Raw genomic sequence first — 57,671 nt, 5'->3', positions numbered from 1 at the left:
GGCATCGCCACGCGCCGGATCGGCGATCGCGTTTTCGATCGGCGCGGGGACATCACTCGGCCCGGCGTCCGAGCGATCAGCCAGGGCCGGGCCGGCCACCGCAAGGCCCGCGGTGACAACAAACGTGCTCAGTAGTCGATACATAACAATTCCGGGTTGACGTGTCAGCCCCACTGTACGCGCCCGGCGGGCGATTGCTATGTCTGCTGTGTGATACCGCTTTCTTCGCTGGCCTGGCCAGGCGCGTCGCCGGCGTTTTTCTTGATCACCGCATAGGCCAGCCCGGCCAGCAGGGAGCCGGCGGCGATCGCCGCCAGATATGCCAGTGCGTGGCTCACCGCCCCCGGAATCAACAACACGAACAGCCCGCCGTGGGGCGCCATCAGTTTGCAGCCGAACAGCATGGACAGTGCGCCGGTCAGCGCCCCACCGACGATACACACCGGCAGCACCCGCAGCGGATCCTTGGCGGCAAACGGAATCGCGCCCTCGCTGATGAAGCACAGGCCCAGTACAAGCGCCGCCTTGCCGCCCTCGCGCTCGGATTCAGCAAACTTGGCGCGTGCGACGATGCTGGCGATGCCCATGGCGATGGGCGGGACCATGCCGGCCGCCATGATCGCGCCCATCGGCAGATAGGTCTGTGACGACAGCAGGCCGACGCCGAAGGTATAGGCGGCCTTGTTGATCGGCCCGCCCATATCGATACACATCATCGCGCCCAGCAGCGCGCCCAGCAGCACGGCGTTGGTCGAGCCCATCGAGTTCAGAAACGCGGTCAGCGAGGTCAGTATTGCGGCCACCGGCGTGCCCACGACATAGATCATCGTCAGCCCCGTCACCAGCGAGGCGGCCAGCGGGATGATGAGAATCGGCTTCAAGGATTCCATGCTGGCCGGCAGCGGCACGGCTTTCTTGATGGCGTTGGCCACGTAGCCGGCCAGAAAACCGGCCACGATGCCGCCGAGAAAACCGGCCCCCAGATCGGTGGCCAGCCAGCCGCCGATCAACCCCGGCGTCAGCCCCGGCCGATCGGCGATGGAGTAAGCGATATAACCAGCCAGCACCGGCACCATCAGCTTGAACGCCGAGCCGCCGCCGATCTGCATGAGTGCGGCGGCCAGGCTGCCTTTTTCATCCGCGGCATCGATCCCGAAGACAAACGACAGGGCGATACACAACCCGCCGGCCACCACGATCGGCAGCATATAGGACACGCCGGTCAACAGATGCTTGTAGACCCCGCGCTCCTTGAGCGATTTCTTGGGCGCCGTCTTGGCTGCAGCCGCCGCGCCCTCACCGGCAGGCACCGCCTCGGTGAGGGCGGCCTCGATCGTCGGGCGCGGTTTTTTCAGCGCCGTTCCCGTGGCCGTGCGATAGATCGGCTTGCCGGCAAAACGGGTTTCATCGACCTCGATATCACAGGCCAGCAGCACCACGTCGGCCGCCGCGATCTCGTCGTCGGTGAGCGCGTCCTGGGCGCCCACCGAGCCCTGGGTTTCCACGCGGATGCCATGTCCCATCGCCCGGCCGGCTTCAGACAAGGCTTCTGCCGCCATGAAGGTATGGGCCACGCCGGTCGGACAGGCCGTGACCGCCACGATCTGCTTGGCGCTTGGCGCGTTCGCGCTGACCTCGGGCCGCACGGTGCAAAGCGCCGACGGCGCGTTGGCATGGTCATAGACCACGGATTCGTGCTCGGCCGCGTCCAGCACGACATCCGGCGTGGCAAGTGCCGCGCCGATATCGGCGTGATAGAGCGCGCGCCCGTCATAACGAGCCAGATCCACCGGCGCGCTGGCCGCCACGATGACAAGCTCGGAGGCGCCCGTATCCTCCTCGTGGAAAACGGTCTGCCAGCCGCGCCGTTCGGCGGCCCGCGACAGACGCTGTGCGGCCAGCCAGGAGGTGGTGTGCCCGCCCGGGCAGGCCGTGACGATCGTGAGTTTCATGGGCTGGGCTCCCGGGCTGTCGCGACAGCACCGTGCGGGGTCGTTTCCAGGCACACCTGGGCCTGCAGATCAGAAAAATCAGGGGCATCGGCACGGCCAACGCCGACATGGCGCACCGCCTCGGCGGCCAGCGCACAGGCAAACCTCAGCGCCTCGTCGGTGGCCTGGCCGGATAGCTGGCCGTGCAACAGGCCCGCCAACAGGCTGTCGCCGGCACAGACCGTATTGGCCACGGCCACCCGCGGCGGCGTAACCACCCACAATTGGCCGGCGTGACAGGCATAAAGCCGCTCCCCGCCGCGCGAGACGATGACGTGGGCGCCGCCCGCGGCCTGCATGTCGTGGGCCGCGGTCAGCAGCTCGGCCTCATCGGCCAGCGCCACGCCGGCCCATTCGGCCAATTCGCAGGCGTTGGGCTTGACCCACGCGCAGCCGGCAGCGACACCGGCCGCCAGCGCCGCCCCGCTGGTATCCAGCCACACCGGCACCTCGTATGTGTGGCAGCGCTGGACGATATCGCCGATGCGGGCCGGTGCGATGCCTGGCGCCAGGCTGCCCGCCAGCACGACCGCGGCCGGGGCCTGCGCCAATGCGTCGTCGAGTGTGGCCATAAACGCCTGCCAATCGGTGTCGTTGACGATGGCCCCGGGCGTATTCACGTCGCTGACCCGGCCATCGGCCTCGCCGATCTTCACGTTGGTACGCGTGGCCCCGGCGATACGGGTACAGCGATCCACCAGGCCGTGGGCCGCGAACAGGCGAGCATGGGCACCGTCGTTTTCATCGCCCAGAAAACCGGCCACGGTGACGTCATGGCCGAGTGCGGCCAGCACACAGGCCACGTTGTGGCCCTTGCCAGCGGCCACCGTGGCGGCATTCCGTGCGCGATGCAGCGTGCCGGGCACGAGCTGATCCACGCCGATGGACAGATCCAGCGCCGGGTTCAAGGTAATGGCCAGCACGTGGCTCATGTCTCGGCCTCGACGGCTTCACGCACGGCCTCGGCCGTGCCCAGCGCCAGCAGTTTATCGGCGCGCACGCTCATATCGCGCTGGCACAGCTCGCGAATACGTGCCTTGACCAGCGGAATCTGGCGCGCGTTGACCGAGACCTCATCCACGCCAAGGCCCACCAGCACGCCGATGGCCTGGGCATCACTGGCCAGCTCGCCGCAGACACCCACCCAGCAATCCTGGCCGGCCGCTGCCTGCACGGTCATGCGAATCAGGCGCAGCACGGCCGGATGCAGGCCATCGGCCTGGGCCGACAGCCGCGGATGGCCGCGATCAATGGCCAGCGTGTACTGGGTGAGATCGTTGGTGCCGATGGAAAAGAAATCCACGTGCGGGGCCAGGGTTTCGGCCAGCAGCGCACAGGAAGGGATCTCGATCATCACGCCGAGCTGGACATCGACATCGTCAAAATCGGCGATCACGCGGTCATAGATGGCCTTGCCCGCATGGAACTCGGCCACGTCCTTGACCATGGGAAACATGATCCGCAGCGGACGGCCCGCACTCGCGGCAATCAACGCCCGCATCTGGCTTTCTAGTACCGCCGGGCGGGTCAGCGCCAGGCGAATACCGCGCAGGCCCAGAAACGGGTTGTCCTCGGGCGGTACCGGCCAGTAATCCAGCGGCTTGTCGCCGCCGACATCCAGCGTACGGGCCACCAACGGCCGATGCGGGCCCAGCGCATCGAAGGCGCGTCGATACTCGGCCATCTGGGTATCCAGATCCGGGGCCTGCGGGTGCGCCATGAAGATGAACTCGGTGCGCAACAGGCCCACGCCCTCGGCGCCGCGCTCGACGGCATCAAGCGCATGCGAGGTGTTGCCCAGATTGGCCGCGACCTCGATGCGCACGCCGTCGGTGGTGGTCGCCGGCTCGTGGCGGGCGGCAAAGGCACGTTCTTCCAGGGCGGCGCGCTCGGCGATGGCTTTTTCGGTGCGCGCCCGGCGTGCCTCGCTCGGCTCGGCCACCACGCGCCCGCGCTCGCCGTCGATGATCAGATCGATCCCGTCGACCAGCGACAAAATGCCTTCGCCAGCGCCCACCACCGCCGGCATGCCCAGGCTGCGCGCCAGAATCGCCGAGTGCGAGGTCGCCCCGCCCTTGGCCGTGACCAGACCCTTCACGCGCTGGGTATCGAGCTGGGCCACGTCCGAGGGCCCGATATCCTCGGCGATCAGAATATAACGATGATCCGGCGGCGCGGGCATGGCCACGCCGCACAGCCGGCCCAGCACACGCCGGCCGACATCGCGCAGATCGGCCGCACGCTCGGCCAGTATCCGATCAGCCAGGGCCGCCTGGGCTCGCGCCGAGGCATCGATGGCCGCCCACCAGCCGGCCTCGGCCGAGGCGCCCTCGTTGATCGCCTCGACCGCGGCCTCGCGCAGTTCGGGATCGCGCAGCATCTCTTCGTGCATCGACAGGATCTCGGCCATATCGCCGCCGTCGGCGGCCTGGGTGAGATCGGTCAGCTGGCTATAGGCCGCACGAATGGCGGCGTCCAGGCGCTTGCGCTCGCCCACCGAGTCATCGCTGGTCTCGGCGTATTCGAACTCGGGCAGGCGCATGACGAACACCGGGGCAATGGCCATGCCGGGCGAGGCCGCCACCGCGGCCAGCGGCGTATCGGGCGCCGGCGCCGGCGCCCGAGCCACGGGTGTCAGCTTGTTACGCGACGGGCGGGCCTCGCTGGTGTCTTCCAGGGGCAATACGTCTTCGCCCAGACCGCCGCGCACCGCATCGGCAATCGCGCCCAGCGCGTGGGCCGCGCCTTCGCCTTCGGCCGAAAACACCAGCATCTGGCCGCGCCGGGCCCCCAGGCCGATGACCTTGGTCAGGCTGGCCGCCGAAACCGCATCCGCCCCGCCGGCCTCCAGGCGCACCCGGATCGGCAGGCGCTGCTCCCGCGCGACCTGAACCAGCTGCTTGGCCGGGCGGGCATGCAGCCCGTGGGCGTTGCGTACCCGCACGCGCAACACCTCGGCGCCGGCGGATTCGCCGGCCAGCCGGCCCAGCAGCTGGGCCCCGTCCAACTCGGCCAGGCGCCGGCCCTCACCGGCTTCCAGCACACCCAACAAACGCGCGAGCAACTCGTTGATGGCCTGCTGCGTGGCCCCGTCGGCCGCATTGGGCCGGGCCAGCACGAACACGCCGGTCACGTCGTCAATCTCGGCCGGCGTGGCCAGCCCCAGCGCCGGCTGGCGCGCATCGATACAGGCCTCGACCAGCCATAGCGCATCGCCGAGTTCGGTCGGCCGCGCGGCCATCGCCGCGGCCACGAAGCCCGGCCCGGCCGCCCCGGCGTCGTGCAGGCGGGCCGCGGCGATCGCGGTCAGCCCTTCGCGGCTGGCCACGGGCACGCGGGCGGCGATGGTGGCCTTGTCCAGGCGGCCGGTCACCGGCGCCCGTGACAGCAGCGCGACCACGTCTTCGGCCCGCTCGGCCCGGGCCAGCCTGTCGGCCACGCCGGGCGTATCCAGCACGTGGGTGAGCTGGCGCAGGATATCCAGATGCTGATCCCCGGCGGCCGCGATGGTCACGATCACGCAGACCTCGTTGCCGTCGTGCCAGGTCACCCCGTCGGGAAACTGCAGCACGCGCAGACCGGTCTGGCGCACCCAGCGCGCGGCCGGCTTGGTGCCGTGCGGGATCGCGATGCCGTTACCGAGATAGGTCGAGGACTGGGCCTCGCGCTCGAACAGGGCATCGGCGTAATCGGGCTCGACCAGCTCGGCCGCGATCAACGCCTGGCCGGCCTGGGCCAGGGCGTCGCGCCAGTCGGCAGCCGTGCGATCCAGCAAAACAGCATCAGGGGTGAGTTCGAGCATGGGCATCCTGCGGATCGAGACCGACCCCGCCCGAACATGGCACGGGCAGCTGATCGGTCTATTCGCCAAACGGCGCATGGCTGAATCGTGTCAGCCTGACTAGAGTCGCATGCTGTAAGTGCCGCGATTCAGAATCAAGTGTATTACCTACGATTCATACAAAAGTCTCAAGCCTGTCATGAGGCCGATTTGTCATGACCACGAAGCCAAAAACACTGGCGGATATTGCGCGCCTGGCCGGCGTGTCGCGCACCACGGCCAGTTATGTGGTCAACGGTCAGGCGGGCGCCCGGCGGATCAGCCCGGCCACGGTTGCGCGCGTCGAGGCCGTGATCGCCGAGCACGATTTCAGCGTGGACATACGCGCGGCCGCCCTGCGCCGGGGCAAGACACGCACGCTGGGTCTTATCGTCCCCGACCTGGAGAACACCAGCTATGCGCGCCTGGCCAAACAGATCGAGCGCCGGCTGCGCGAGCAGGGGTATCAGCTGGTGATCGTGGATTCCGACGATGACGCCGCCACCGAACGGGCGCTGGTGGCCGGCCTGCGTGCACGCAAGATCGATGGTTTGATCGTGGCCTCGTGCCTGGCCGAACACGATGCCCTCTACCCCGAGATTCAGGCCGCGGGCACCCCCGTGATCGCGCTCGACCGGCCGTTGTCGGCAACCCACCTGCGCAGCGTGGCGTCCTCCAATCAAGGCGCGGCGAGACAGCTCACACAGGCGGTGCTGGCCAACCGGGCCAGGCATGCGCCGCCGGGCGATATTCTCTGGCTCGATGCGGTCGCCGAACTGTCGATCACGCGCCGCCGCCGGGCCGGTTTTCTAGACGCCGTGGCGGACCAGCCGGTCGGCGCGCATACCCGTTGTGGCACGCGCTATGACCGGGCGACCGGCGCGGGCCTGCTGCGCGATCATCTGGCCGAGCACGCCTGGCCGGCCGCGATCGTGACCGCTGCCTATCCGCTTCTGGACGGCGCGCTGGATGTGCTGCTGGATCGACACGCGACACCGACCAGCCGCGCCATGCCGCAGCTGGCTACCTTCGGCGATCATCGCCTGCTCGATTTCCTGCCCACCACCGTTTTCACGATGGCCCAACAACACGAGCACGTGGCCGCGCGGGCCGTGGAGCGGCTGCTGGCCGCGTTGGCCGGCACGATCGATCCGGGCCGCGATCGGCTCGATCGGATTCTGCGCCAGCGCCCGCCGCGGTGATTATCTGGCTGATACAAAAACATTAAACATTCGTCGTAAAACCGCCTGAAAACGACGATCTGGCGTGGGAATCGGTCCCACGACGCGCTATTTTAACGCCACGTCGTAAGCGCCCGCGCTCGCGGCAAGGCTTGAACCACAGCTGCGATCGTCGCCGACGCATCGCTCAGGGAGTGTCACATGGCAGGGACCGCTGAATCTTCTTCGTCCAACGGTGCGACGCGCACCCCACCACAGGCTGTGGCCCATGCCGATATCGTGCCCATGGTATGGCTGTCCTGCGGGCTGGCCGCACTGGCGGGCCTGCTGTTCGGCATGGATATCGGCGTGATATCCGGCGCCCTGCCGTTCATCAACGAAGAGTTCAATCTCTCGTCGCAGATGGAAGGCTGGGTCGTGTCCTCGATGATGGTGGGGGCGGCCGCCGGCGCGCTCTCCGCCGGCTCGATCTCCAAGAGCATGGGACGCAAGCGCGCCCTTCTGGCCTCATCGGCGCTGTTCATCGTGGGCGCTCTGGTCTGTGTCGTCGCCCAGGGCCCGACGCTGCTGTGGATCGGGCGTATTCTGCTGGGCCTGGCCGTGGGCGTGGCCTCATTCACCGCGCCGTTGTATCTCTCCGAAGTCACGCCCGAGCGGATACGCGGCACGACCATCTCGTTCTATCAGTTGATGGTCACGGTGGGCATTCTGGCGGCTTTCGTCTCCAACGCGGCGTTTTCCTATATCGAGAGCTGGCGCTGGATGTTCGGCGTGCTGGTGATCCCGGCGATTCTGTTGTTCGTGGGCGCCCTGTCGGTGCCCAACAGCCCGCGCTGGCTGGCCGCTAAGGACCGCTTCGACGAGGCGCGCGATGTCCTGTCCAAGCTGCGCGGCACCAAAGAAGAGGTCGACTACGAGCTGGGTGAGATCCGGGACGCGCTCAATCGTGAGTCCGAGGCCAAGGGGTTTGCGATGTTCAAGCGCAACCCGAACTTCCGCCGCTCGGTGTTTCTGGGCTTTGCGCTACAGATCGTGCAGCAGTTCACGGGCATGAACGTGATCATGTACTACGCGCCGCGTATCTTTCAGATGTCCGGCTTCGAAGGCACCTCGGCCAGCCTCTGGGCCACCGTGGTCACGGGCCTGACCAACGTGCTGGCCACCTTCATCGCCATCGCCCTGGTCGACCGCGCCGGGCGCAAGCCGATTCTCTATGCCGGCTTTTTCATGATGGGCGTGACCATGGCCGTGCTGTCATTCGTGCTGCATATCGGTGCGACCACGACCTTTTTGCAATACCTGGCCATGGCCATGGTGCTGATCTTCGTGGTGGGCTTTGCCATGTCGGCCGGCCCGCTGATCTGGACGCTGTGTGCCGAGATTCAGCCGCTGCAGGGCCGTGACTTCGGTATCGGCGTGTCTACCGGGGCCAACTGGATCGGCAATTTCTGTATCGGCTTTTTCTTCCCGGTGATGCTCACCGGTATCGGCGGCACGGCCACCTTCGGCATTCTGGCCGTAGTCAATATCGCCTTCATCGTCTTCACCCTGCTGCTGGTGCCCGAAACCAAGGGCATCTCGCTGGAAAAGATCGAGCGCAATCTGCTTTCGGGCAAGCGCCTGCGCGATATCGGCATCTAAGCGATGCCCTGTTGGCCCCGCGCGGCGCCTCGGCCGCGCGGTCGCCGCTGATATACTTGCCTAATGAAGCTAATCGACCGGCCGGGCCACCCGACCGGTCGCTTTCGTTGGAGCAGATCATGAGCACGAGCACGCATCCCGCCATTCAGCCCGGTCATGCGGCCGTCGTCACCGGGGCTGCCAGCGGCATCGGCCTGGCCGCGGCCTCTCATTTCGCCGCCCGAGGCATGCACATCGTGCTGGCGGATCGTCCGGGCCATGCGCTGGACGACGCCGTCGAAGACGTTCGCGCCGCTACCCGTAGCGCCGGCCAGGCCGATGTCCAGGTGCGCGGCCGGCCGATCGATGTCGCCGATTTCGAGGCCGTGCAAGCATTGGCCGACGAGGCCGCCCGTGATTTCGATCATATCGGCATCGTGATGAACAACGCGGGCGTGAACGCCGGCGGCGGTGCCTTTGAAAAGATGGACCGCTGGCGCGCGCTGATGGGCGTGAATCTCTGGGGCGTGATCCACGGCGGCCAGGCGTTCGCCCCGAAGCTGCTGGCCCAGACCGGCCCGGCGGCCATCATCAACACCGGCTCCAAGCAGGGCATTACCAACCCGCCGGGCGATACGGCCTATAACGTGACCAAGGCCGGCGTGAAAACCTATACCGAAGCCCTGGCCCACGAGCTGCGCAACGCCGAAGGCGGCGACGACTTGAGCGTGCATCTGCTTGTCCCCGGCTTCACTTATACCGGCATGTCCAAGGCCCGCCACGCCACGCAACCCGCCGAGGCCTGGACGCCCGAACAAGTCATCGAGCGCTTGGATCACGCCATGGCGGCCGGTGATTTCTACGTCATCTGCCCCGACAACGCCGTGGACGAAGAAACTGATCGACGCCGTACCGCCTGGGCCGCCGGCGATATCACCGAAAACCGCCCGGCCCTGTCGCGCTGGCACCCGGACTACAAGGACGCGTTCGAGGCTTATGTGAACGGCGGTGACGCATGAGCAATGTCTGGGATAAGGCGTACGACAACCGCGGGGCTGTGGCCGATGCCGATGCCTGGCTGGCCGCCTGGCAAACCGATGGCGCGGCTTTTCGCCACACCCACGGCTCGCGCATGCGCCAGCGCCGCTACGGCGGCCACCCGCGTGAGTTCATCGATATCGTCGAGCCGGATGCTCCGGCCCACGCCACGCTGGTGTTCATTCACGGCGGCTACTGGCGCTCGTTGGACGCCGCCGAGAACCATCAGCTGGCCGCCGGCGCCCTGGCCTGCGGTCTACGCGTGGCCTTCATCGAATACCCGCTATGCCCGGATGTATCGCTGGAATCCCTCTGTGACTCGGTTATCGCGGCCATTGGCGATATTGCCGATGCCACCTCAGGGGATCTGATCCTGGCCGGGCATTCGGCCGGCGGGCATCTCGTCACCCACGCGGTGACACAACACTCAGGCCTGCCCGACACCGCGCGTGCCCGAATCAAGCGTGTGGTCTCGATCAGCGGCCTGCATGACCTGCGCCCGCTGGCCCGGACCACTGATATCGGTGCCACGCTGGGCCTGGACATGCCGCGCGCCGGTGCGCTGTCGCCGGCCCTGTCTCAGCCCGATTTCCCCGGCGATCTGCTCTGTGTCGTCGGCGCCGATGAGCTGGCCGAGCTCAAGCGCCAGAGCCATCTGCTGGCCAATATCTGGACCGGCCTCGGTGTGGCCACGCAAAGCCACGAACTGGCCGGTGAGCATCATTTTTCTGTCGTCGAGGCCCTGCGCGGTCCGGGCACGGCCCTGACGCGATGGTGTGCCCGTCTGCGCCCGGGCTCAGGCTGACGGATCGTTGATTCATCAACGCCCAGCCACGTCATGAACACGTCATGAAACGGCCAAAATAGCTGCAACAAGCACGCAGTTTTTGATAATCGGCTTTTAAAAGTCGCAACTATACTTAGGTCGCTTATCTTTTAATTTTTCGACCATCTATGATTTCGCTGTCGGCCGGTTGCGGGTCGGGTTCCACCAGAGCGAGTTCAGAGATGTTCAAGAATTGTGTCGTGGCCGGTCTGGGCAGTGTGGGGTTGCTGGGCTCATCAATCGCAATGGCCGGCGGGCTGCAGCGCACGACGCAGTCTGTCTCGGCGATCCTCACGCCGGGCAACTATGCAGAAATCTCGTATACACGCGTCGTACCGGACATTACCGGCACGGGCACGCTATCAGGCGTTGGCACGGGCGATGCGGCAGAGAACTTCAACCTGCCCGCCGGCCTGCTCAAGGTCGATCTGACCGATCGCCTGGCGGCGGGCCTGTTCGTGGATCAGCCCTTCGGCATCGATCTGGAATACGCCGACAACATGCCGGAATTCGGCGGCACCGATGCAACCGCTGATTCCATCGCCTTCACCGGCGTGTTGGCCTATACGCTGCCCTACGAGTTCACGCTGTTCGGCGGCGTGCGTCAGCAGCGCGTGGGCGGCAACGTGACGCTTCAGGGCCTGGGCTATGGCCCGCTGTCAGGCTACAACGTCGATTTTCGCAACGACTGGGGCACGGGCTGGCTGGCCGGCGTGGCCTACGAGCGGCCCGAGATCGCGCTGCGAGTGGCGCTGACCTACAACTCACGAATCACCCACAAACTGCCCTCGCGCGAGCGTCTGGACACCGTCGTGGCCACGCCGGGCGGCGCGGTGCCGGTCAGTCTCGACCAGAGCTCGGTAACGAGCATCGACACCCCGGAAAGCTGGCTGCTCGAGGCCCGTACCGGCATCGCCCCGAACACGGTGGCCTTTGGCTCGGTGCGCTACGTCGAGCACGAGAAATCGCTGCTCGAGCCTGAGCTGTTCACGAATCTCGCCGGCCGTGGCCTGGTCGATTTCGACGACACCATCACCTACGAACTGGGCGTGGGCTATCGCTTCACCTCGTTCTTCTCCGGCTCCGTGTCCGGCCTGATCGAAGACGGCAACAGCGCGCCCTACACCCCGCTGCGGGTGGCCGGCGATCGCCAGGCCGTCGCGCTGGGCGGGCTGTTTCAGCTGACCGAGCGAGTCACCTTCGGCACCGGGCTGAGCTACTTCTGGCTCAACGGCTCACCGGTATCCACCAGCGGCGACCCGCTGGCCGAATTCGACGACGGCCGGTTCTGGGCATTCACCGGCAAGATCGGCGTCGCGTTCTGATCAGCTAATTATCTCCCCGGCGCGTTGGCTAGGGCGTGTTGAGGTTTCATACGAGCGCCGCGTTGGCGTCCGCAAATCGTGTCCTGCAAGGCGCGAGTCGCCGCGTCGTGGCGTGCCACGATCAAGACTCGCAACGCCGAAGGACGCCCATCTTCGATTTTTTATGGGCGGCCCAACCCTTCGGGACAAGCGCCCTAAAATTAACGACACATCGGCAATACAGCGTTCTAGCCCACTGGCGCAGAATGACTGCGCGGCGTCGGCTACGCCTCGTCTTGCCGTAAAACAGCGCTTGGCGCGGACTCGTATGAAACCTCAATACGCCCTAACCCCGGCGCCGGGTGGCATGCTCGAGCTGTCGCCGAGCACGCCCTTAAACATGCGCCCAAGCGTTTTCCGACACCGCCGAACAGTGGTCCGGTCCTGTATCGGCCTGTCGCTATTCATTATTGCGGCCACCGCCACAGGCGCGGCGAGCGACCCTGTCGAGCGCGGGCGGTATCTGGCCGCCGCGGGGAACTGTCAGTCCTGTCATACCCGCGAAGGCGGGGCGCCGTATGCCGGCGGCGTTGCCTTTGAGACGCCGTTGGGCACGCTGTATTCGACCAATATCACGCCGGATGTTCAGACCGGGCTGGGGACGTGGTCGGACGGTGATTTCCTGCGGGCCATGCACGAGGGCATTGGCGACGACGGCGAGCAGCTGTATCCGGCGTTTCCATACACCAGCTATACGAATATGTCGCGGGCGGATATCGCGGCGTTGTGGGCTTATATGCAAACGGTGCCGGCGGTTGATTACACGCCGCCGGATAACGCGCTGATCTTTCCGTTCAACCAGCGCGCGCTGATTCGTGGTTGGAAATGGCTGAACTTCGAACCGGGCGACCTGGACGCGCCGGCGCCGCGTGCTGATCGCCCGGTGGCCCGCGGCCATTATCTGGTCGAAACGCTTGGCCACTGTGGCCAGTGTCATACGCCGCGCAGTACCACATACGCGCTCGACAGCGATCGCGCCCTGACCGGTGCCAAGCTCGGCGGCTGGTATGCGCCCAATATCACGTCCCACGCCGATGGCGTTGGCGGCTGGTCGGATGCCGCACTGGACGAGTATCTGGCCACCGGCCATGTGCGCGCGCCGTCCGCGGCCGCGGTTGCTGCCGGGCCGATGGCCGAGGTGATTACCGACAGCACGCGGGTTTTGAGCGATGCCGACCGGGCCGCGATGATCGCTTATCTACGCACGGTGCCCGCCCGGGCCAGTTCGGCGCCGACGGGCTCGGCCGAGGCCGCCCAAACCAGCGCGCTCGGCGATACGCTTTACGCGCGCCACTGTGTGAGTTGTCACGTTGCGGGCGCGCCGGGCGGGCCGGCCGATGCATTCTCGCGCTATGCCACGGTCACGGGCGCCGATCCGGATAATCTGATCCGCGTGCTCTTGGACGGCGTAGCGCGTACCGGGGCCGACGGGCGCGTTTTCATGCCGGGCTATGCCAGCCGGCTGAGCGATGCCCAGATCGCGGCCCTGGTGAACACGCTGCGGGCCCGCGTGGGGGCAAGCGGTATTTCCGGCGCCGATGTCGCCGCGGCACGAAAACACTGAGGCGCGCGATGACTTATCGATTGATCGTCAACGACACGGCCCACGACATCGATGCGCCGGGCGATATGCCGCTGCTCTACGCGCTGCGCAATCATCTTGATCTCAAGGCCACGCGCTATGGCTGCGGGCTGGCCGAATGCGGGGCCTGTGCCGTGTTCGTGGGCCGCGACGTGCGCCAGAGTTGTGTGTTGCCGCTCGCCGCGGTCGATGGGCCGGTCACCACCGTGGAGGGTCTAGCCCCGGGTGACGCGCTCTCGCCCGTTCAGCAGGCTTTTATCGATGAACAGGCCGCCCAGTGCGGGTATTGCATCAGCGGGATGATGATCGCCGCCACCGCGTTGCTGGCCGACACCCCGGACCCGGACGACGCGGCCATCGCCGCCGCCTTGACCTCCAACCTTTGCGGCTGCGGCACACACGTACGCATTGTGCGGGCGATCAAGCGCGCCGCTCGCATGCAGCGTCAGGCGCGGAACGCCACGTGAGTCTCACCCGACGCGACGTGCTCAAGAGCGTGCCCGGCCTCGTGGTGGGCTTTGGTCTGTCCATGCCGGGCGTGGCCACGGCCGCGCGTTTTGTAGCTGATATGGCTGAAACCACCCGCACCGACCAACTCCGCGCCGGCGGCGTGGATGCCTGGCTGGCCATCGACGCCGCCGGCCGGGTGACGATCTATAGCGGCAAGGTCGAGCTGGGCACAGGTGTAGCCACGGCCCTGCGCCAGTTGGCGGCCGGCGGGCTGGACGTGGCCTTTGCCGACACGCGTCTGCTCCAGGCCGATACCGCCCTCACGCCGGATCTGGGCTATACCGCGGGCAGCAAGACACTACAAAGCGGCGGCACCCAACTGGCCCACGCGGCACGCCTGGCCCGGGCCGCCCTGATCGAGCGCGCCGCCGCACGTCTTGGCGTTGCCGCCGATACATTGACGAGCGCCAACGGGCACGTCGTGGGCCATGCAGCATCGAGCGCTCAACGCCTGTCCTACGCTGCGCTGATCGCCGACGGCATCGACCGGCCCCTGGCGGCCGAATTACCCGCGTTCGCGCCGGCTGTACATCGCGGGCCGGTCGGCCAATCGATCGCGCGGGAAGACATCCCCGCCAAGATCGCCGGCAGGTTTACCTACATGCAGGATCTCGTGGTGCCCGGCATGTGGCACGGCCGGGTGATCCGCCCGCCGACCACCGGCGCGTTCTCGCCCGATGCCGCGCGCCTGATCGCAATCGATGCCTCTGACCTACCCGAGGCGGCACAAGTCGTGCGCGTGGGCCGTTTCGTGGGCGTGGTCGCCCCCGATGAATGGCAGGCCATGCAGGCCGCCGAGCGACTGCGCCTTGCATGGGACACCACCATGACGGTGCCGGCCGGCGATGCGCTGTTTCCGCATCTGGAAACGCTGCCGGCCACGCGGGATGTGATACGCGACACGGGCCCGGCCGCACTGGGCAGCGATGCCCACACGGCGACCTATCACTGGCCGTTTCAAAGCCATGATTCGATCGGCCCGTCGGCGGCGATTGCTGATGTAAGCCCTGACGGCGTGCATATCTGGTCGGGCACACAAGGCGTGTATCCGCTGCGCGCCGCGCTGGTTGAGCTGCTGGGCCGCGACGATATCCGTGTGAGCTACGTCGAGGCCTCGGGCTGCTACGGCCATAACGGTGCTGATGATGCCGCAGCGGATGCGGCCCTGCTCTCGCGGGCCGTGGGCCGCCCGGTCCGCGTGCAATGGTCGCGCGCCGACGAACACGGCTGGGCGCCCTTGGGCTGTGCCATGCGTATGCGGCTTGGCGCCACGCTGGGTAACGACGGGGCGATCACTGCCTGGCAGTTCGATAACCGCACGCCCACCCATCTGAACCGCCCGGCCAAACAACTGGGTGCCGCCAGCCTGTTGGCCGGCCAGCTCGCGCGTGATCTGGTGCCCGATACGCGCCACGTTGGCGGCGACCGGAACACGATCTCGGGCTATGACCTGAAAGCAGAACATATCGTCGTCAACTGGCTGGCCAACCGGGACATGCCGCTGCGCGCATCGGCCCTGCGCACGCTGGGGGCCATTCAGAACACCTTTGCCAACGAGTCGTTCATGGACGAGCTGGCCCACGCGGCCGGGCGTGATCCGTTGGCGTTTCGCCTGGCCCACCTGCACGAACCGCGGGCCCGGCGCGTGTTGGAAACCGTGGCCCACGCCGCGGGCTGGCAAGCCGGCGAGTCCGCACCCGGCACCTGGCAGGATGACGGCGCGCGCGGGCGCGGCATGGCCCAGCTCACCTATGAAAACAACGCCGCCCGCGTGGCCGCGGTCGTGGCCGTTGTGGTGGGCACGCACGGTATTCGTGTGACCCACGCCTGGGTGGCCCACGACTGTGGGCCCGTCGTGAACCCCGACGGCCTGCGCAATCAGATCGAGGGCAACGTGATCCAGGCCATCAACCGCACGCTCAACGAGGCCATCACGTTCGACCCCTACGGCATCACCAGCCTGGAATGGAGCGCCTACCCGCTGGCCGATTTCGCGGCTCTGCCAGAAATCGACATCACCCTGATCGACCGGCCCGACCAGCCGATTCTGGGCGCAGGTGAGGCCACCTCCGCGGCCATTCCCGCCGCGATCGCCAACGCGGTTCATGCCGCCTGCGGCCTGCGTCTGCGCACGGTGCCCTTCAAGCGAGGCGCTCTAATGACTGCTCGCCGCGAACACAGCGCTTGATGAGCTGCAAGCAAGCCGTTTCGGCCTGGTTACGGCGTCGAGAACCGACGAAGTGCGTCGAGCCGGCGTCTCGTGGAGATCAGTCGTGGCCGGGTGGCGGGCCGAGCCGCTCGCCGCGTGTGGGCCGACAGGCGCGTTCGGCCAGTTGCTCGGCAGCACGTTTGATCCGCTGGGCGTCGGTATGACGGTTGTCCAGGGCGGCCGCCAATGTGCTTTGGTCGGCGGCAGCGACAGCCGGAATGCTTTTCAGATCGTAAGCCTCCAGGCGCTTGCGCGTCTTCTGGCCCACCCCGGGCAACAGATCGACCGTTAGCTGAAAGCGTGAAAGCGGAAACAGCGGCTGTAGCTCACAGTGCCGCGCGGTGAATTCAGTAAAGGCTTGGCGTTCGCCCAGCGCGTTTATCGCCACGATCTTGGTCATCGCACAGGCGTGTGACTCCACGATCTTGCGGTAAATGCCCAGGTAGCGCACATAACTGTCAACGTCGACCGGGCCGATATCGGATTGATACCGCTTGTCCAGCCTGAATCGATCGCTTGTTGGAGCCGCGCCATACGTCGTATGCAGCGATAACCAGCAGCCATCCGGCTCTTGGCCGTGGGTAGATTCCAGTTCGGGAGCACAGCAGGTATAGCGCCGTAAGCGCGATGCCGGCGTGCTTAAACACAGGGCCGGCATGAAGGCATACCCCGGGCCGGGTTCGCTTGGCCACTGTCGACATCGCACCCGCGATATAGCGCCGGCAAGCAGACGATAACCCGCGGTCATATAACGCGTATCGCGCACGAGCAGGCCGGCCAGTTGCTGGATTGCCGGCTGTGTTGCGGCCGGCTCCGGCCATTCGTCGACGGCGTGATCTGTCGATAGCACACGCGCCATGTCACTACTCCCCTCGTTAGACATTGCCGTTAATCAACGCGAATTGTGTGCTCGGGGCATTACTCGCCAGCGCCACCGTGATCGGCGGCTGCATTCTGCGAAGAAAACACCCATACAGCTCAAAGATAGAACAAATATCCTCGGCACGCGGCCCAGGGCCTGTTGCCGTTTCAGAAGAATCCGCGCCAAGCGCTCCATATTGTGACTATGGGCGGCAATATGAGGCGTAGCGCACTTGGCGCGTCATTCTGCGCAAGTGGGCTAGAACACTGCATTGCCGACGTGTAATTAATTCCCGGGCGCTTGTCTCGAAGGGTTGGGCCGCCGATAAAAGATTCGAGATGGGCGCCCTGCGCCTTTACAAGCCTTGATCGTGGCACGCCACGACGCCGCGACTCGCCCCTTGCAAGCCACACTGCGGACTCGGGGCGAAAGCGGCGCTCGTATGACACGGCAACGGGCCCTAGCATCTTCTATGCCCGCGCCGCGTGCCCAACCAACGACTAGTTCAAATAACTTCCCGCATCGATCTCCTGGGTCGGGGCGCCTTCACCCGGGAAACTGCCCAGGGCCACCAGCGGCGTGCGATGGCCTTCGGCATCGATCCAGATCCGATCCGAGAGATACAGCGCTTCGTTGTAGGCGATCTGGTTCAGCAGCAGATACTGCGCGGCATCGTTGTTCTCGTCGCGGTCGTCGGGGGCCTTGCCCGGCTCGTAGTCGTTATAGATCTCGGCCACCATCTTGATCGCCTCTTTCTGGCGCGCCATGTCCGACTGGCCATAGGCGGCCAGGGCATAGAGCATCGCCGGCAGGGCGATACCGGCCCGGCGGCCGATCTCGGCGGATTGTTGCAGCTGGGCATACGGCTGGGCGCCCTCGGGCGCATTACCCGGCACCGACAGCCACACCACGGCTTCGAGTGCCTTGGGCACGCCCCACCATTGCTGGTTGTCGATACAGTCCGAGGCCCGGCCGGCCTTGGCGGCAATGTTCTGCGGGATACCCACGCTGGAGTTGGCCTGGATATCGTTGAGCAGGCCCTGCACGCCCACCAGCACGCCGGTCAGATACACGAACTGGTCCTGATCGGTGCCCAGCTCGTTGCTCAGGTCCGGGCATTTGTCGGTGCCGATCTCGCCGTAGGCGTTCACGGTGTCCTGATAGACCTGGTAGCGGCGCAGGGCGGTCAGGCGTTCCCAGCGCTGGGCCACGATACGATTATCGCGGGCCACGTCGGTGTTCCCGTTGTGCAGGTTGCGCTGCACCTTCAGGTGGTATTTCTGGGCCTGGATCTCCGAGCAGAACGAGGCGGTGGTGTTGGTCACGATCATCAAGCGCGCCGGGCGCTTGATCACGCGTGAGAAGCTGCCGCCCAGCTGGTTCAACCCCATGCCGGTGCCGCAGGCCGCCAGATCCAGATCGCCCGAGCCCAGGGCATAGGGCACGATCTCGTCGAGGCTGTAGTGGTTCAAGGTATGGCCCACGGGTTTGTAGATCAGCCCGCAGCCGGCCAGGGCCGCGCCGGTCAGCCCGGCGATGGTCCCGACTTTCAACATCTGCATTAGATGGGATGGTTTCATGATGTCTGTTTCCCCTCTTGTGCGGCGCAATCGGCGCCGCACAACGATTTAAAAAAGATCAGTCCCGGGGTGCTTACCTGCAAAGGGAGACTCTGAAAAAAAGCCAGCAAGACCGGATATCGGGATGATCAATTCGTTGACGCCTAGCCCGGCGGCGCGCTAGAAGCGCACCCCCATGGACAGCTGATACAACACGGCCTCGAAACTGTTGGTCGAAGAAATGGTGCCCACATCCACCGGCCCGAAGGCACCGGAGACGTTGTCGGCCCGGACGCTGATATCGTTGAGCTCGGCCTTGACCTCGGCACAGCCCAGATACTGGGCCTCGGCCCCGACAAAGAATTTTTCGGTGATGTTGATATCCACACCCAGCTTGCCGGTACAGGCCCAGGGCTTGGAGAGATACAGCGTGGGCTCGTTCTGGCTGTTCAACAGCGGTTCGTTGATATCGGTGTCGTAGGTATAGAGATACATGGCCCCCACGCCGATATACGGCTGGATACGGGTGTGCACGAACGGCCGATAGACGAAGCTGATGTTCGGCGGAAAGGTCTTGAGCTGGCCGATGTTGCGATTGAGCGTGGGCACCCCGGGATCAATGGCATTGCCGGGGCCGTTGCCGCCCAACGCGTCCGGGGCCAGCGAGGACGTGGCCGCCGAGCCGTCGACCTGGAAGTCGAGCTTGATGGGTGCGGAGATCGTGACCTCGGTGGCCAGGTGATGATTGGTCCAGGGGATGAACAGCCCCAGCGTGCCCGAGGGAAAGAGCTTGTCGTTCAAGCTGCTGCCGGTGCCGTCCAGGCTGGATTCGCCGGGGCCGAACGCCTGGGCCGCCAGGCCCTGGGCGTCCTGAACCTTCAATTCCGAGCTGGTGCCGTAGTAGTCGAGATAGCCGGCGCCAAAGCGCAGATACAGGTTGTTGCCGACGAAGCTGATGGCGTCACCGATCAAGGTGTCGCCGCCGGTGGCTTCAAGATCGCGCATCTGGCCCTGGGCACTGGCGGTGCCGGCCACACACAGGGCACTCAGCCCCAGTGCCAGCCCGGCCAGACTCGCCCGGCCTATTGAATGATGATTCATTGCTCCCCCTTACGGTGCGTTGTGGTGCGAGCCGCGCTTTCCCCTGAAAGCGGGTTTGCGCACGGGTCCCCGTGGTCTGGTTCAGCCCACTCGGATCGGCTATTCGACAGGCTTTGTGAATAGCGGATTCGGCTGGGTTGCCCGGCCATGACAGGTGGTATGCGCCGCCCGGCTGCTTCTTGCGTACCGACCCGCGAGCAGGCGGGCCATGCTTTGCTATGATCTGCCCAGAACGCCTTCGCACGGGAAAACCCCATGACGCTTCTAGAACAGGCCAGTCGCTTGCCGGCGACGGAAAAATTGCGCTTGATCGAACAGCTGATCGCCGAACTCGACTTGCCCGACCCCACGGTCGAAGCCCTTTGGGCCGACGAAGCCGCGGCACGCAGCCAAGCCGTGAAAGAGGGTCGTTTACGGTCGCGCCCGCTGGCCGAAGCGATGGAAAAACACTCGCGTTGATGCAGGTCGAAATCACAGCTCTGGCCGAAGAGGAGCTGGACGAAGCGGTCACCTGGTACCGAGCGCAAGCCCCAGCCACCGAGCAACGGTTCCTGGCCGAATTTCAAGCCGCCACACGGCGGATAGCCGCGTATCCCGCGCTGTATACCGAAATACGCCCGAATGTTCGCCGCGGCCTGATGAATCATTTTCCATACAGTCTTGTCTACGAGTGCGACGGCCACGTGCTGCGTATTCTCGCTGTTGCCCATCAGCATCGCCGACCGGCGTATTGGATCGATCGGGTGCGTTAGAACAGGCGGACGCCGATCCGTTGTCAGAGTGGTCATGCGCGAACCTCACGCGGTGATCCGGTCGTTTCCGGGTGGACGCGCTCAGCCGCTTTAAAGCGCTTTACCGCCCGACTGACTGTGGCGTAGTGCACGCCAAAATGATCGGCAATCTCGCGTTGGCTATAACCACCGGCCAGATAAGCCCGGGCCATGGCCTCATGCCGCGAATGGCCCGCGCCGCTATAGGTCGTCAGTGGTCTGGGCGGTGCCCGGCGTTGCATACGCGGCACTTCGCGTAGATCGCCGCCAAGCCCCCGGTTCTGCATATCGGCAACAAAGGCTTCATCGCCCAGATACAGCTGCCCGCGTAAATGTGACCAGATCGGCTCTTGTCCCACGCCCGCACGTACGAAGTCGGCATACGCGGCAATCGCCGCCGAGCGGGTCATCCCGAACTGGCCCAACAGCCAATCGCGTTCCATCCACGAGGCAACGGCCGTGTGGCGGACCATGGCCGAGTAACTGCTCCAGGGCCACTCGCCAACCGTATCCACCATGAAGGCGCGCACCGGGTTAAGCACCACATAACGCGCAACTTCCAGCAAATAGGCTTCTTTTTCTACGAGAATAGCCTTGTAGCGCCCCTGAAACAGATGTCCGACGCGACGATAAGCTCGGTTTACATACTGGGTATAGACGCCGTTGACCTGGCGCATCCCGTGCGACAGATTGCCCTCGGGCGTTTCAATCAACAGGTGATAATGGTTCGTCATCTGACACCACGCATGACAGCGCCAGCCATAGCGTTCGCAGACCTCGCCCAGCACATCAAGCCACGCCCGGCGATCGGCATCAGCGAAATAAATCGCCCCGCGCTGATCACCACGCGCCGTGACGTGATACACGCCACCGGCTAAATCGATACGTAACGGTCTGCTCATCAGAACAACAATCCCTGGTCGTGGTATCCAATCGATCAACCCACTCGAATAAACCGCCACACAACGGCTCATTCGGCTGGGCTGAAACCCGACACGAACAACGACGCCGCACCGGGAATTTCAATTTTTACGAAATCTAGTCTCAAACTACTCAAACGTGGCAATGCAAGACCTCACGCCGCTAACTCTCCTGTGACCTAGTTCAGCCCACTCGCATCGGCCATCGAGCGATGACGGATGCGGCTGGGTTGAAGGCCCGGCACACGCCGAAGCGTGTGCCGGGGTTTTCGTTAAAGCCTGGAAGTCGAGTCTTAGTCGTCACATCTCAAAAATGTGGCAATGCAAGACCTGACCCCGTTGGCTGAGTCTTGATCGCCACACTTCACGAATGTGGCAATGCAAGACCTGATCCCGTCGGCTTCTTTACTGCACGTTCACATCTGGCGCGTCGGACATGTTCGGCTGAACCGTCAAACCGGACGGCTGTGTTGTGACGACGTTACAGCCGTCGAACGAGGCATCGAACGTAAACTGCGACGGGTCAGAGACGTCATTCAGCCCGTTAGAGAACTTAGCGGTGACATTGCCTGTGCAATCCGAGAGTAGCGGTACTTCAACCATGACGTTCTGGAAGGTAACGTCTGCGGCGGTAAGAGGCCCTTGGTTAAGTGCTTGCTGCGCTACTGAATCCGGGACAAACGCTTCCCAAGTCCCCGGGTTTTCCGGAGTCCCTGTGCGGCCCTGAGTGAAGCCGACCACGTCGATGTCTGGGCAGAACTGCTCGCTTCCGGTGACCGACCCGGAGGTGACATCGATATAGATGCCTGCCGGATCTGTTGTGTTAGACACTTCACCAGTCAAACGTAGGTCACAGGTCGAGCCCACGTTGCCCAGAAAAGTGCTTTTCGTCAGGTTGGCCTTCCCAAGAAAAGTGAACTGCCCTTCCGGCATGACGTTTGGCGCGGCCGGCTGAGCAACTGCCGCGGTGGCAGTTACCGACAACGTTGCTACGGCGATAGCGATTTTAATATTAGCCACTTTCATATCTATCTCCTCATTTTTCACAACTCGCTCGGTATGGTTCGATGCGAGGTGCCGAGCTTCACTCACGCAAACTTGTCTCTAAAACCGAATTTATCGACTAGGAAACGCTTCGCCTCCATGTATGGGCGCGCCTAGAAGTTGGAGCGCTTGTTCTCCTGCGAGGGTTGGCGCTGGCGTCGGCCCACCGGTCGCATCCGCAACGACTATGAATCTTTTAGTGTTCAAAGTGCTGATCGCCAATCGCCCGTTTTGCTGGAAGCCCACCGGACCTACGACTTGAATATTGACGTCTTGTTGCGCTACGCGAGTGGCGCTACCGTTATCCAAGTCGTCGATATAGCCGTCGGCGTTGACCGTAACCGTGAGATTCGCGACGAAGCATGGCGCATAGTTATATGGCTTCGCATAATCAGAGTCGACAGAGTCCCGGCGGGTGATGGTCCCGCTACACCGAGGAACGATGTAACCTCGCTGCGGCTGTTGCGTGGCAACTCCGTCGGCATCGATCTGATACGGGAATCTCAATATCAATCGACCGGTCACTAGCGAGAAGAACGAAAGAGACGTCCCGGTCAAGATGCCACTTGGCGGCAATTCGACGGGAATGCACGTCTTTCTCGTGTTTTCGCCAATCACCGAATTCCCGTTATTCAAGGTTAGGCCAAAGGCCTCATCGCACTCCCTGCCGAATTGCGCAGGTTTGATTCGAATCGGTCGCTCACCTCCCAAGAATGAAGCTACCGGCGGTGCTGCTGATAATGCGGTCTCGAAGATATCGGAATAAACAACATTTGGTAGTTGAGCCCGCTCTCGTCCCAGTTCGTCAGGAAATTCCGTGGTCACGTCGCCTTGGCTGCTAGTAAGCTGATCAGTAACTGTTCCATTGAAGCCGACCGGGAATTGGACGAATGAAAACAAACCATCAGGAATTGCCGTAGCTTGGACATTTCCGTTGTCGAAAAAACCGTTACCGTTGGTATCGGCTTCAGGCAACGCGCGTAGAACAGTCGCATAATCCGAGGTCGGCGCAGTCGCGGTGAACGGCATCACAATGTCGGGGCCACCACCACCGCGATAATCAGAAAAGCAGTTTGTCTCTTGTTGTGGTGCCGGCGTCGGACTATTCCCTGGGCAGGTATCGAACGCACTATTCCCACCAGCTAAAACATTTGCTTTGGTCCCAGTCGACGACAAAGGATTAGTATTTAGAGCGAATCCGCTCTGCCCTATGACTGTGGATTGCGAGCTGCAACTGCTGGCTGGACTTTGATTGTCCGGATCCAGGTTGTTTGCACTTCCGCAAACGACAACCCAGTACCGCTGCCCGGCTTGGAAGCCTGCGGCCGGCTTAAACTGAAATCCCCGTGTTAGCCCCGAATTAGGTGAAAGTTTCGCTAGGGCGCCAGGGACAACGCCTTCGCATTGCCCAGCAGACATTTTCTGGATCGCAATTGTTGCGCCATCAACGGTATTTCCCGACCCGCCAATCAAGCATCCATTGGCTAATTTGACAGATTCTGACTGGACTGCCTTGGAAAAATATCCGACTACCGGAAAATTGGAAGGAGATTTGAAGACGTCGTATACGCGCCTCGTGCTCTGAATATTTTGCACCCCTTCCAATTTCGGCGATGAGTATGTTCGGCTAGAAACAGGAGCAAACTGCTCAGCTTCGTCTGGATCGTCGCCGACGCATCGACCGGCCTGACTTCCGCCGTCCATAAAGTAATCAGCCGAATTGGACGTATCCGGCATCAGTGCGCAAGGAACACCGGGTGTCAAAGTGGTGAGAAACGGAGCGGTTTGTCGAACGGTTTCCGTGTCACTTTGCTCTAGTTGAGTGATCGAGCCATCGTCATCTCGCGGCAACACCAAGGGTTGCGTGTTGAAGTCAAAAGTGTCGCTGACGCCACCGCGCATAGATCGGTCAAGCGGATTTCCGTTTAAGTCGGTGATCCCACCGCCGAGCGACACGGTATATTTCGTGTCCGCATCGAGACGTTCAACAGGTGAGACAACGAGACTTGAACCTTCGATGCGACTGCGAACAGAGATTGTTTCACCGTCAGCGTTCATCATCTGAACCCGCGTAATGCTCGCTGGATCAACTGCTTCGGAGAACAAGAAAGCCGGGCTTGTATCTACCGATACAGCATTTGGACGCGGCTCGGGAAAATTGAACGTAGCTGTGGGGTTATCGTCGTCGCCGACGCCGGATCCAAAGATAAAGCGTTCTGCCATTAAATCCCGGCATTTCTGCTCGTTGGCCGACAGGCTCGTGGTGCCGCTTAACCCGGGCAAAACGTCGCTGGCATTGAATATGGGTGAAAACGACGCGCTGTCACTGTCGAAAGACAGCGTGTTGAATACGTAACTACAAGCCGTCGGGTACTGTGCCGTTATGAATGGCGCACCCTGGTCCGCCATGATCGTTGGCTGATCATCCGAACTAGCCGGCAACGTCAACTCTAATTCGAAGTTAGCGGCGGCCTCTGCATCACGATTCACCGAGATTGGCAATGCCCCATAGAGCACGAGGCTAATATCCCCATTGTCTTGCGGAATAGCCACACCCGAGGCCAGCACGTTCAACGCGGTCTGATTGACCACACCGTTTGAAAGCGCTTCGATCGGGCTGTTCGGACTGACCTGACCAAAAATGTTTAGGTCGAGACGCTGCGCCACCCGCGTCGGCGTCTCAACGTTGGAAAGATCATTCGCCAGCAGATACACGTCCGAATCGTTGGCGAACTGGACGTCGAGATTGTCCAGATTGACCGGCGTATCGACCACGGCCTCGCTAAAGGTGCCGTCGTCGTTGAGTTGGCTGCCAAGCGCCAAGTTGAAGTTCTGAAGCAGAAACTTCTGCCCCCGCGGCAACACCGTCGGGATCTTGCCGCCAAACCGCTGACCGTTGAAAGCCGCCAGGCGCACCTGCAGCCCGCCCTGTTCGGGGCTGGGTACGGCGGCCAGGTCATAGCTGCCGATGAGCTGGCTGGCCAGCTCGATGTTGTTGGCCGTGCGGCCGGTCAACGGGCTGGACATGCTGTCGTTGTCGTCATCGTCGTTGCCGATGACGCCGATGCGCAGGCGCTGGACCACATCGACCCGATCGCCGGTGTTGATGCTCAGCGGGGTGACGTTGAACGAATCGGTACCGGAGAGGGTTTGCCCCGAGGCGGAGACGAAGTCGTCGTCGAAGTTGACGGTGTACTGGACGCCGGCTTCGAGATCGTCGCCGTCGTACTGATCGGCGTCCTGGTTGCTGGGATCGGGGTTGATGCTGCCGGGGTCGAAGACGAAATCCTTGCCCAGCACAGAGAGGCGACCGGCGACATTGCTGCCGTCCGGGCCGGTGACGGCCACGGTGCAGTTGTCGTCGCCCAAGGATTCGCTGCCGGTACAGAGTTTGACGCTGCCTTCGTCGACCGGCTGGGAGAAACGCGCCCGCAGGGTGTTGAACTGGGTGAACGGGAAGGATTCGCCGTTGATCGGGAAGCCGGCATCGCTGCCCGTGGGGAAGTTGACGAGCGTGAAATCGGCTGACGTGGCCGCGCCGCCGGCGGCGGCCGTGCTGAAGGCGAACAGGGTGTCGCCGTCGGCGAACTCGGTGTTGTCGTCGTCGCCAATGGTGCCCTGGGCGACCACGGCATAGGTGGTGGCCGGGGCCATGCGGGCGTCGGAATCCGCCGGGTAGATATTGAAGATGCCGTTGCCGCGATCCACGACGCGGGCCGGCAGTACGTTGCCGGTCTGGGTATCGACCAGCTGCACGTCGCCGGCCGCATCGCCGTTGAAGGCGAAGGCGATGGTGGTACCGGGATAGACGTCGGTCTGGCCGTCGACGGGATAGGAGAACGCCAGGCCGGCCGGCTGGTCGGGGTTGTTGGCCCCCACGTTCGTACCGGTATCCGGGCTGCCGGCGCCGCCGTTGTCGCCGCCGTCGCCGGAGGTGCAGGCAGTGAATGTGCCGGCCAGCAGACAGCCGAGTAGTACGGCAGGCAGTGCTCTGGCAGGTGCTGCGCCTTTCAGGATGCGCCCCCGCATCGCTCGAGATCGGTGAGTCATTCTTATCCCCCTGTGCATGGTATCCCCGGCCCCCACGGCCGGCAGGAATGCTCACAGTCTTTATCAATGACTCATTTTGAAAACGCAAATTTTATATGGGGTTATACACTTACTTTCGAGGGGGAATATCAATGCAAATCACTGAATCGTAAAATCTATCGGTTCAGAAAATTTTTTTGCTGTGCTCCATTGCCGCTATTTTCAGTCGCGCAAATCGCGCGACCTCACCTTGCCGCCACCTCTTGCATATAATACGTAACTATATGATTAAAATGAATAAAATTTTATACGCCAAAAATACCGTGCTTATTATTCGGAGCGATATACCGACTCAAGCCGAGACTTCCATATCCGTTTCTCGTCTAATGGCGCGGTTTCTAATACTTAAGTCTAACTCGAATTATCCATTGCCCAAAGTGGCTCTATCGGCCGCCCTTAGGCCTTATGAATGCTTGCTTTAATCGTTTGGTCGGCCACGCTCGCTCCCCCTGTCTTATCCACGAGCGTCGTCACATCAAGTATTTCCTTTGACCGCTCTTTATATAAACAAAACAGTGTTTCAAAAAACAAACACTACCGAACGGTGCTTAGCCTCTCCGAAAAACAGATTATAAGCCTCTGTTTTTACGGGAATACATGGATTTCATGCTTTATCTGGCAACGGGCTCTGACAGCACGCGATGTTGGCACCATCGGCGAAACGCCGCTCGGCCAACCACTGGCCTGAGTGGCCGACGATCGATAAATACGAAAACTCGGGGCACGCCCAGGCAAGGAACAAACACATCAATCGGGACTGACAAACAGGCTTGGACCTGGACAGATAACCGGGGACGCGGCCTGTGTTAGCGAGTCAACCCTTCGTCGTAATACGGATTACCTAGGCCGGTGCGACAAGCCCGTGTATCCGCCATTTACGAGCGCTCAGTCTTTTTTCAGAACGCGGATCAGGCGCACGAGATAGAGTACGCCCACCAGAACCAGAAGAGCCTGGCCGACCCGCAGTGCGTTCATGCCCATCACGGCGTGTGAGAGCCAGTGGCCAGTCAGAACGAGCACACTGGCCCAGCCGGCAGACCCCACCATGGTGAACAGAAGAAACCGCGGAAACGGCATGCGGTGGAAGCCGGCCGGCAACGAGACCATGGAGCGCATGCCGGGTACCAGCCGGCCGAGGATGACGAGTGCCGCACCATGACGTGTGAACCAGCGCCCGGAGCGATCGACATCGGCCGGAGTGAGCAACAGCCAACGCCCTGGCCCCACCAGAAAGCGTTTGAAACGCGCTTCGCCGGTCAAACGCCCGGCGATGTAGATTGGCAGGGTACCCACGGTCAGGCCGAGGGTGGCCGCCAGTATAGCCCCGCCGATAGCCATGCCGTGGCGGTTAAACAGGGCTGAGGCAAACGGAATCGAGGCCTCGGCAGGCAGTGGCGGCACGAGATTGACGAGACACATGGCCAGCGCCAGATATCCATAGGCCTCGAAGTCGATCACGTGCGCTCGGGTGGTGGCATCACGTTAAGAGTGTGGCGTGTTCGATGGCCGGATGCGAACCCGCCACTCCCCAAGTGCTCAACGCCCGAACCAGTTGGTCTTGCCCAGGTCGATGACTTCGTCGCCCCGGCCGTTCATGACGGCCTTCATCATGTAGAGCGAAAAACCGCGGGCCTGCTTGGCTTCGATGCGCGGCGGCATGGAGAGTTCCTGCTTGGCCGTGTGCACGTCGATGACGGCTGGGCCGTCGTGAGCGAATGCCTTGGCCAGGGCATCGTCGAGGCCCGATGAATCCCGCACGGTCACGCCGTATATGCCCAGCGATTGAGCCAGGCCAGCGTAATCCACGCTGGGCAGGTCCGTGGTCTTGTCGATATAGCCGGCGGCCTTCATCTCCATGGCCACGAAGCCGAGCGTTTCGTTGTTATAGACGATGACCTTGACCGGCAGATTTTCCGCGGCCAGCGTGATCAGATCACCCATGAGCATGGACAGGCCACCGTCACCGGCCAGGGCCACGACCTGGCGGCCCGGGTAGGCTGCCTGCCAGCCCATGGCTGCCGGGATGGCCACGGCCATGGAGCCGTGCATCCAGGAGCCGGCCAGACGGCGCTTGCCGTTCAATTTGAGATACCGCGCGGCCCAGACGGTGGGCGTGCCGACATCGGCCGTGAATACAGCATCCTCAGCGGCCAGTTCGGAGGCACGGGCGGTCAGGTACTGCGGGTGCAGCGGCTTGCCGTCGTCGCGGGCACTGGCCAACTCGTCGAGATCCTTGCGGGCTTCGCGATAGTTGTCCTGGCTGATCTTGAGAAAACGGGTGTTGTCGTGCGTGTCCAGCCGCGGCAGGAGCGCATCCAGCGTGGGGCCGATATCGCCGATCAGGCCCATGGCGAGCTGGGATCTACGTCCCAGGTGATGCCCGCGGATATCGATCTGGATGATGTTGCCGTGGTCGGGGAAGAAATCCCGGTACGGGAAATTGGTGCCCAGCATGACCAGCAGATCGCATTTCTTGAGCGCCTCATAGCCCGAGGAGAATCCGATCAGCCCGGTCATGCCGACATCGTAGGGGTTGTCGTATTCCAGCGACTGCTTGCCGCGCAGGGCGTGCACGACCGGGGCCTTGACCTTGTCGGCCAGGGCGACGACCTGGTCGTGATAGCCGTGGCAACCATAGCCACCGAGGATCGCGATGTTATCGGCGCTGTTCAGACGCTCGGCCAGGTCATCGAGGGCCCCCTCAGGCGGCACCGTCACGCCGCGTACCGGCGGCTGCCAGCGCACGCGCTCGACGGGGGAATCGGCCAGGGCCACGTCGCCCGGCAAGACGATGACCGAAACCGAGCGGTTGACGATGGCGCTGTTCATGGCCGCTTCGAAGACCTGCGGCAACTGGGCGGCATTGGAGACCAGCTCGCAGTAGTCGCTGCATTCGGCGAACAGGTTCTGGGGATGGGTTTCCTGAAAGTAGCCCAGGCCAATCTCGGATGAAGGAATCTGGGCGGCGATGGCCACCATGGGTACGTTGGCTCGCTGGGCCTCGAACAGGCCGTTGATCAGATGCAGATTGCCTGGCCCGCAGGACCCGGCACATACCGACAGCGCATCGCGAGCCTCGGCTTCGTACGTGGCCGCCAGGGCAGCGACTTCTTCATGACGTACGCCACGCCAAGCGATTTCATAGCGTACGCGCAGTGATTCGGTAAAGCCGTTGAGCGAGTCCCCGGGCAGTCCCCAGACGTATTTCACATCGGCCTGGATGAGCAGATCGACGAGCAGATCGGCAACGGTTTTGGTCTTGGCCATGACGGTACGGCGTAGCTGATTATTGGGTGCATGGTACACCCGCGCGATGAATCAGACGCGCAGATAACCCGGTAAGCGCGCGCCGTTCACGAGACTGCTCCCGACGTGCGCCGAGCGTTATTTCTGGCGATCGATTGCGATCGCTATGCCGATAAAGGTTCCCATGCCGATCACCACCGACGCACTAAAAACGATGTATTAATCGTATTGGACTACCTCGTTGGCCTTGTTTTTCAGAGCGCTGAATACGCGGGCAATAACGCCGCTACAACACACAACGCCGGCGCCACAGCCCCATAAAATCACGACTTCATCGTTAGGGCCTGTTGCCGTTTCATACGAGCCCGCGTCAAGCGCTCCATATTGTGACTATGGGCGGCAAGACGAGGCGTAGCGCACGCCGCGCAGTCGTCGTCGCGCAGTGGGCTAGAACGATGTATTGCGGTAAGACAGCGCTTGTCCTTTCGGGTTAGCACGCCCATAAAAAATCGAAGATGGGCGCCGTGGCGCTGGCAAGCCTTGATCGTGGCACGCCACGACGCTTCTACTCGCGCCTTGCAGGACACACCGCAGCCTCTGGGCGAAAGCGGCGCTCGCATGAAACGACAACAGGCCCTAGGCTATAGCGCCTGCTTCAAGCCCCTGCCCCATGCCCCAGAACACCGGTCCGGACGATACGCCGAGCACGCGGCTTTCGGCGCGCCAGGTTTACCAAAGCATTCGCCACGACGGCGAGGAGGAGATGGCCCGCCCCCTGGGTTCGTTGTGGTGGTCGGGCATTGCCGCGGGTATCGCGATTGCCTCGTCGGTGGTGGCCAAGGGCCTGTTGCACGCCGAGCTGCCGGACTCGCCTTGGCGCACGGTGCTGGCGGATTTCGGTTACTGCGCGGGTTTTGTGCTGGTTGTACTCGGGCGCATGCAGTTGTTTACCGAGAATACGATCAGCGTGGTCCTGCCGCTCATGGCGCGTACGAGCTGGCATGCGCTGTTCTGCACGCTGCGGCTGTGGGGCGTCGTGTTCGTGGCCAATATGGTGGGGACGTTCGTGGCGGCCGCATTCGTGGTGTTGGTGGGCGAGGCCGCCACGCCGGGGCATCTGGAGGCGATGCGCTCGATTGCCGAACACGCCATTCTGGGGCGCGATTTTCTATCGATGCTGCTGCTGGCGGTGCCGGCGGGCTTTTTCGTGGCGGCGCTGGTGTGGATGCTGCCCAATGCGCGCGGCTTTGAGATCTGGGTGATCGTGTTGCCGACGTATCTGATTGCGCTTGGCGGCTTTGCGCATGTGGTGGTGGGCTCGATGGAAGTCTGGCTGTTGGTGCTGACGAACCAGTTGAGCGTGATCGACGGCCTCTGGGGCTTCGTCGTGCCGGCGCTGATCGGCAATATTCTGGGCGGCACGGTGCTGTTTTCATTGCTGGCCTATGGCCAGGTGCGCCTGGAGATCGACGACTGAATCGGGCCGGCCGCGGGTGCGGCGGCGTCGCCGATATGACGCGCGGCGGCAAGCAACACGGGCAGGCGTGGTGTTGTCTTACGGCCGTTGTTGGGCCTGTCGTCATGAAGAAAGTGGGCAGCAGGAAATCCTGCTGCCCGCACCGAGCCGGGCTGCCGGCCGTTTGGGACCGCGACAACGGCGGCCAGACCCGATGATGGGTGCCGCGACCCCATGGCCCGGCATGTCGACAAGCTAGCAGCCGCGGCCCGTGAGTCCAAGACCAAGCCTCGGCGGTGCGCGGTCAATACGCGGACGGGAATGCGCATGCCGCAACGATCCTGTCGCACAAAGACCCAGGCCAACCTGGTGCGCCCACCACGTATTTTTCGCGACCGCCCGCGCCATGCGTATGATGCCGGCGCTTCAGCTCTTTTACCGCCCCGCCCTGCCTATGTCTGACTCCTCCTCCCCCGGCCCACGTGATAATCCGGGCCTCGATCGGCTATCGATCGGCGCCTCGCTGGGTTTCGTTGTTGTCTTTCTCGTGGCCACTGCGCTGGCCGGGCCAAAGATCGCGGATTTCATTGCCGCCGGCTTCACCTGGACCGCAGTGAACCTGGGCTCGGTGTTCGAGTGGTTGTTGATCGCCACGTTCGTCATCGCCCTCGGCGTGGCCGCCGGGCCGGCGGGCAGTGCCCGTATCGGCGGGATCGAGCGCCCGGAGCTGGGCACGTTTCAGTGGCTGTCGATCATCCTGTGCACGTTGCTGGCCGGCGGCGGGGTGTTCTTTGCCGCGGGCGAGCCGGTCTATCACTACCTGAACACGCCACCGGCCTTCGACAACGCGCCCGGTACGCCCGAGGCCGTGCCGCATGCGCTGGCACAGTCGTTCATGCACTGGGGCTTTCTGGCCTGGGCGATTCTGGGCGCACTGACCGCGCTGGTGCTGGCGCGCGCGCATTATGATCTGGGCCAGCCGCTGCGCCCGCGCGCCCTGCTGATGGATACCCTGCCCAAGCGCTGGCTGGCCGGCCCGCTGGGCAGCCTCGTGGATGCGATCTGTGTGATTGCGGTGGTGGCCGGCACGGTCGGGCCGATCGGCTTTCTGGCCACGCAGGTGGGCTACGGCCTGCACGTGCTGGTCGGCACGCCGGAAGGCCTGGCGACCCAACTGGTGATCGTCGCGCTGCTGGGGCTGGTGTATGTGACGTCAGCCGTAACGGGCATCACCCGCGGCATTCAGTGGCTGAGCCGCTTCAACGTGATTCTGGCGCTGGTGATCGCGGGCGTGGTGTTCGTCTTCGGGCCCACGCGGTTCCTGATTCAGGCCTGGAGCGAGTCGTTCGGCGCGTATCTATCGGGCTTTTTCACCATGGCCACGCAGAGCACGCTGACGGCTTCGCCGGGCTGGCTGAAGTGGTGGACGATCTTCTTCTTTGCCTGGTTCATCGGCTACGGGCCGTTGATGGCGATTTTCGTCGCCCGTATCTCGCGCGGGCGCACGGTGCGTCAGATGATCGTGTCGGTGGCCGTACTGGCGCCGCTGATCACCACCGCCTGGTTCACCCTGCTGGGCGGCTCGGGCATCCACGGGCAGATGACCGGGGCATTTGATCTGACCCAGCCGTTGGCGGCCTTCAAGTTCGATGTCGCCACGTTGACCGTGGCCCAGTCGTTGCCGGGCGGCACGATCACGGCACTGGCCGTCCTGGTACTGACCGCGATCTTCGTGGCCACCACGGGGGATTCCATGAGCTATGCCATTTCCGTGGTGGGTGCCGGCCACGACAACCCGCCGACCTGGCTGCGCGCGTTCTGGGGCATTCTGATGGCGCTGATGGCCGCGGCCTTGTTGATTCTCGGCGATGGCGGCATCGGCGTGCTGCAACAGTTCATTGTGCTGACGGCGATACCGGTATCCCTGGTGTTGTTGCCTTCACTCTGGGCCGGACCGCGGGCGGCCATGGCCATGGCACGCGACCAGAAAGCGGCCGGGTAACACGGCGATGACGCCGGCGCGGACGTGTCAGGATCGAGACGCCCGCGCCCGGTGGCTGCGCATAAAAAAAGACGGCTCGAAGGCCGTCTTGAAATCACGATTGATCAGTCCATGCCGGCATCAATGCTGGCTCGGCGTGGTGTGATCCTCGGCCGGCGCCAACGGCGTTGTGTTGCTGCCCGAGGACATCGTGTTCTCGGCCGGGGTGGGCGCGGTCTCGCGTGCCTCCGGTGCGGCCGAGGTGGTGTCGTTATCGATACTCGGCCCGGGCGACTCTGTGTCGTCGGAACCATCCTGGCCGGCAGTGTCGCCCGATGTTTCATCGGCACTATCGGCACTATCGGCACTATTGGCATCCGGGGCAGCACGGTTCGCGTCGGCGGCCGAGCGCGTGTCGTTGTCTGACATCTCATCGGCGGACGTGGCCTCCCCCGGCGCGGCGCGATTCGGCAACGGGCTGCTCGCCGACCTGTCGTTGCCGCCCGTGGCGTTGTCGGATGCCTCGCTACGATCCGTGTCGCGCCCTGACATGGCGTTGGCCGATCCAGCGTTGCTGTCGTCTGCCCGGATCTGGCCTTGCGCGGACTCACCCGGTACGTCGGCCGGGGTCAGCGTGTTGCTGGGCTGATCGGCGGCCGGGTTGGTCGTCGTCCTGGCGCCCTTGTCCGAGCCTGTGCTCAGCTGTGGCGTGTTCTGGCCGTCGTCGTCATCACTTGCCAGCGCATAGGTCACGACATAGTCACCCATCGGGGTCTGCATGAAGTGATGCCCGGTGGCCACGATGGTGACGAACTCGCGCCCGTTCACCGAGTAGACCATGGGCGTGGCCTGGCCGCCGGCCGGCAGCACGTCCGACCAAACCGTCTTGCCGGTCTCGATATCGATGGCCCGAATGAGGTTGTCCGTAGCCGCGGCAATGAACACCAGGCCGCCAGCCGTGACCGCCGGGCCGCCGTTGTTCGGCGTGCCGATGTTGATCGGCATGTAGGTGGGCAAGCCGAACGGGCCGTTGGCACGCGCCGTGCCCAGCGGTCGATCCCACAGGGTCTTGCCCGAAGACAGGCTGATGGCCCGGATATGGCCGTACGGCGGCTCGGTGCAAGGCATGTGCGTATAGGGCACGCGCCAGCCGGCGTTGACGTCGATGGCATAAGGCGTGCCCATCTGCGGGTCACCCGCACCTTCGGCGCCGCCCTTGTCGACCTTCTGCTGTTCACGCGGCACCCAGCCCAGCTCGTTGGCCCGGGCACGCGGCACGAGCCGGTTGTAGTTGGGCACGTCGTTATAGTTGGCGATGATCACGCCGCGACGTGTGTCGATGGCCAGGCTGCCCCAGTCCGAGCCGCCGTTGTAGCCGGTGTACTCGATCCACGGCTGGTTGGCCATCGGTGGTGTGTACATGCCGTCGTAGCGGGCCTGGCTGTACTGGATACGGCAATAGAGCTGGTCGAACGGCGAAATACCCCACATGTCACGATCGGTAAGCCGGGGCTGCTGGAGCGTGGCGTAGTTGGAGTAAGGCTGTGTGGCCGTGCGCAGATCGGCCTCGGCACCGCCCTGGGGTACCGGCTTTTCGGTGGCCCCGCCGCCGAGCAGTTCGCCGGTCTGGCGGTTGAAGACGAAGATACTGCCCTGCTTGGTGGGCATCATCAGCGCCGGCACCTTGTCGCCGTTGCTGTCAGGGAAATCGATCAGCGTGGGCTGGCTGCCCGGATCATAGTCCCAGACGTCCATATGCGAGGTCTGGAAATGCCACACCGGCTTGCCGGTCGAGGCATCCAGTGCCACGACGCCGGTGGCCCACTTGTTCATGGCCGGTGTACGCGAGCCCGACCAGTAATCGCCGGAGGCATTGGCCATCGGCAGATAAATCATGTCGAGCTTGTCGTCGCCCACGGCGGTGGTCCACATATCCGGCGAGCCGCGCACGTATTCGCCGTCGCCCTGCATGGGCGTGTTGACGTCCGGATTGCCCGGGTCCCAGACCCAGGCCGGCTCGCCGGTCACGGCGTCGTAGGCCTTGATGACGCCCGACGGCGCGTAGCGGCGCTGGCCGTCGATGGTCTGGTGCCCGGTGATGAGCACGCCGTTGACGATTACCGGCGCCGAGTTGATCGCAACGTAGCCGGCCGGGTTATAGCCCAGATGATCGGCGATCGAGAGCTGGCCGTTGTGGCCGAAATCCCGGCAGAGCTTGCCGGTACGGGCATCGACTTCGATCAGGCGCGCATCCTGCGTGCCGTAAACGATACGCGCCGCACAGGCCGGCTGGCCGTCAGGGCCCGTGGGCAGGCTGGCGGTCTTTGCCTGGGGCACGTTGTAATAGGTCACGCCGCGACAGGCCGCGGTATACGGAATGTTCTTCTTGGCGACCTTGGCGTCGTAGACCCAGTTCTGTTTCCCGGTGGCGGCATCCAGCGAGATGACCTTGCCCAGCGAGGTGCACAGGTACATCGAATCGCCGACCTTGAGCGGCGTGGTTTCCGCGCCCCAACGATGATCGAGCCGATCGCCGGTCTGGTACTGCCAGACCTTGCCGAGATCAGCCACGTTCTTGGCGGTGATCTGGTGGGTGGGTGAGTAGCGCGTTGCGGCCTGATCACGGCCGTAGGCCGCCCAATCGCCCTGGGCCGGATTGTTGGCGGCCTGCACGTTGCCCGTATCGGTCGCCACGTCCACTGAATTAGCGCCGGGCACCTGCCCGGGATGGGTGAAACCATAGGGCACGAAAGCCAGGCCGCCGGCCACCACGAGCGCGATGACCAGCGCGCCGCTCACGCCCCATTTGAAGCCGCGCGAGAACGGCTCACCCACACGCCGGCTCACCAGCGCCACGAGGATACCCAGCACCAGCACCACGTCGAGACGCGGCACCCAGCGCCAATAATTGAGCCCGGCTTCCCAGACCGTCCAACCCAGCGTGCCGATGAATACCAGCGCATACAGCCAGATACCGATCCGCACGCCGGCCATGATCAGCGGGCCGGCAATTAGCATGCCGATCCCTGCGACCAGGTAGTACCACGAGCCGCCCAGACCGGCCAGATAACCGCCCGCGCCCGCCAATGCGATGCCGGAGAGCAATACCAGCCCGCCGACGATGAATAACGGCAGGTCGAACCCCCGCGTATTGGTTCTCGTGTTCGCCATGAGACCACTCTTGTTTATTTTATGAATGCGATAACCCCTGCGCGTCAGGCTTTCCACTTACGTAATTGCCCGCGCGTTGCAGGTATCATACAAGCATTCATGTCTTGTCATTGCCCGGAGTCTTTTGGTGAATCACCCAGCGCCGCCCGCCGGACACCCCTGGCATATCGTGGGCTGTGGGCGCATGGGCACATTGGCCGCTTTTTATCTACAGCGGGCCGGCGCATCGGTAACGGTGATCCGCCCCGGCCGGCCGCATCAGCGGCGTGTTCATCTGCGCTTTGCCGGCGATACCCGTTCGCAAATGCTGGCGCTGCCCGTACGACCGCCCGAGCACGTGACGGCTGTGACGCGGCTGGTGGTGGCCTGCAAGACCCCGTATTCAGCCGCCCGGCTGGCACCGATCGATCTGGCGCCGGATGCCCTCGTGCTGCGGCTGCAGAACGGTATCGGCAGCCTCGATGGCCTGCTCAGGCCGTCGCAGCGGCTAATCGAGGTCGTGACAGCCAGTGCCGTGAAATCCGACACCCCGGAAACGCTCGATGTCGTTGCAGAAAACGAAACGGCCTTCGGCGGCGGCACGCCACCCGCCGACTGGCCGACGCTGGCCCGGGCCTGGCCGGGGGCGCAATGGGAGCACGCGATACGCATGCCACAGTGGCGAAAACTGGTCGTCAATGCGGTACTCAACCCGTTGACCGCGCTCTATGACGTGCGCAACGGGGCGCTCGTGGACAATACAACGCTCATGGCCCCCGCGACGGCCCTGGCCGCCGAGGCCGACACGATTCTTGCGACTCTGGACGGCGGCTGGCCGGGCGGCTCGATCGAAACGGTACGCGCTGTCGCCCACGCCACGGCCGCCAATACCTCCTCGATGCGGGCCGATCTACAAGCCGGGGCGCTGACAGAAATCGAGGCCATCAACGGGTGGCTGGTGGCTCAGGCGAAACGGCTCGGCGTGGCCGCACCAGAGCATGAAGCCATCATCGCGCGGATTCGCGCACGCCATCCGGCTTTATGACGCGGCCCGATCCCAACGCCCTGGCACAGAAACTGGCGCGCTCGCCGTTTCGTGCGCGCTTTCAGCTTGGTGCGCGGGAAAACGCGATGATCGATCGGCACGGCCAAGAACGCATCGCCGGGCACGCCGGCGATTTCATCCGTAACCGCCTGGCCCCGGCCGAGCCTTACCGCGATGGGCGCCAGACGCCGATGCGCGGCCATCCTGTATTCATCGCCCAGCACGCCACGGCCACCTGCTGTCGCGGCTGTCTGGCGAGCTGGCACGGTATTCCGGCCGGCCGGGCGTTAGACATCGAGCAGCAGCGCTATATCCGTGATGTGCTCATGAACTGGATATTGCAGCAGCACACGCCACAGCCGGCCGCCGACATCACCGCCGATCCACAGCGCCCGTTGTTCTAAAGTCCAAGCGCCGCCGGGAACGATGTCTTACACACTGCGCGGATGAGATTTTTAGTTATTCTGGCCTGTCGATGAGCCCGCCTGTAGCCGCGGCCCCATCGGGGCGTTGGCTCGCACTCGCCGTACTGGCCACCGGCATGTTGCTGGGCATGGCGCCGTGGCTGTCGGCCACGGCCGTGCTGCCCGAGCTTACGGCGGCCTGGCATCTGGCGCCCGGCTGGGGCGCGTGGCTGACCATTGCCGTGCAGCTCGGTTTCGTGGCCGGCGCGTTGATATCGGCCACGTTGAATCTGGCCGATCGGGCCAACCCACGACGCCTGATGGCGCTGGGCGCGGTCGCTGCCGGCATCGCCAACCTGGGTGTATTGATCGTGACCACGCCGACCGGCGTGATTGCGGTTCGCGTGGCTACGGGCATGTGTCTGGCGCTCGTCTATCCGCCGGCGATGAAAGCGATGGCCGCATGGTTTCACCGGGACCGCGGGCTGGCGCTTGGCGTGATGGTGGGCGCGTTGGCGCTGGGCTCGGCGTTGCCGCACTTGATCAACGGCCTGGGCGGGCTGGCCTGGGAACCGGTGATCGTGGCCAGCTCGGCGCTGTCGATTGGCGGCGGGCTGATCGTCTGGATCGCCGGGCGCGACGGGCCGTTGTCGTTTCCCAGTGCCCCGTTCGATCCGAAAAAAGCGTTCAGAGCGCTTGCCAATCGCGGCGTGCGCCTGGCCTGTATCGGCTATTGGGGGCATATGTGGGAGCTGTATGCCATGTGGGCCTGGTTCGGCCTGTTCTTTTCCCAGGCGCTGTCGCGCGCGGGTATCGCCAACAGCACGGCCTGGAGCGCGCTGGCCAGTTTTGCCTGTATCGGTATCGGCGCGCTTGGTTGCCTGGTGGCCGGGCGCGTGGCTGATGGCTGGGGCCGCTCGCGCACCACGATCGTTTGCATGAGCGTATCGGGCGCCTGCGCGGCAAGCGTTGGCTGGCTCGGCCCGCTGGGCTGGCCGGTGCTGCTCGTCGTGGGTCTGATCTGGGGAATCAGCGTGATCGCGGACTCAGCCCAGTTCTCCACGCTCGTCACCGAACTGGGCGACCAGGCCACGATCGGCAGCGCCCTGACGCTACAACTGGCGCTGGGCTTTGCCCTGACCGCGCCCTCGCTATGGCTGATCCCGTGGCTGGCCGAACGCTTCGGCTGGGGCACAGCGTTCCTGGCGCTGGCCGCGGGGCCGGCCATCGGCATCGTGGCGATGATGCGCCTGGCGCCGTTGGAGGCGCGCGCGTCGCCGTAGTCACGAGCGCACAAAAAAGAACGGGGCCCAAAGGGGCCCCGAAAATAGCCGCGGCGGTCGAAGTCACCGCGGCGCAACACCGTGTTCCAGACTAGCCAAACTGGTTCATGGTGTTGTGCTTGCCACCGGCCTTCAGCGCGTTTTCACGCGAGAAGAATTCCTTGTGGTCGTCGCCGATGTTCGAGCCTGCCATGTCCTGATGCCTGACGGTGGCAATGCCGTCGCGGATTTCGGTGCGCTGCACGTCACGGACGTAGGCCAGCATACCGTCGTCGCCGAAGTAGTTGCGGGCCAGCTCGTCGGTGGACAGCGCGGCCGTGTGATACGTCGGCAGCGTGATCAGGTGATGGAACACGCCGCATTCGCGGGCAGCATCACGCTGGAAGTTCTTGGTCCACTCGTCGGCCATGGCCGCCAGCTCGGTGTCGTCGTATTCGGTGCCCATGAGCTTGGCACGCTCGTAGTTCGATACGTCCTTGCCCTCTTCCGACCAGGCGTCATAGACCTGCTGACGGAAGTTCAGCGTCCAGTTGAACGACGGGCTGTTGTTGTAGACCAGCTTGGCATCCGGCACTTCTTCGCGGATACGGCTGACCATGCCGCCGATATGGGCGACGTTGGGCGTGGAGGTCTCGATCCAGAGCAGATCGGCGCCGTTCTTGAGGCTGGTGATGCAATCGAGCACCACGCGATCCTCGCCCGTGCCCTTCTTGAACTCGAACAAACCCGAGGACAGACGCTTGACCTTGACCAGCTTGCCGTTCTGCTTGATCACGACATCGCTGGCGTTGATGTCCGACGGATCCTTGATCTCTTCGCCGTCGAGATAGCTGTTGTACAGATCCCCCAGATCACCCGGCTCTTCCGAGACGGCGATCTGCTGCGTCAGGCCAGCGCCCAGGGAATCGGTACGCGCCACGATGATGCCGTCGTCCACGCCCATTTCCAGGAACGCATAGCGCACGGCGTTGATCTTGGCCAGGAAGCTGGCGTGCGGCACGGTGACCTTGCCGTCCTGGTGGCCGCACTGCTTGACGTCCGAGACCTGGTTTTCGATCTGGATGGCACAGGCGCCGGCCTCGATCATCTTCTTGGCCAGCAGATAAGTGGCTTCCTCGTTGCCGAAACCGGCATCGATATCGGCGATGATCGGGATGACGTGGGTCTGGAAGTTGTCGATGTTTTCCTGGGCCTTCTTGGCCGCCACTTCATCGCCGTTCTCGCGGGCTTCTTCCAGGTCACGGAAATAGTGGTTGAGCTCCCAGGCATCGGCCTGCTTCAAGAACGTGTACAGCTCCTCGATCAACATCGGCACGGTGGTCTTCTCGTGCATCGACTGGTCCGGCAGCGGGCCGAACTCGGAGCGAAGTGCGGCGACCATCCAGCCCGACAGATACAGGTACCGGCCTTTCAGCGAGCCGAAATGCTTCTTGATGGAAATGGCCTTCTGCTGGCCGATGAACCCGTGCCAGCAGCCCAGGGACTGCGTGTAATTGGCCGAGTCCTTGTCGTAGGCGGCCATGTCCTCACGCATGATCTTGGCCGTGTATCGGGCGATATCCAGACCGGTGTGGAACTGGTTCTGGGCCCGCAGGCGTGCCGCGTGCTCGGGGTTGATCGCGGCCCAGGCTTCGCCCTGCTGATCGCAGAGCTTGCTGATCTGGCTCACGTTGTCGCTGTAATTGGACATGGTCATCTCCTCGATTGATGCCAAAACGAAAAAGTCGCGCTTTCGGGGTGCCGTTTGAAAAGATAGCATTCCCGACTCGTCTTGCGAGCTATTCTATGGCGCTGTCATCAATACGAATAGAAAATGCAATCAATTCTCGATATTCACAGCATGAATACTTCGACGCGACACGACCGCGCCTCGTGTGACCGGTAGACTCCGGCCCATGATTCATCGATCGTCCTGCTGCTCATGAGCTCTGCCGATGTTCTGACCGGGCGCTGTATCGGCGTGCCCGAATCCCGCCAGCTCGATCTGTTCGCCGACATGCTCGAAAAACGCGGCGCAACGGTCGTGCGTTGCCCGCTGGTGGATATCCGTGATGCGCCCGATGCCGCGCCGGTCCGTGCCTGGGTCGATTCGGTCATCGCCCAAGGTCTGTCCGACATGATCTGGCTCACCGGCGAAGGCGTACGCCGGATCGATGCGTTCGTGCAGGCCATCGATGCGTCGACGGCCGAGCGTTTCTGGGCTGCACAAGCCCAGGCGCGACAGATCACGCGTGGCCCGAAACCCGTGCGCGAGCTGAAACCTCTGGGCATCGGCCGGGATATCGCGGCCAGCGAACCGACCACGGCCGGGGTGATTGATGCGCTTTCCAATATCGATCTGACCGGCCACCGCGTCGGCGTGCAGCTCTACGGCACCGAGCCGAACACCCCGCTACAGGACGCGTTGACCTCGGCCGGGGCCGAGGTCTGGCCGGTCGCACCTTATATCTATGCCGACGATGCCGAAGACGCCGCCGTGGCCGGCTTCATCGACCAGATCGTGACGGGTGGCGTGGATGCCGTGGCCTTTACCAGCTCGCCGCAGGTTCGCCGATTGTTCAAGGTGGCCCGCAAGACCGAGCGGCTGGCGGCACTGCAGAACGCGTTGGGCGCGCGTTGCGTGGCGGCCGTCGGCCCGTTGGTGGCCGATACCCTGGCCGAGCAAGACATCACAGTTGATCTGATGCCCGAGTCCAGCTATTTCATGAAACCTCTGGTGCGTGCTCTGACCGATCACTTCACACGCGCCGCCAACGCCGGGCCGACCCCATGACCGACACCAAACCAAAATCGCCTGCGGGCAACGGCGCGCCTGCCTTGCTGCTGGCAGCCGGCCTCGGGCTTCTGGCGCTGGTGCCCTTCGTGGCCGGCGTGTACGAGGCCTATGTCGGGACCACGCTCTTGCCCGAGCGCGTGCTGCATATCGCGCTCGTCTATCTGGCGACCATCGTGTCGTTCATCGGCGGCGTGCAGTGGGGGCTGATGCTGGCCCGTGGGCGGGCGCCCGCGCTGGATATGGTGCTGGGCGTGGTGCCTGCGCTCATCGCCTGGCCGGCCCTGCTGCTGGGCCAGGTCTGGGGCGATGCCTGGGCGTTCGGGCTGCTGCTCGTTGCACTCATCCTGGCCTGGGGTGCTGACGAACGCGGGCACCGCCAGGGCTGGCAACACACCGGCTTTCTGCAGCTGCGCCGTGTGCTGACGATCGTGGTGGCCGGCTGCGTGATCGCGATCGGCTGGCACATCGTTCGTGGCTGATATACAACACCTGACGCTGGCCGGCGCCGACGGCGGGCAGTGTCTGGTTACGGTCTGCGGGTCGGCAGGCGACGGGCCGCCGGTCGTGCTCATGCATGGCATGTTCACCGACCGGCGGTTCTGGCTGTCCGAGCGTGGCATCGGCCTGGCGGCTTATCTGGCTGAACGCGGGCACCCGGTCTATATCCTGCAGCGCCGCGGGCTATCCGATGGGCCGGATTGCGGCCGTGCACGCCTGGGCCTTGCCGAGCACATGACCCACGATATACCGGCCGTGGCGGCACTCGTGGCCGAGCGCCACGCCCAGCCGGCGCTCTGGATCGGCCATTCGTTTGGCGGCGTGACCGCGGCCCGCGGCCTGGCGCGCCATGTGGCCTCCGATGCCATCGCCGGCCTGGTGTTACTGGCCAGCCAGTATGAACAATCCAAGCGCATGCTCGATTGGCCGGGCAATCTGGTTACCCGCGGGCTGGTGCGCCTGCGTGGCCATCTGCCCGCCCGCGCCGTCGGCCTGGGCCCGGTCGATGAGCCGGCTGCCGCGGCGATCGATGCCTGCGACTGGGTCGCCCGCGGCCGGCGTTCGTCGATAATCCGCAACGATCTGGCGGGCCTGTCGTGTCCTGTCCTGGCGATCAGCGGCAGCGCCGACAAGGTTGACCCCACGCCCGGCTGCCGGGCCTTCGTCGACGCCACGCAAAGCCTTGATACGACGTTCATGGAAGCCGGCACGGCCCACGGCTATGCCCAGAATTACGATCATCCCGGCATCGTCGTGTCCAAGGACGCCCAGCGCGAGATCTGGCCGGTGATCGGGGACTGGCTGGCTGCGCGAAGTTGATTTGCCGCCTGTCAGTAGTCCGCGCCGGCCATTTTCGGGAATAAGTATTCCAGATACGCCGCGGGGAAGCCGGGGCGCACGGGGCCACGTTGGTTGTCGCTGACCAACAAGCCCTCTTTCAATAGATGTTGCAACACGTTTCTGCCCATGCGTTCCTTGTAACCGGTGCGCTGGCTTGCTTCGGCGCGCGTCAGCTCGCCTTCAATGAAGACGGCCTTCAATACGCCCTCGGCGCCCGAATCGAGCCGAGGAATACCCGGAAGCGCGCTCTGATTGGCCTGGCGAACAAGATATTCGACTCGGTGTTTGTACCCGTCGATATTCAGCAGCTCAGCCATGTAGTCCACCTGATCGATACAGCGGGCCAAGAAGTACGCGCAGAACGTATACAGCGCGCGCTGGCTACGCGGGCTGCGTCCATCAAGATCGCCTTGCCGCGGCGCGTCGGCTTCTGCCAGGTGGCGATAATACTGCTCACGGCTACGGGCCAAGCCGCGCGAAAGACTCCATATCGCCGGCTGTTCGAGAACAGAATCAATATAGACACCGCTGAACAGGCGGGCCACCCGTCCATTGCCGTCGGCGAAGGGATATAGAAATACCAGGCGATGGTGCGCGGCCGCGGCGGCAATCAATCCCTGGTCGCCGCGCAGGCTGACCCGATCGGGCCGATACTGCTCGTCGAAACGCGATAGCGCGCCGGCCAGCTGGCCGTAGGCAATGGTCACATGGCGTGCAACCTGTACATCGACTGCGCGAAAAACCCCGGGCTCGACCACGATCGTTCGATCGCCCTCGGCGGCGGTCGTTCGCCGCGCGGACTCGGGGATCTTGGAAAAGATCAGCTCATGAATATGCCGGATAAATTCAGGGGTTGTGGGACGCTCGAAAGCGGCGACCGCCTGTCGCGTGGCGATGGTTTCTTCGGCTTCTCGAAGTGCCAGCGATATCAATACGCCGGGCGTTTGCGTTTCCATGCCTGCTCGTATCGCACGATCGACGGCGACCGGGTGTGTGCTCTGGCCCTCGATGAGATTTGAGTAGTAGGTGTTGACCGTACGCAACATGCTTTGCAGCGCGGGGCGCGTCGCTGGCGGCAACGCGCTCAGCGCGGCGGATTTCTGCGCCAGCCGATGCGCTTGGCTTGCCAACACACGGTCCGGGTCGGCCGACATGTAGGGCGCAAGCCCGTAAGTCAGATCGGTTATGAGCCAGTCGGGCGAAGCTTTGTTGAAGTATGTCTGTGATAACCGACTTGCCGGTTTTTATGCCGGTATTTTAATCGGCTAACTTTTTCCATCCGTTTGATTTCGTTGGAAAAATAAATAAAAATTACATCCTGATGTCAGACAATCTATCGCTTTTCGCCGGTTTAACTGCCGATCGTAGCGCCAACCCGCGAACCGGGAACAAAAAGACCGCGATCGATGCCGCGGTCTTTTGGGTTGTAGTGCTGTGTTGTCGGATCAGGCGCCGATCAGGCTCTGGCCGCAGACACGCAGGACATTGCCCGAGCAGCCGCCGGCGCCCGGCGTGGCCAGAAAGGTGATGGTTTCGGCCACATCCCGCGGGGTGCCGCCCTGGCCCAGTGAGGACAGGCGCCGCCCGCCTTCGCGCACACCAAAGGGCATTTCGGCGGTCATGCGGGTTTCGATGAAGCCGGGTGCCACGGCGTTGAAGGTCACGCCGCGCGCAGCTTGTGCATCGGCCTGGCGCTGGACGAAGCCAATAAGACCCGCCTTGGTCGTGCCGTAGTTGGTCTGGCCGCGGTTGCCGGCGATGCCGCCGATCGAGCACAGACAGATGACGCGGCCGTGCTCGTTGATGATCTTTTCATCGGTCAGCACGCCGTCGACCGCCAGAATGGCTTCGAGGTTGATGGCCATGACCATGTCCCAGTAGTGCTCGGGCATGTTGGCCAGAGTCTTGTCGCGGGTGACACCGGCGTTGTGAACCACGATATCCACACCGCCGAATTTCTCTTTCATGAAATCGGCGATCTGGCGCGGGGCGTTGTCGTCGGTGATATCCAGCGGCAACGCGGTGCCCCCGAACTCGCCCACGGTCTGTTCCAGGGTGTCCTGATCCTGGGGAATATCCAGACAGACAACGTGCGCGCCCTCGGCGGCCAAGCGCTCGGCGGTGGCGGCACCGATGCCCCGGGCACCACCGGTGACGAGCGCGGTCTTGCCGGCCAGAGGCTGGGTGGTCGGAATCTCGGCCGGCATCTGGCCGGTGGCTTTCACGGTCAAGGCCTGGCCGTCGACGAACGTGCTGTGGTCCGAAAGGAAGAACCGGAGCGGCCCCGCGGCCCGGTCTTCGGCCCCCGGGGCCACATAGATGAGGTTGACGGTAGAGCCGAACTTGCCGATTTCCTTGGCGAACGAGCGGGTGAACCCTTCGACGGCCCGGGCAGCCGTGGCGCCGGCCAATGTTTCCATCGCGTCGGGATCACTGGCCAGCACGACCACACGGGCGTTACGCGTGAGCTGGCGAGCGATCGGGTGGAAGAATTCGTACAACGCGCGCAGATCACGGGCCGCGGTCATGCCGGTGGCATCGAAGACGAGCGCATCGTATTTGTTGTCGTCTTCGGCATTGGCCTCGACGACGTCGGCCCCGGTACCCGCCAGCGTTTGCTGGATGACGTGACGTGCGGCAGCGTTCTTGCCGGCGCCGACGACAACACGCTGCCCGTCCAGGAATTTTTCTTGGTAGGCACCTTCTGCGCGCGCCAGCTGGGTAGGCGTGGGAATGCCCATCGACTGCATGACTTTGCGCATAGCCGGCTTGGACGCCGCGTTGACGAGATAATCGCTCATCGTTGACTCCTTGTTATCTAATACTTCAATACGTGTGAATTCTGTCGTGCCACGAGCCAGTCGCGTATCCGGACATACACGGCCTCGTCGTAAAGCAGATCAAAATGATTCAGTCGATGAAAGACCTCGAGCGCGATCGCCGCGCCGGTGCGTTGCGAACGCGCATCGGCGGCACTCGAGACATTGACCAGTAGATCGCCCAGGCTCTCTCCCAGCCAGTCGTCATCGGACAGGCCCAGAGTGGCTGCAATCAGCAGATAGCCGATCTCGGGCGCCTCGTCAGCGGCCGGCCCGCCCCAGGCCACGCCGTCGCGCAGATCCTTGACCCCGGCACTGCGCGCATCGAGTATCGCGGTGAACGGGCGTGAGAATTCGCTCCAGGCCAGGCCCCGATCCAACAGGTGGCCCAGCCGAGCCAGCGGCGCGCCGTGGTGGGGCGAGCCCAGACAGACCAGCGCGTCCAGACAGCCCACCCAGCCGTGGCCCACGCCGTGGCCGTATTCGAGCGCGCGCCGGGCCACCAGGCCGCCCATGCTGTGGCCCACCAGCGTGATCGTGCGGGCCGGGCGTTCGGCGCTCAGCCAGAGCTGTTCCATGCGCTCGGCCAGTGCCTGGCCGTTGTCGGCGATGGGGCGTCCGGTGTTATAGCGCAGCCGCCAGGTGGTGGCGCCCAAGTCGGCGGCCAGACGCGCGCCCATGTCGGTGCCGCGGGCCTGCCAGTGCCGATCATTCATGCCCAGCCCGTGGATAAGCACGACCAGATGGTCGCGCCCGTCATCGCCCGGTTGCGGGGTGGCCGCGGCATCGTCCAGATCGAAGATATCGCCGCTGGCATCGACGAACGCCATATCCAGGGCCAGCACGTTGGCACGCCGGGCCAGGTAATCACCGCAAACACCGTTGAGCGCGCTTTGCAGATGCAGTGATACATCCGCCGAGCGCGCGTGCTGCGGCCAGGGTGCAAAACGCGCGCTGGGGGCCGCGCTGGCGCGCGACAAGGCAAAACTCAAGGCCCCGATATCACGCACCTGGCGATAAACCAGCTGGCGAATCGGCGCCTCGAAGCGTGCCGTCGGATTCACGGGCCGGCTGCGATCGCTGATCGTGGCATGCACGTTTTCGACCATATCCACCGTGCCGCGATAGATATCGCCGGCCAGATCAAGCCCACCGCGCAACCACAGGCCGGCCGTGGCCCAGCCCGTGGCCCGGCGTTCAACCGATTTATCGTGCGTGTCTGTCATAACCCACGCCGCCAGCCGCCGCATTCATGATTGACCTGCCCGAGCATCTTCACGAGCGGAATCAAATGCCCGCCGAGCAACGCCTTGCCGGTGGTCAACAAGCTCACACTCAGACGGCGATCCGGATCGGCCCAGCCGAAGATGTTCATGAAGCCAACATGGCCGAAAGCCGCCCCACTCATTGGCCCATACACCCCAACCGGATTCATTCCCAACATGAGGCCCTGGCTATAGCGCATGGGCAGTTTGAGCATATGATCGATGGCCAGGCGCCCGGCCGGGCGTCGCAGACGCGCGACCGTTTCGGGCGCCAGCACTTGCTGATCGCCGTAGCGACCGTCGTCGAGCATCATCTGATAGAACCGCGAGATTTCTTCAGCCGTGGCATACAGATTGCCCGAGGGGATGACGGTATCCATGAACAGCGATTCATTGGACAACGCCACGACATCCTCGAACGAGCGCGCCAGTGCCGCCTCGGCCCATTTGGACATCGGCCAGCGCACGGGCATGCCGGCCACATGATTGGCCGCCACGCGAGAGCGCGAGCGCCCGTCCAGGCCATAAGTGAAGTAACGCATGCCCAGGGGCTTGCGCAGCGTCTTGTCCAAATAAGCGGTCAGCGGCTTGTCGGTCACCCGCCGGATCACCTCGCCAAGGATATAACCGCCGGTCATGGCGTGATACGCCAGCCTTTCGCCGCCGGCATTGGCCGGGGCCCGACAGATACGCGCAATACACGCGTCCCAGTCGCGCAACACTTCGGCGTTGCCGTCTCCACGCGGGAAACACGGGAAGCCGCCGCGATGCGTCAACACCTGGGCCAGTGTGGTGTGCGTTTTTCCTTCACCGCTGAACTCGGGAATATAACGTGACACCGGCGCGTCCAAGTCGATCGCTCCGGTTTCGGCCAGCTTGTGGGTCAGCACCGCGATAACGGCCTTGGAAGCCGAGAACATACACACCGGCGTATCCGCTGCCATGGCCACGCTCTGGGGCCCTGGCGGGCAATCGGGCGCCACGCCACGCGCGTGGCCGATCGCTCGGTCGAGCACGATCTCGCCGTCGCGGCGCAGACAGAACGACAGCCCCGGATGCACGCGGCTGCGGTAGACATCTTCCACGGCCTGCCAGATACGATCGACCCGGCGCGGGGACAAGCCCACACGCCGGGCATCGATTTCGGCCGCCTTGTTGATATCGGTCACCCCCGTCAGATCGGGATCACGGATCTCGATCCGACGGGTACCGGGCCATGCCCAATCGACCATTTAGGATACCTTTCGCAGCTCCGCCTGTTCGGCGTGCTCGGCCTTGCGGCCTTCCTCGGAGTTCGGGTTAACCAGATACTCCTTGGAGAAGTCGTCGGTCAACAGCACGTCGTAGCGCAGGCGGTCGTATTCGCGGATTTTCTGAGCCTGGGTTTCGTCCAGCTTGTTGTTGGCCACGGCATCGGCCAACTGATCCTCGAGCACTTCGCCGGCGATCTCGCCCTTCTTCACGCCGCGCAGGAAGTCGCCGTAGAAAGCATCCACTTCCTGCAGCTTGTTGAAGGCACCCATCAGACGGCCGGTCGGGTCGTTCTCACCCTGGCCGATATAGATGTCGTAGCTCATGCGCTTGCCGAAGGCCGAGTCCAGGCTCATGGCCTGCATCTGGTCACAGAGCTTGGCGTTGATTTCATCCGACGGCCCGGCGAACTTGCGCCCGGTCGGCAACGCCACGGCCTTGAGCACGCCGCGCAGACCCTTGATCGGATAGTTACGCGCGAACTCAAAGAAGGCGTTCTCAATCTCGTGCAGGTGATATTCCATTGCCCACTGGGCGTGCACCTTGTCTTCCTCGGTCGGCCCGTTGACCTCAAAGGCCTTCAACGTGGCCGAGGCCATATACAGGTGCGACAGCACATCACCCAGGCGTGCCGAGGTGGATTCCTTGAGCTTCAGCGCGCCGCCCAGGCTGCCCATCGACAAGTCAGCCGAGAAGGCCAGCGCGGCCGAGAAACGCTCCATGTGCTTGTAATAATCCGACATCTCGTTATCAACCGGCGCCTTGGCCAGGCGCGAGCCGGTAATGCCCAGCGTGAACGAGCGCACCATGCGGTTCACGGTATAGCCGATATGCGAGAACAACAGCTTGTCGAAATCCTTCAGGCCTTTATCGAAGTTATCGCTATGCGCGGCTTCCATCTCTGAAAGCACATACGGATGACAACGAATGGCCCCCTGGCCGAAGATCATCAACGACCGCGTCATGACGTTGGCGCCCTCGACGGTGATGGCAACCGGCAGCGCCTGATAAGCCGCGGCCAGATAGTTGCGCGGGCCCATGATGATGCCGCGCCCACTATGGATATCCATGGCGTGATTGATGACCGTGCGCATCATCTCGGTGGAGTGATACTTGATCATCGCAGTGACCACCGACGGCGTGCAGTGATCCACCGCCGAGGCCGTCAGGTTACGCACGTTCTCCAGAATATAGGCATAGCCGCCGATCACGCCCAGGCCTTCGCGCACGCCTTCGAAATTGCCGATCTCCGTGCCGAACTGACGACGGATGCGTGAATAGGCCGAGGTGATGCCGTACATGCCCTTGCCGGTAGCCGTGGACAGCGCCGGCAGCGAAATACCACGCCCGGCCGACAGGCATTCGACCAGCATGCGCCAGCCCTTACCGGCTTTTTCCTTGCCGCCGATGATCGAATCGATCGGCACGAAGACGTCTTCACCGTGGATCGGGCCGTTCATGAAGACCGCCCCCGGGAAATGACGCCGTCCGATGTTCACGCCCGGCGTGTCCGTGGGCAGCAGCGCACAGGTGATGCCGTAGTCCACCGTGTTGGGATCCCCCAGCAGGCCGTCCGGGTCCTTGAGCTTGAAGGCGAGGCCCATGACCGTGGCAACCGGGGCCAGCGTGATGTAGCGCTTGTTGAACGTCAGCGACAGGCCCAGCACTTCTTCGCCGTCGATCTGGCGCTTGCAGACGATGCCGCGATCAGGCATCTGGGCCGCATCGGAACCGACTTCAACGCCGGTCAGCGCGAAACACGGCAATTCCTTGCCACTGGCAAGACCCGGCAACCAGCGATCCTGCTGTTCCTTGGTGCCGTAATGGGTGAGCAGCTCACCCGGGCCGAGCGAGTTGGGCACCATGACCGTCACGGCCGCGGTCAACGAGCGCGTGGCGATCTTGGCCACAACACAGGACTGGCCGTAGGCCGAAAAACCCAGGCCGCCCATGTTCTCGGGGATGAGCATCGCAAGGAAATTATTGCCGCGGATATAGTTCCAGACCTCTTCGGGCAGGTCCTTGCGCTCGAAGTTGACCTCCCAGTCATCGATCATCGAGCACAGCGTTTCGGTTTCGTTATCCAGAAACGCTTGCTCCTTCGCCGTCAGCTCGGTGAGCTTGAAGTCCAGCAGCTGGTTCCAGTTGGGCCGGCCGCGGAACATCTCGCCTTCCCACCAGACTTCGCCGGCTTCGATGGCGTCTTTTTCGGTCTGGCCCATCTCCGGAAGGATCTTGCGAAAGACCGTATACAGGCGCTTGGTCAACAGGTTGCGGCGCAGCGGCACCACGTTGAACGCGATCGCCGGGATCGCGAACAGCACGGCCACGATCGTCACGCCGACCGGGCCCAGAATACCCACGGCCCAAAGCGCAGCAATGGCCACGGCCGTCACGGCCGTAAACACAGAAAGCGATACGCCGCGATATAGCAGCGTCCAGTAAAGAGCGATGAGAACCACCGCAGCAATCAATCCAATCATGACGACCTCGTCTCGCACCGATCAGGGTTCGTATCTTTTTTGAAAAGAAATACGAAATGCCCCTTTTCAAAAAGATGGGTTTTCAGATAATACCAACCTACAGACCGTCGTCAAGCGAGAGCTCTCTAGTGACCGATTCCTCCTCCAAAGCACGTGTCGGCAGCCGGCGCCGCGGCTATCGCGGCCTGTCAGCCGAAGAGCTGCGGCGTCAGCGCCATCAGCGGCTGATCGCGGCCGGCACCGCCCTGTTCGGCGAGCGCGGTTATGCCTCGACGCCGATCGAGGCGGTATGCAGCCAGGCCAAGGTATCCACGCGGCATTTCTACGAGCAGTTCGGGGGGCGCGAATCGATCCTGCATGCCGTTTACGCCTCGCTCGTCACGGATATGGAAGACATCATCCGCAACGCGCTGACCCACGGGCGGGAGTCGCTCACCCAGCGCGTGGCCGACACCATCGAGGCCAGCGTCATGTTCCTGCTGGACGACCCGCGACGCGGGCGCATCGTTTGTATCGAGGCAGTGGGCGTGTCCGAGGCGATGGAAAAGAAACGGCGCGAAACCACGCATGCGCTGGCTGAAATCATCCGGCGCTATGCCGAACTGATGGCCGAGGCCGGCGATCTGCCGGCGCGCAACTATCGGCTGCCGGCGGTGGCCCTGGTGGGCATGTTCAATGAACTGGTCGCCGAATGGCTGACCGAAGAGACCGGGCTATCGGCTGCGGAGATGGCGCGCGAGGCCAAGATCATGTTCCGGGCCATGATCTTCGGCGCCCAACACTACGAGGCCACCGAATCCGACCCGCGTCTGCCGGGCGAGGATATCGATTCTGCTTGAATCTGCTACGGGCTGCGCAATCCGCAGCCCGTAGCCTCTAAAGCCCGTGGCTCTAAAGCGATAACGAGCCAGCATCGAGCTTGTCACGCGTGGCCTCGTCAATGGGCTGGTAGCCCGGGTCGTCGCCGGATAGCAGATAGACGGTATCGCCGGAGTCCGGCGCATAGCCGTCTTTTTTCAGATCAACCTTGCGATATTTCATCGTGCCGGTCATCTCCTGTTCGGGCTTGATGCGTGCGAATACCGGTACCGCATATATCGGTAGTTCGCGCTTCAAGTGCTGGGCCAGGCCGGCCCAGTCGAAGTGCTCGGCGTCTCCGACCGGCGTGATGGCGGCCATGCCGGCCCGACCGTCTGCCCCGGGCACTTCCACGCCGTAGACCACGGATTCCTCGACCTCGTCGAAGGCGTTGACGGCGTTTTCGACCTGCGTGGTCGCCACGTTTTCACCCTTCCAGCGAAAGGTATCGCCCAGCCGGTCGGCGAACGCGATATGACGCATGCCCTGGCGGCGCACCAGATCACCGGTATCGAAATAGCAGTCATCTTTCTTGAACACGCCGCGATAGAGCTTGGCCTCGCCCGCAGCCTCGTCGGTATAGCCTTCGAACGGCGCGAAATCGGTGACCTTGTTCAACAACAGACCGATCTCACCTTTCTCGACTTCCTGCATCCTGCCCTGGCTGTCCGTGGCCGGTTTTTCGGTGTCGGTGTCATAGGCCACGACCGCGAACGGCAACGGGCAGAAGCCGGCCGTGCGCTCCATGTTGAAGCCGTTGACGAAGATCAGGTTGCCTTCACTGGCGCCGTAGAACTCACAGATCCGCCCGATCTGGAAGCGTGCCTTGAACTCGTCCCAGATATCCGGGCGCAGGCCGTTGCCCACGACCGCACGCACACGATGTTTCTTGTCGCCCGGGCCCGGCTCGGCCGACAGCAGATAGCGACACAGCTCGCCGATATAAGAAAACACCGTGGCGTCGTGGGCCCGGATATCGTCCCAGAAGTTCGAGACCGAGAACTTGCGCGCCAGGCAGAACGTGGCCCCCGAGCACAGCACCGACGCCCAGGACACGGTCAGCGCGTTGTTGTGATACAGCGGCAGCGCGCAATAGAACCGATCATCCGCGCCGAGCCGCAGGCCCAGCAGGCCCAGCCCGGCCCCGCCGCGCAACCAGCGTCGATGGCTCATGCGCGAGGCCTTGGGCATGCCGGTGGTGCCCGAGGTGAAGATATAGAAACAGGTATCGGTGGATTCGACCTGGCCGGTGGTCTTGGGGTTTGCGTCTGACTGGCTCTTGGCGGCCGCGATCAGATCGGTGCGGCCGGTATCCGCCAGATCCAGATCATCATGCGGGTTGCCCATGCGCCAGATATGCGCCAGCCGCCCGATATCTTCGTGATCGGCGATCTCGTCGTAGGCCTCGGCCAGCTCATCGCCCACCACGATGGCCTTGGGCTCGACGGTGGTCACGCTGTGCGCCAACACGTCGCCGCGCTGCTTGGTGTTGCACATGGCCGCGGCCGCGCCAAGCTTGGCGAGTGCAGCCACCAGAATCAGGGTTTCCGGTCGATTGTCGATGAGCAGGGCCACCGTCTCGCCGCGCTTGATGCCGGCCGCAGCAAAGGCATGGGCATAGCGATTGGCCTGGCCGTTGAACGCGCTGTATGACCAGGTCTTGTCGTCGAAGGTCAGTGCCGGATGGTCGCTTTTCTTGGCAGCGTGCTGCTCGATGAGCGCGGCGATCGACAAATGCGGGTTGAAACGCGAGCGCAACATCACCGCCACCCCCTTCAACAAGGCCGGCAAGCGCTCGAACTTGTCCCACGTGGGTTTCAGCATATCCCAGGCACTGACGGTCTGTCGTTCCGTCTCGCTCATAACGCTCCTCCCTGTCACCGGTGTGCGTGCGTGCCGCCGGCGGAAAATAATTCTTTTCTATCGGTCGGATAGTGTCGCTGCGGCGACGATTTTCGTCCAGTCCTATTCGCTACGGCTCAGCGATCAGTAACGCGCTCTTTTCTTGTCGATGGCACGGGCCGCCGGATAACAGTCGCGCCAGAGCGCCTCGCCCAGATGAGACAACGTGACCGAATGCCGCAGGACGCGTGGATACCAGCGCCAACGCTCGCGCACGTCGTCCATGACCTCACGCACGCCGGGATCCGCCAGCAACAGCTCGTAGTCGGCCTCCAGGCGCGTATCGGCATCGCCCACGCGCAGCAGGCCGAGCGTGAGCAGGTGATGCATGTATTGCGGGGTGCATTCACGCAACAACACGCCGGCCTCCTGGCCCACGGCGCTGGCGTTTTCCAGGCGCAGCGACGAGACCGGCCCGGCCGGCAGACGACTGGCCCCGATATGACACAACGTGGCAACGCCGCGCTGGGCGATCACGCGCAGGATCGCGACCTCGTCAGGCACGAGCTGTCGCAGCACCTGGCGATACAGATCGCGCCGGGCGCGATCGGGATCCACGCTGCGCTCGCGCTGCAACAGATCGGCCAACAGCCATTCCGGCGGCGGCTGTTCATCCACGCCGGCGGCGTCTTCAGCCTCGGCCGGCCGTGCCGCGGGTTGATCCAGCGCATCAAGACGCGCCTTGAGCTCGGCCAACGCGCGGTCTTCGGCTGCATGGGCGGCGTGCCAGGCCTGGCCGGCCAGCGGCCAGTGCTCGGCATCGCGCCAGGTCCGGCGCAACCAGCCCAGGGGCTTGCCGGCGGCGGCAGGCGAAAACGGTTTGTCTTGGCTCATGAACGACCCCAGGCGTTAAAACAACGCGCCGAAACGCGCCACGAAGACATCGGAGAACACCACGACAAGCTGGAACCAGCCCACCGCCAGGCCCAACGCTGCACCCACGGCCACGAGGATCCATTCGTCTTCCTCGAAGGCCGGGCGCAGCATGGCCTCGAAGGCCCGTGGGTTCAGTGCGCTCAGGCGTTCGGTCAGCGTTTCACGGATACGCAGCGCGCGCTGGAAATACGGCTCGGCATCGGCCAGAACGCGTGGCATGCGGGCCACGGTCTCTTCTCCGGCCCGGGTCTTGAGCGCGGCATAATCAGCCTCACCCAGCGCCCAGCCAATCAAGGGGCGCATCCGCGACAGGGCTTCATCCACCGCGGTGGCGACCTCATGCCGCACGATCGCATTCAGTTTGTCGGCATAAGGCCCGTAAAGGATCTCATCGACCAGCGCGCGCGGCGTGAGCACCCGCTCGGCCACGAGTCGGCCATAGTCTTCGGCCACCTCGTTCTGACGCCGGAAGAACAGCCCCTGCACGCGCCACGGGCCGATACGCACCGGCCGGCGCGGGGCAAAGATCATCTTCAGCGCCAGCCAGTTGGTGGCAAAGCCCACGATCAGGCCGAAGACGGGCAGCAGCCACCAGCCGTCGAAAGCCAGCCAGATCAGCATCTGTATCAGGCCGAATAACCCGCCCAGCACCAGCCCCGAGCGCGCGATGAATTTGAACTCACGGTGCCCGGTCTGCAGAAAGATGTCGTTGAGCAGCGATTTATCGCGCACGAGCGCCTTGACGATCATGCCGTCGAGATCGAACAAATACGACAGATTGGCCCGCATGTCGGCATTGACCGCAGCCACGATATGCTGCGCCCGCGCACGCAGTCGGCGCTTGATCTCATCGCGCACGGCCGTGGGCAGCCGGGCCCAGAGCGCCGGGTGCTGCTCCTGCATGATCTGCTCGGCGATCAGCCCGGTTTCGCGGCGCATGGGGCCTTCAAGCACCGCAGCCAGGGCATCGGCATCGATCCGGCCGAAGATCTCGTCCTCGTCGATGAGCGAATCGGTCAGCGTATCCACGGCCACGCCGGTCATCTTCGAGGCCTTGCGCGGCACGATGCCCTGCCAGCCCAGATAAGGCCGGCAGACCCCGCGGAATTCCAGCGGGTAGAACATCATCTTGAGCGCGACCACGTTGGTCACATAACCCACCAGCGCGCTGAACACCGGAATCGAGATGTATTTCCAGACCGTGGCCGAGAACCAGAACGCATCCATCGCCGAATCAGCCGCAGGGGCCCGCGTGTGATCGATCAGTACACAACATAAAAGGATTCGTGGCCGGGCCGTGGGGCGAGCATATCAGCCACGGATGTCACGACCGGCTCAATCATCATCCAGCGTGCGGATCAGCTCGCGGGTCTGGGCCCGCGCGGTGGTCACGAAGGCCCGCATATCGGCCAGGCGCTCGTGGGCGGCGACATGATCGTCGCCGATTTCACGCTCGGCCGTGGCCAGCGACTCGCCGAGCGCGCCCATGCGCTGTACATAGCCTTCCAGCACGCGTACGTAGTGGCGCGGCGCCAACTGATAATAATCCTGGCGATCGCCGGGTACCGACGTGGCATCCAGCACGCCCAGATCACGCAGCATGCGGGCATTGGTACTGATCGAGGCGCGCGAGACCGACAGTGACGCTGCCAGCGTCGACAGACTCGTCGGCCCGCCGTGCACGATGAAATAACCCAGTATTCGCCCGGCGATTCGCGGCAGGCCGTCGCCCTGGGCCGACAGGCCCATACGTTCGATGAACCCGGAAATCGCGGTCTCGTCGTCTGGCACTTGCTCGGTCATACGTGCCCCCGTGGTTTCAGAACGTTCAATCGTAACTGTTTCCAAGCAACGCGCGTGGCCCTGCCGTAAGATTTTGCTGCACGCCACACCGATCAAAGCCATGCCCGACACGCCGGATCTCGACAAATCGACGCCCGACGCCTCGTTTCTATCCGTGCCCAACGGCGAGCGCGCGAATGCCGAAACACGGCTGAGCCAACTCACCGGTTATCTCACGCCGATTCATGCCTTCTACGTGCGCAATCACAGCCCTACACCGATCATCGACGCCGGCACCTGGCGCCTGCGCCTGGAAGGCGACGGGCTGGCACGAGAGGTGTCGCTCGGCCTGGCGGATCTGGCCGCCTTGCCGCGCATCACGCGCATCCGAGCGATCGAATGTGCCGGTAATGCACGCACGTTCTTCGAGCGCGACTATGGCCGCCAGGCCGGTAACGCTCAGTGGCAGCGCGGGGCCATCGGCGTGGCCGAATGGACCGGCGTGCGTCTGGCCGATGTGCTGGCACGGGCCGGCGTGCGCGAGGACGCCGTCGACGTGTTGCCCGAAGGCCTGGACGCCGATCGGTTTTCACGCCCCCTGCCGATCGAAAAAGCCCTGGCCGACGACACGCTCATCGCCTTGTCCATGAACGGTGAGCCCTTGCCGGCCGACCACGGCGCGCCGGCGCGTCTGGTGGTCAGCGGTTGGCTGGGGGCCGCCAGCGTGAAATGGCTGGGGCGGATCAAGGTCGCACGTCGGCGGCTTTATACCCATTGGAACACCCAGGACTACACCCTGGCCGGCCCGGATTATCCGGCCCAGGCCCCGGCAGACGGTGTTCCCGTAACCGTCATGCCGGTGATGAGTTTCATCGATCTGGACTGGCCGGGACGTATGCCGGCCGGCGCCACGCGCCTGCACGGGCGGGCGTTTTCCGGTGAAGGCCGGGTGGCCCACGTGGAGGTATCCATCGACGACGGCCCCTGGCAGGCCGCAGACCTTGGCGATATCAACCAGCCGGCGGCCTGGGTGTGCTGGTCATTGGCCTGGCAGGCCACCGTCGGCGCCCACGAGATCCGTGTGCGCGCCACCGACGAGCAAGGCAACTGCCAGCCCGAGTCGGTGCCCTGGAACGACCACGGCGTGCTCTATAACGCGATCCTGGCGCATCCGGTCGAGATCGCCTGAGCCAGGCGGGCCTAGGGCGTGTCGTCATAAGATAAGCCGGCGCACCGGTGGCCAAGCCGCGGCAAGACAAGGCATCGCGAT

At 63.8% G+C, this 57,671-nt stretch carries 43 protein-coding genes (1 of these 43 running past the window's edge); 20 read left to right on the top strand and 23 right to left on the bottom strand.

The features are described 5' to 3' along the window. The 4 genes in view from SAJA_RS04670 to ptsP are tightly spaced (at most 53 nt apart) and all read right to left on the bottom strand, a layout consistent with a single transcriptional unit that may run on beyond the window. Window positions 1–144: the start of a class I SAM-dependent methyltransferase gene (locus SAJA_RS04670; protein WP_221180126.1), read on the bottom strand. It extends 642 nt beyond the left edge of the window; the window shows 144 of its 786 coding nt (coding positions 1–144); it begins with the start codon at window positions 142–144; the stop codon falls past the left edge of the window. 53 nt (window positions 145–197) lie between these two features. Next, window positions 198–1,952, bottom strand: a complete 1,755-nt coding sequence (locus SAJA_RS04665; RefSeq protein WP_123657502.1) for a fructose-specific PTS transporter subunit EIIC — start codon at window positions 1,950–1,952, stop codon at window positions 198–200. Next, window positions 1,949–2,923, bottom strand: a complete 975-nt coding sequence (locus SAJA_RS04660) for a 1-phosphofructokinase family hexose kinase (protein WP_123657501.1) — start codon at window positions 2,921–2,923, stop codon at window positions 1,949–1,951. Before SAJA_RS04660 ends, SAJA_RS04665 begins: the two co-directional genes overlap by 4 nt. Next, a complete protein-coding gene (gene ptsP, locus SAJA_RS04655) occupies window positions 2,920–5,793 on the bottom strand; it encodes a phosphoenolpyruvate--protein phosphotransferase (RefSeq protein ID WP_123657500.1) in 2,874 nt (957 codons plus the stop codon). Before ptsP ends, SAJA_RS04660 begins: the two co-directional genes overlap by 4 nt. Window positions 5,794–5,987: 194 nt before the next feature. Here ptsP and SAJA_RS04650 point away from each other — a divergent pair, with 194 nt between their 5' ends. From SAJA_RS04650 to SAJA_RS04615, 8 genes are all read left to right on the top strand, one after another. Beyond that, window positions 5,988–7,013, top strand: a complete 1,026-nt coding sequence (locus SAJA_RS04650; RefSeq protein ID WP_123657499.1) for a substrate-binding domain-containing protein — start codon at window positions 5,988–5,990, stop codon at window positions 7,011–7,013. A gap of 264 nt (window positions 7,014–7,277) precedes the next feature. Further along, entirely contained in the window at window positions 7,278–8,633 is a 1,356-nt protein-coding gene (locus tag SAJA_RS04645; protein ID WP_221180127.1) for a sugar porter family MFS transporter, read from the top strand. 119 nt (window positions 8,634–8,752) lie between these two features. Next, window positions 8,753–9,631, top strand: coding sequence for an SDR family NAD(P)-dependent oxidoreductase (locus SAJA_RS04640; protein WP_123657497.1), 879 nt, complete (start codon window positions 8,753–8,755; stop codon window positions 9,629–9,631). Continuing rightward, on the top strand, window positions 9,628–10,455 hold the full coding sequence (locus tag SAJA_RS04635) for an alpha/beta hydrolase (protein WP_123657496.1): 828 nt from the start codon (window positions 9,628–9,630) through the stop codon (window positions 10,453–10,455). The genes SAJA_RS04640 and SAJA_RS04635 overlap by 4 nt, the downstream gene beginning before the upstream one ends. 203 nt (window positions 10,456–10,658) lie before the next feature. Then, window positions 10,659–11,801, top strand: coding sequence for an OmpP1/FadL family transporter (locus SAJA_RS04630; RefSeq protein WP_184999751.1), 1,143 nt, complete (start codon window positions 10,659–10,661; stop codon window positions 11,799–11,801). A 379-nt stretch (window positions 11,802–12,180) separates the two neighbouring features. Further along, window positions 12,181–13,404, top strand: coding sequence for a cytochrome c (locus tag SAJA_RS04625; protein WP_221180125.1), 1,224 nt, complete (start codon window positions 12,181–12,183; stop codon window positions 13,402–13,404). Between the two features lie 8 nt (window positions 13,405–13,412). Next, window positions 13,413–13,889, top strand: coding sequence for a (2Fe-2S)-binding protein (locus SAJA_RS04620; RefSeq protein WP_123657493.1), 477 nt, complete (start codon window positions 13,413–13,415; stop codon window positions 13,887–13,889). After that, complete coding sequence (locus tag SAJA_RS04615) at window positions 13,886–16,120, top strand: molybdopterin cofactor-binding domain-containing protein (RefSeq protein WP_221180124.1); 2,235 nt, start codon at window positions 13,886–13,888, stop codon at window positions 16,118–16,120. Before SAJA_RS04620 ends, SAJA_RS04615 begins: the two co-directional genes overlap by 4 nt. 79 nt (window positions 16,121–16,199) lie before the next feature. Here SAJA_RS04615 and SAJA_RS04610 read toward each other — a convergent pair whose 3' ends face one another. The 3 genes from SAJA_RS04610 to SAJA_RS04600 all read right to left on the bottom strand — a co-directional run bounded on the left by SAJA_RS04610 (window position 16,200) and on the right by SAJA_RS04600 (window position 19,663). Beyond that, window positions 16,200–17,000 carry a helix-hairpin-helix domain-containing protein gene (locus tag SAJA_RS04610; RefSeq protein WP_123657492.1) on the bottom strand — a complete coding sequence of 267 codons (801 nt, stop codon included), beginning with the start codon at window positions 16,998–17,000 and terminating at the stop codon, window positions 16,200–16,202. A 503-nt stretch (window positions 17,001–17,503) separates the two neighbouring features. Beyond that, window positions 17,504–18,583 (bottom strand): hypothetical protein, encoded by a 1,080-nt coding sequence (locus tag SAJA_RS04605; protein ID WP_123657491.1) that lies wholly within the window; start codon window positions 18,581–18,583, stop codon window positions 17,504–17,506. 159 nt (window positions 18,584–18,742) lie between these two features. After that, on the bottom strand, window positions 18,743–19,663 hold the full coding sequence (locus SAJA_RS04600) for an OmpW/AlkL family protein (protein ID WP_123657490.1): 921 nt from the start codon (window positions 19,661–19,663) through the stop codon (window positions 18,743–18,745). A 255-nt stretch (window positions 19,664–19,918) separates the two neighbouring features. Between SAJA_RS04600 and SAJA_RS04595 the strand changes: the two genes are divergently transcribed. Continuing rightward, window positions 19,919–20,122, top strand: a complete 204-nt coding sequence (locus tag SAJA_RS04595) for an addiction module protein (protein WP_123657489.1) — start codon at window positions 19,919–19,921, stop codon at window positions 20,120–20,122. After that, window positions 20,122–20,415, top strand: a complete 294-nt coding sequence (locus tag SAJA_RS04590; RefSeq protein ID WP_123657488.1) for a type II toxin-antitoxin system RelE/ParE family toxin — start codon at window positions 20,122–20,124, stop codon at window positions 20,413–20,415. Before SAJA_RS04595 ends, SAJA_RS04590 begins: the two co-directional genes overlap by 1 nt. Before the next feature lie 32 nt (window positions 20,416–20,447). Here the strand turns inward: SAJA_RS04590 and SAJA_RS04585 are convergent, their stop codons facing one another. The 5 genes from SAJA_RS04585 to poxB all read right to left on the bottom strand — a co-directional run bounded on the left by SAJA_RS04585 (window position 20,448) and on the right by poxB (window position 29,753). Further along, window positions 20,448–21,335: an REP-associated tyrosine transposase gene (locus SAJA_RS04585; protein WP_123657487.1), complete on the bottom strand. Its 888-nt coding sequence runs from the start codon at window positions 21,333–21,335 to the stop codon at window positions 20,448–20,450. Window positions 21,336–21,758: 423 nt separating this feature from the next. Then, entirely contained in the window at window positions 21,759–22,400 is a 642-nt protein-coding gene (locus tag SAJA_RS04580) for a hypothetical protein (RefSeq protein ID WP_123657486.1), read from the bottom strand. Between the two features lie 69 nt (window positions 22,401–22,469). Next, window positions 22,470–26,426: an Ig-like domain-containing domain gene (locus SAJA_RS04575; RefSeq protein ID WP_184999749.1), complete on the bottom strand. Its 3,957-nt coding sequence runs from the start codon at window positions 26,424–26,426 to the stop codon at window positions 22,470–22,472. A gap of 945 nt (window positions 26,427–27,371) precedes the next feature. Beyond that, complete coding sequence (locus SAJA_RS04570) at window positions 27,372–27,944, bottom strand: DedA family protein (protein WP_123657484.1); 573 nt, start codon at window positions 27,942–27,944, stop codon at window positions 27,372–27,374. Window positions 27,945–28,022: 78 nt separating this feature from the next. Continuing rightward, a complete protein-coding gene (poxB, locus tag SAJA_RS04565) occupies window positions 28,023–29,753 on the bottom strand; it encodes a ubiquinone-dependent pyruvate dehydrogenase (RefSeq protein ID WP_123657483.1) in 1,731 nt (576 codons plus the stop codon). A gap of 649 nt (window positions 29,754–30,402) precedes the next feature. On the opposite strand from poxB, the gene SAJA_RS04560 reads away from it, so the two are divergent. Next, window positions 30,403–31,209 (top strand): formate/nitrite transporter family protein, encoded by an 807-nt coding sequence (locus SAJA_RS04560; RefSeq protein ID WP_123657482.1) that lies wholly within the window; start codon window positions 30,403–30,405, stop codon window positions 31,207–31,209. A 433-nt stretch (window positions 31,210–31,642) separates the two neighbouring features. Continuing rightward, complete coding sequence (locus SAJA_RS04555; protein ID WP_123657481.1) at window positions 31,643–33,190, top strand: BCCT family transporter; 1,548 nt, start codon at window positions 31,643–31,645, stop codon at window positions 33,188–33,190. 120 nt (window positions 33,191–33,310) lie between these two features. Here the strand turns inward: SAJA_RS04555 and SAJA_RS04550 are convergent, their stop codons facing one another. Beyond that, entirely contained in the window at window positions 33,311–36,340 is a 3,030-nt protein-coding gene (locus tag SAJA_RS04550) for a membrane-bound PQQ-dependent dehydrogenase, glucose/quinate/shikimate family (protein ID WP_123657480.1), read from the bottom strand. 127 nt (window positions 36,341–36,467) lie between these two features. On the opposite strand from SAJA_RS04550, the gene SAJA_RS04545 reads away from it, so the two are divergent. The 3 genes from SAJA_RS04545 (at window position 36,468) to SAJA_RS04535 (ending at window position 39,051) form a co-directional block, all read left to right on the top strand. Beyond that, complete coding sequence (locus SAJA_RS04545) at window positions 36,468–37,364, top strand: ketopantoate reductase family protein (protein ID WP_221180123.1); 897 nt, start codon at window positions 36,468–36,470, stop codon at window positions 37,362–37,364. After that, window positions 37,361–37,768: a DUF4186 domain-containing protein gene (locus SAJA_RS04540; RefSeq protein ID WP_123657479.1), complete on the top strand. Its 408-nt coding sequence runs from the start codon at window positions 37,361–37,363 to the stop codon at window positions 37,766–37,768. Before SAJA_RS04545 ends, SAJA_RS04540 begins: the two co-directional genes overlap by 4 nt. Before the next feature lie 71 nt (window positions 37,769–37,839). Continuing rightward, window positions 37,840–39,051, top strand: a complete 1,212-nt coding sequence (locus SAJA_RS04535; protein ID WP_123657478.1) for an MFS transporter — start codon at window positions 37,840–37,842, stop codon at window positions 39,049–39,051. Window positions 39,052–39,142: 91 nt separating this feature from the next. Here the strand turns inward: SAJA_RS04535 and SAJA_RS04530 are convergent, their stop codons facing one another. Next, on the bottom strand, window positions 39,143–40,741 hold the full coding sequence (locus SAJA_RS04530; RefSeq protein ID WP_123657477.1) for an isocitrate lyase: 1,599 nt from the start codon (window positions 40,739–40,741) through the stop codon (window positions 39,143–39,145). A gap of 231 nt (window positions 40,742–40,972) precedes the next feature. Between SAJA_RS04530 and SAJA_RS04525 the strand changes: the two genes are divergently transcribed. The 3 genes from SAJA_RS04525 to SAJA_RS04515 are packed head-to-tail and all read left to right on the top strand — an operon-like array spanning window position 40,973 to window position 43,144. Continuing rightward, window positions 40,973–41,824: a uroporphyrinogen-III synthase gene (locus tag SAJA_RS04525; RefSeq protein WP_123657476.1), complete on the top strand. Its 852-nt coding sequence runs from the start codon at window positions 40,973–40,975 to the stop codon at window positions 41,822–41,824. Beyond that, entirely contained in the window at window positions 41,821–42,306 is a 486-nt protein-coding gene (locus SAJA_RS04520) for a DUF3429 domain-containing protein (RefSeq protein WP_123657475.1), read from the top strand. Before SAJA_RS04525 ends, SAJA_RS04520 begins: the two co-directional genes overlap by 4 nt. Next, a complete protein-coding gene (locus SAJA_RS04515) occupies window positions 42,299–43,144 on the top strand; it encodes an alpha/beta fold hydrolase (protein ID WP_123657474.1) in 846 nt (281 codons plus the stop codon). Before SAJA_RS04520 ends, SAJA_RS04515 begins: the two co-directional genes overlap by 8 nt. 11 nt (window positions 43,145–43,155) lie before the next feature. Here SAJA_RS04515 and SAJA_RS04510 read toward each other — a convergent pair whose 3' ends face one another. The 5 genes from SAJA_RS04510 to SAJA_RS04490 form a co-directional block, all read right to left on the bottom strand. Next, window positions 43,156–44,319, bottom strand: coding sequence for a Fic family protein (locus tag SAJA_RS04510; RefSeq protein ID WP_123657473.1), 1,164 nt, complete (start codon window positions 44,317–44,319; stop codon window positions 43,156–43,158). Window positions 44,320–44,610: 291 nt separating this feature from the next. Continuing rightward, entirely contained in the window at window positions 44,611–45,966 is a 1,356-nt protein-coding gene (locus tag SAJA_RS04505; RefSeq protein WP_123657472.1) for a 3-oxoacyl-ACP reductase, read from the bottom strand. Between the two features lie 17 nt (window positions 45,967–45,983). Beyond that, the gene (locus SAJA_RS04500; RefSeq protein ID WP_123657471.1) at window positions 45,984–47,210 is read right to left on the bottom strand and encodes an esterase/lipase family protein; all 1,227 of its coding nucleotides are present in this window, start codon (window positions 47,208–47,210) and stop codon (window positions 45,984–45,986) included. Next, a complete protein-coding gene (locus SAJA_RS04495; protein ID WP_123657470.1) occupies window positions 47,207–48,481 on the bottom strand; it encodes a serine hydrolase domain-containing protein in 1,275 nt (424 codons plus the stop codon). The genes SAJA_RS04500 and SAJA_RS04495 overlap by 4 nt, the downstream gene beginning before the upstream one ends. Continuing rightward, window positions 48,482–50,983, bottom strand: coding sequence for an acyl-CoA dehydrogenase (locus SAJA_RS04490; protein ID WP_123657469.1), 2,502 nt, complete (start codon window positions 50,981–50,983; stop codon window positions 48,482–48,484). It lies immediately after the preceding gene. A gap of 128 nt (window positions 50,984–51,111) precedes the next feature. Between SAJA_RS04490 and SAJA_RS04485 the strand changes: the two genes are divergently transcribed. Then, a complete protein-coding gene (locus SAJA_RS04485; protein WP_245963227.1) occupies window positions 51,112–51,822 on the top strand; it encodes a TetR/AcrR family transcriptional regulator in 711 nt (236 codons plus the stop codon). 52 nt (window positions 51,823–51,874) lie between these two features. Here the strand turns inward: SAJA_RS04485 and SAJA_RS04480 are convergent, their stop codons facing one another. The 4 genes from SAJA_RS04480 to SAJA_RS04465 form a co-directional block, all read right to left on the bottom strand. Then, a complete protein-coding gene (locus SAJA_RS04480) occupies window positions 51,875–53,704 on the bottom strand; it encodes a long-chain-acyl-CoA synthetase (RefSeq protein WP_123657468.1) in 1,830 nt (609 codons plus the stop codon). A gap of 123 nt (window positions 53,705–53,827) precedes the next feature. Next, window positions 53,828–54,577, bottom strand: coding sequence for an Abi-alpha family protein (locus SAJA_RS04475; RefSeq protein ID WP_123657467.1), 750 nt, complete (start codon window positions 54,575–54,577; stop codon window positions 53,828–53,830). A 15-nt stretch (window positions 54,578–54,592) separates the two neighbouring features. Then, window positions 54,593–55,846 (bottom strand): DUF445 domain-containing protein, encoded by a 1,254-nt coding sequence (locus SAJA_RS04470; protein WP_123657466.1) that lies wholly within the window; start codon window positions 55,844–55,846, stop codon window positions 54,593–54,595. A gap of 108 nt (window positions 55,847–55,954) precedes the next feature. Beyond that, complete coding sequence (locus tag SAJA_RS04465; RefSeq protein ID WP_123657465.1) at window positions 55,955–56,422, bottom strand: GbsR/MarR family transcriptional regulator; 468 nt, start codon at window positions 56,420–56,422, stop codon at window positions 55,955–55,957. Window positions 56,423–56,522: 100 nt separating this feature from the next. Here SAJA_RS04465 and SAJA_RS04460 point away from each other — a divergent pair, with 100 nt between their 5' ends. Continuing rightward, window positions 56,523–57,590: a sulfite oxidase gene (locus tag SAJA_RS04460; protein WP_123657464.1), complete on the top strand. Its 1,068-nt coding sequence runs from the start codon at window positions 56,523–56,525 to the stop codon at window positions 57,588–57,590. Window positions 57,591–57,671: the final 81 nt, after the last annotated feature.

Origin of the sequence: Salinisphaera japonica YTM-1 (assembly GCF_003788585.1) — a bacterium.
Lineage (GTDB): Bacteria > Pseudomonadota > Gammaproteobacteria > Nevskiales > Salinisphaeraceae > Salinisphaera > Salinisphaera japonica.
Note: the sequence above shows the minus strand (reverse complement) of the source record. Positions and strands in the feature narration are given on the sequence as shown.

What these genes read in the sequence shown, in the direction of transcription:
- ptsP (WP_123657500.1), bottom strand. Translation starts at nt 5,793, where the DNA reads ATGCTCGAACTCACCCCTGATGCTGTTTTGCTGGATCGCACGGCTGCC.
- SAJA_RS04595 (WP_123657489.1), top strand. Translation starts at nt 19,919, where the DNA reads ATGACGCTTCTAGAACAGGCCAGTCGCTTGCCGGCGACGGAAAAATTG.
- SAJA_RS04530 (WP_123657477.1), bottom strand. Translation starts at nt 40,741, where the DNA reads ATGTCCAATTACAGCGACAACGTGAGCCAGATCAGCAAGCTCTGCGAT.
- SAJA_RS04505 (WP_123657472.1), bottom strand. Translation starts at nt 45,966, where the DNA reads ATGAGCGATTATCTCGTCAACGCGGCGTCCAAGCCGGCTATGCGCAAA.
- SAJA_RS04640 (WP_123657497.1), top strand. Translation starts at nt 8,753, where the DNA reads ATGAGCACGAGCACGCATCCCGCCATTCAGCCCGGTCATGCGGCCGTC.
- SAJA_RS04555 (WP_123657481.1), top strand. Translation starts at nt 31,643, where the DNA reads ATGTCTGACTCCTCCTCCCCCGGCCCACGTGATAATCCGGGCCTCGAT.
- SAJA_RS04620 (WP_123657493.1), top strand. Translation starts at nt 13,413, where the DNA reads ATGACTTATCGATTGATCGTCAACGACACGGCCCACGACATCGATGCG.
- SAJA_RS04600 (WP_123657490.1), bottom strand. Translation starts at nt 19,663, where the DNA reads ATGAATCATCATTCAATAGGCCGGGCGAGTCTGGCCGGGCTGGCACTG.
- SAJA_RS04460 (WP_123657464.1), top strand. Translation starts at nt 56,523, where the DNA reads ATGCCCGACACGCCGGATCTCGACAAATCGACGCCCGACGCCTCGTTT.
- SAJA_RS04540 (WP_123657479.1), top strand. Translation starts at nt 37,361, where the DNA reads ATGACGCGGCCCGATCCCAACGCCCTGGCACAGAAACTGGCGCGCTCG.
- SAJA_RS04500 (WP_123657471.1), bottom strand. Translation starts at nt 47,210, where the DNA reads ATGACAGACACGCACGATAAATCGGTTGAACGCCGGGCCACGGGCTGG.
- poxB (WP_123657483.1), bottom strand. Translation starts at nt 29,753, where the DNA reads ATGGCCAAGACCAAAACCGTTGCCGATCTGCTCGTCGATCTGCTCATC.
- SAJA_RS04465 (WP_123657465.1), bottom strand. Translation starts at nt 56,422, where the DNA reads ATGACCGAGCAAGTGCCAGACGACGAGACCGCGATTTCCGGGTTCATC.
- SAJA_RS04605 (WP_123657491.1), bottom strand. Translation starts at nt 18,583, where the DNA reads ATGAAACCATCCCATCTAATGCAGATGTTGAAAGTCGGGACCATCGCC.
- SAJA_RS04660 (WP_123657501.1), bottom strand. Translation starts at nt 2,923, where the DNA reads ATGAGCCACGTGCTGGCCATTACCTTGAACCCGGCGCTGGATCTGTCC.
- SAJA_RS04645 (WP_221180127.1), top strand. Translation starts at nt 7,278, where the DNA reads ATGGTATGGCTGTCCTGCGGGCTGGCCGCACTGGCGGGCCTGCTGTTC.
- SAJA_RS04520 (WP_123657475.1), top strand. Translation starts at nt 41,821, where the DNA reads ATGACCGACACCAAACCAAAATCGCCTGCGGGCAACGGCGCGCCTGCC.
- SAJA_RS04495 (WP_123657470.1), bottom strand. Translation starts at nt 48,481, where the DNA reads ATGGTCGATTGGGCATGGCCCGGTACCCGTCGGATCGAGATCCGTGAT.
- SAJA_RS04535 (WP_123657478.1), top strand. Translation starts at nt 37,840, where the DNA reads ATGAGCCCGCCTGTAGCCGCGGCCCCATCGGGGCGTTGGCTCGCACTC.
- SAJA_RS04635 (WP_123657496.1), top strand. Translation starts at nt 9,628, where the DNA reads ATGAGCAATGTCTGGGATAAGGCGTACGACAACCGCGGGGCTGTGGCC.
- SAJA_RS04480 (WP_123657468.1), bottom strand. Translation starts at nt 53,704, where the DNA reads ATGAGCGAGACGGAACGACAGACCGTCAGTGCCTGGGATATGCTGAAA.
- SAJA_RS04510 (WP_123657473.1), bottom strand. Translation starts at nt 44,319, where the DNA reads ATGTCGGCCGACCCGGACCGTGTGTTGGCAAGCCAAGCGCATCGGCTG.
- SAJA_RS04630 (WP_184999751.1), top strand. Translation starts at nt 10,659, where the DNA reads ATGTTCAAGAATTGTGTCGTGGCCGGTCTGGGCAGTGTGGGGTTGCTG.
- SAJA_RS04490 (WP_123657469.1), bottom strand. Translation starts at nt 50,983, where the DNA reads ATGATTGGATTGATTGCTGCGGTGGTTCTCATCGCTCTTTACTGGACG.
- SAJA_RS04650 (WP_123657499.1), top strand. Translation starts at nt 5,988, where the DNA reads ATGACCACGAAGCCAAAAACACTGGCGGATATTGCGCGCCTGGCCGGC.
- SAJA_RS04665 (WP_123657502.1), bottom strand. Translation starts at nt 1,952, where the DNA reads ATGAAACTCACGATCGTCACGGCCTGCCCGGGCGGGCACACCACCTCC.
- SAJA_RS04625 (WP_221180125.1), top strand. Translation starts at nt 12,181, where the DNA reads ATGCGCCCAAGCGTTTTCCGACACCGCCGAACAGTGGTCCGGTCCTGT.
- SAJA_RS04575 (WP_184999749.1), bottom strand. Translation starts at nt 26,426, where the DNA reads ATGCGGGGGCGCATCCTGAAAGGCGCAGCACCTGCCAGAGCACTGCCT.
- SAJA_RS04560 (WP_123657482.1), top strand. Translation starts at nt 30,403, where the DNA reads ATGCCCCAGAACACCGGTCCGGACGATACGCCGAGCACGCGGCTTTCG.
- SAJA_RS04470 (WP_123657466.1), bottom strand. Translation starts at nt 55,846, where the DNA reads ATGGATGCGTTCTGGTTCTCGGCCACGGTCTGGAAATACATCTCGATT.
- SAJA_RS04550 (WP_123657480.1), bottom strand. Translation starts at nt 36,340, where the DNA reads ATGGCGAACACGAGAACCAATACGCGGGGGTTCGACCTGCCGTTATTC.
- SAJA_RS04590 (WP_123657488.1), top strand. Translation starts at nt 20,122, where the DNA reads ATGCAGGTCGAAATCACAGCTCTGGCCGAAGAGGAGCTGGACGAAGCG.
- SAJA_RS04525 (WP_123657476.1), top strand. Translation starts at nt 40,973, where the DNA reads ATGAGCTCTGCCGATGTTCTGACCGGGCGCTGTATCGGCGTGCCCGAA.
- SAJA_RS04610 (WP_123657492.1), bottom strand. Translation starts at nt 17,000, where the DNA reads ATGGCGCGTGTGCTATCGACAGATCACGCCGTCGACGAATGGCCGGAG.
- SAJA_RS04585 (WP_123657487.1), bottom strand. Translation starts at nt 21,335, where the DNA reads ATGAGCAGACCGTTACGTATCGATTTAGCCGGTGGCGTGTATCACGTC.
- SAJA_RS04475 (WP_123657467.1), bottom strand. Translation starts at nt 54,577, where the DNA reads ATGAGCCAAGACAAACCGTTTTCGCCTGCCGCCGCCGGCAAGCCCCTG.